The sequence below is a fragment of the Mesorhizobium sp. B2-5-13 genome (genome assembly GCF_006440535.1).
Taxonomy (GTDB): domain Bacteria; phylum Pseudomonadota; class Alphaproteobacteria; order Rhizobiales; family Rhizobiaceae; genus Mesorhizobium; species Mesorhizobium salmacidum.
This window is the reverse complement of sequence record NZ_VFUI01000005.1, coordinates 110,431-167,294: the sequence shown is the minus strand read 5'-3', so window position 1 is coordinate 167,294 and position 56,864 is coordinate 110,431. Positions and strand designations below refer to the sequence as shown.

The following is a 56,864-nucleotide window of genomic DNA, read 5'->3' as shown; positions in this document are numbered from 1 at the left end:
GGTGACAGTTCGGAACCGCGAGCGTCGCGCGGCATCAACGGCTCTGTTCGAATGCATGAAGCCGGGCAGGCGACTTCGAGAGGATATTACCCCTGCCGGACACCGCCCAGCTTTACGCACGTTCCGGCAGGCGATGCGTATTGGCATCGCCGCTCGATAAACCGCACGCCCTGCCACTGCCTGCCACACTTTAATCCGCGCCAGAGGAACGGGGTCGCCCCCTTGACGTTCCCCACCGTTGGCAAGGTGAGATCTCAGTGAACAGACCTATTTCGAGGACTGAAATTATCGAACAACTCGATCATCCCTCAAACGACAGGGAGGTCGCGAGAGAACAGGGCGTCTCGCCTTCTGCGGCAATTGCGGCGGCGCTGGCCGACTCGCTGGAGGACGGTCCGAACAAGCATATTATCCATATATCCGCCTCGGAACGCAGTGCCGAAGAGATCGCTGGAGCTTTGCGTCAGTTTCTGCCAGGCGCAGACATCATCTTCCTGCCCTCCTGGGACTGCCTGCCCTACGACAGGGTATGGCCGACACGCGCCAATATGGGGCGGAGGCTTCGCGCGCTGCATGAGATCGCAGGCGAGCCCAAACGCCCGCGCGTCGTGGTTCTGTCGATCGAGACCGCTCTCCAGCGGGTGCCGCCCGCACCAGTCATTGCTTGGGGCTTCACAATTCTGGAACTCGGACAAATGTTCGACCCGCACGACTTCCGAACGAAAGCCGAGGCGGTGGGATACGCCGTCGACGAGAGGGTGGACGAACCCGGCGAGATAGCCTTTCGGGGCGACCTGATGGATATCTTCCCTGCTGGCGCCGATCACCCGGTCCGTCTTGTCCTCGGTCCAGATAGCTGCATCCGAGAACTCAAGATCTACGATCCCGTCACCCAGCTTAGCGAACATTCGCGAGAGTCGATCACTGTTGGACCGGCATCCGAGCTGATGTTCGCAACAGCTGATCATTCCGAGTTGGCACCAATGCGAACGACACCGATGGAAGAACGCCTGATCGCGTTGTATGGCAGTATGCCGTCGGTCTTCGATGTGGCATCCGGCGCCTCAATCTCCTTGCCAGAAGGGCTCGAAGGCCCGCCGCTCGACCGCTTCCTGGATCTGATCGAAGATGCACGTCGTGCCAGGCAAGAGGTTGCCGAACCCGCAACACCATTGCCTGAACAGTTTTACCTGTCGCGCGAGGAATGGGATGTCGCGGTTCGTAAACGCCGCCGCACGAGTCCTACCGTCTCGGCCACCCGAGTTCCCAAATTCGTTCGGCGGGCGCGATCCCGAGATCAGTTCGCCGAGTTTGTGGAAAGGCAGACGAGGTCGGGTGTCACTGTGGTGTTCGCCGGCGAAGCCTCTGAACTGCAGCGAGCGGATCGTCTGCTCGATCGGAGGCTTGGCCGGCGAATGGGGGAGGCGGAGGACTGGCCGCAAATCCGTTCGGCCGCAAGGGGCTCTCTTCTCAAGGCCGAATTCATTGTCGACGAAGGGTTTGTCGACGAGCAATCCCGTATCGCGCTGGTGGCTGCGACCGATCTTTTTGGCCGGGCTTTGAAGGCAAACGGCGGCGCCGCCACCAGTATGCTCGACCCCGAGTTGCGCATTGGCGACGTCGTCGTCCATGAGGATCATGGCCTGGCCATTCTGGTGGCGGTCGAACAGGTCGACTTGGCCGGCCAGCCACAGGATGTCGTCAGGCTGGAATATCATGGGGGGGCGTCGTTGCTGGTTCCGGTCGATGAATTTGGGCGGATTTGGCGCTACGGCTCGGAACCCGATGCCGTGTCGCTCGATCGCTTGAACAGCGACGGGTGGCTCAGCCGACGCAAGGCTGCGCTGCGCGACATCGACAGGCTTGCCAAGCGCTTGACGGGCCTTGCCAAAGCCAGGTCCAGCCAGCCTGCCGAGATCATGAAATGCTCGCGCGCGGATCTCGCCCGGTTTGCGGCGAAGTTTCCCTATACCGAGACTCCCGACCAGGCCGCCGCCATTCGCGATGTGCTCGACGACCTCTCGTCAGGGAGAACAATGAACCGGCTTGTCTGCGGCGACGTCGGCTTCGGCAAGACAGAGGTGGCCCTGCGTGCCTGCGCTGCCGCCGCCCTGTGCGGGAAGCAGGTTGCGGTCATAGCCCCGACAACCGTGTTGGCACGCCAGCATTATGAGACGTTCAGCCGCCGGTTTGCCGGGACAGGCCTCGATGTCGCCCACCTCTCGAGAATGGTTGGCGGGGCGGAGGCGAGAACGGTCAAAGAGCGGCTGCGGAGCGGTCGGGTCGCGGTGGTTGTGGGTACGCAAGCCCTGGCGGCCAAGAGCGTCACCTTCGCCAATCTGGGACTGCTGGTGATCGACGAGGAGCACCGGTTCGGTGTCAAGCTGAAGCAGGCGCTGCGGAACATGGCGCCCCGCCTTCATACGCTGAGCATGAGCGCCACGCCGATACCGCGCACGCTGCAATCAGCGATGTCAGGCATCCAGGAAGTCAGCGTCCTCAACTCTCCGCCTGCCAAAAGGCGTCCCGTCCGCACGATTCTGGAGCCCTTCGATCCAGCTTCGGTTAGAGCCGCCCTTTTGCGCGAATTTCGCCGCGGCGGACAGAGCTTCCTGGTGGTTCCACGCATCGAGGACATCGACCCGGTTGGCGAGCAGCTAAACAGATTGGTGCCGGAACTCGCGGTTGTGACGGCCCATGGAGAAATGAAAGGGACACGGTTGGACGAAATCATGGTCGGATTCGCTGACGGTGAAGGCGACATCCTTTTGAGCACCGACATCATCGAGAGCGGCCTCGACGTACCGCGGGCCAACACCATCCTGATCTGGCGGGCGGACAGGTTCGGTCTGGCACAATTGCACCAGCTTCGCGGCCGGGTCGGAAGGGGAGCGGCGCAGGCTATTGCCTTTCTTCTTACCGAGCCTAGCGTCGAGCTGGCCGAAGGCACAAGAGCTCGACTTTCGACCATGATTGCGCTCGATCGGCTTGGCTCCGGCCTGGCGATCAGTCAAAGAGACCTCGACCTGCGCGGGGCAGGAGACCTCTTCGGCGAAGATCAAGCCGGGCACATGAAGCTGATCGGAGCGGGGCTTTATCAGCATCTGCTGGAGCGGGCGGTCTCGCTGGCTGGGGGAGGGGCCGATCCAGACAAGCATCTTGCCGATATCAAAGGCGCCGCAAATGGGGCCTTTCCCGCAAGCTACGTCAACGAGCCCACAGTGCGCGTTGGCCTTTATGCGAGGCTGTCTCACATGACTTCCGAGACGGATCTCGACGCGTTCGGCGAAGAGCTCGAGGACCGCTTTGGAGATATGCCCGGTCCAGCAGCGGATTTACTGGAACTGACCAGGTTGCGCATAGGCGCGGCGGAACTGGGCATCAGCAAAGTCGACGTGGGACCCGAAGCCATCGCAATCACCTTCCGCAAGAAAACGGTGGCATCCGAATGGCGCTTTAAAAACGCACAGAGCTTCGAGTTCCGCAACGGCCGGCTGATTTTCAGGCCGTCGATCCCGCCCCGCGGCTCAGGCGTCGATGCCGTCCGCTCCCTAGTTGGAGCCTTGCGTGCGGCCAGGTCCAGCCGGCCCAGTGCGTGATGGGTTCGCTTGGATCACCGGTTCCAGATCATGGGGAAAGTTCGGCGCTGCGACGGGCAGTTCGTCAGTTGGCGTTCTTTCCCTTTGAGTCACAACCGGAAGCATTTCAGCGACCTCGATGAGGATATCCTTCAGGAAGTGATTGATGTGGACGCCCATCAGCTGCGTGCCTGTTGTCTCCGATGGCCTTCCAACTTACTGCCGCAAACTATGTTCCCGCCCTGAAAAGCAGGACGCGCTCTTCTGTAAGGTCGACCTTCCAGGCAAATGAAATCCTGGCGAGCGCGCGTCCGGCGCGCGGGCAGTTCGCTCAAGGTTTTGCTCCTGCTGAAGGGCCGTCATCGACGAGGAGGCCGTCAGCGTCGCCTTCCGGGGCTACACGCCGCTGCCGCTCGACGACTGCCTCTATGCTCTGCAGCCACGATCCCGCATCTGACACGGTTTTCATGGCACCGCTGCCTCCAGCTGCGGGCTGCCTGCCGACGCCATTACGAGCCTGCCTGCGCGCGCGCTCGAGCCGAAGACGCGGGCGATCGGAATGGGAATATTCTAAACGGCTTTCTATGCTGAAAGCCCGGTTGGGTCCGCGATCGGCGGAAAGCTTTCCACGTCGCTCGGCTCCGCGAGCGCGGCGCTCGACTTCGGCGCCGTCATGCTCCTGGTTTGCCCAGCAATTCTGTGGGTCTTCCACCGTATCTTTGCTGGCCAAAATCGCCCGGCACTTCCCTAGGGGCGGCCGGTGCCAAAGCCACAGCCAACCTACTGCTGCTGTGCGCCGCCGCTCTGTGGAGGTTCGGGAACGTGGCGCAACGACGGTGCTCGATCATCTCGATGCGCTGAACGCCGTCGGCCTCCGCTGCCTAGTCAAAGGGCTACTCGTGCAGCCCTTTGACCTGATCGAACGGCCGCTACGTGCCGGCGGGCGCTCACTTTTCCAGCATTGCCCGGTGGTCGTGCTGTTTGCCGTCTCCATCCTGCTGCAGCAGTTCTGCTCTCTTCGCCACCGTCACCAATGCTTTCTTGCAATGGGGTGACGCAGCTATGGGCGAACCTTACGGCGCCGACGCTCTCTTGCCTCAATGCTTGGCGGCGAGCTTCATTTCGGCAGCCCTGCCGTCTCAGATGGATCCTCATCGATCAGATTCGTAACTAGCGGACCCTACCTAGCCGCGCCTGGCGAGGCTCCCCAGCGACCAACGCAGTGGGAGGATCGACCCTGCAGACCAAATGAACACGAGACACGCGTCACATCACTTCCGATCCACCAATCGGCCGATATGCTCTAGAGACGTCAGTTTGTTCATCAGGCCAACCTTGGAAAGCCTGGGCGCTTGGTCGAGACGCGGCCGATATTTCGGTCGCTGGGGTGAGAGCGGGTTGACGTTCGAACCGAGCGTTTCCTCAAGCGTTCGGGCAATGCCGTCGGCGCCAAGCAGAAGCATCGGCAGTCGGTAGGCCTCGGCCCAGGCACGCCAGTCGGCGGCAACAAGTTCGAGGTCGTCGGACACCAGCAGCGGCACCGTCAGCATCGGATCATTCTGCAGAAGCTTGAGCTCCGCTGTGAATTTTTCATCCGGATCCTCCATCGCGCAGGCGGCCACGCCGCGGAAAGTCTTGGCGGGAAGGGCAATGATTGCCGGCACGCTGCTTGAATCCTGCGTGCGGCGGACCACCACACCACGTTGGTTGAGGGTGAAGGTCACCTCGCCATAGTTGTCGCGCGTGGTATAGCTCACCATCTCCGGCAGGCGCGATGGGTCGAGACGCCTGTTGCGGCCGGTCCAGGAACTCGTCTCCGGTTCAGTATGAGCCCGCTTACCATCGTCCATCATTGGCACCTGGAGAAAGAACGGGCCTGAAGCAAAGCACGCAAGCAATGCCCCGAGTGGAGCCCAATCCTCTGCGGTGCCGCCGTCTTCGGCTTGCGTCCAGCAACAGCTGCGTGCCTTCGCAATCTCTACCCCTTTATTGAGGTCGTACCGGATCTACCCGGCTCGAATTCTCAGCACATGTCCTACTGCCGCATAAAATAGCAGTGCATTCTGTATTAGCGATTACTAATTTACGTCAATTTGCTGGTACCTTGGAGAAAAGGCCATCGGCCGAGCTATGCGATTCGACTACCGCGTGGATGAAAACGAGGCTTGCTGGCCCCCAGTGCAGCAAAGAGCTTCGCGCCAGCGACATCTGCCTTCCTGAAGATCCAGCCTAGGGGCGGCTGCGAACCGCGGGATCGACTTTGATTTCTTCAAACCGTTGTCTGACCTATGATGGATGGGACAGATAGACAAGCAATATCAGCCAGTTGCGCGACGCTGTGTGCAAAAATCGCACACGAAAGTTCTGCATCTCTTCTTTTTTCGTTCCCGCGACGGGGCCGCCGACAGCCCTTTTCGGACGCTCTTTTGCCGACGATATTGACCGCTCCAATGCGGATGTTCGCCGGGATATCCGCGAACCTCATTGTTCGCCGCAGCCGCAGAGAAGCCGGCCTTGCTTGCTTATTTGTGGTTCAGAGTTTCCAGATAACTCAAGGTGGGTGTCACAACGGGAGAAGCCGTAGAAGTCCAGAACATGCTTTGCTTGCTGAGAAGCTGTCGGCAAACGCGGCGGGCGTGGTCGCACTCAGCCCGGAAAGGGGACCCTGGCACCGGAGAGTTCGAGGATGCTGTATATGCTAGCGGCACAGCTCCGGTACTCGATGCTGATTTGGCGAGCGCCAGCCGAAGACCCGGCCGCTTACGGCGTTATCGTCTCGATCGGACACTTCTGCGCACGACTGGGTCCGAGCCGTGCAGCATCACCCGGTTGCGACCAGTTTCCTTCGCTAGATAGAGTGCTGCATCCGCTTGACGCTGTAGCTCCTCGGGCGGGGCAGCCTCGCTGGCACTCTGAACGGCTACTCCGATGCTGACGGTAACGCGGCGCGACACCGGAGATCCAGGGTTGCGAAGAGCGGCAGCCTCGACGCCCTGACGAATTCGCTCAGCTACGAAGATGGCTTTTTCCTCGTTCACCTCGGGCAGGAGCACGAGGAACTCTTCGCCGCCGTAGCGGGCCACCTGGTCCTGATCACGCCTGACATTGTCTTGGATGATCTTGGCCACCTCAACCAGACAGCGATCGCCCTCGGCGTGTCCGAGGTGATCATTCAGGTTCTTGAAGTGGTCGATGTCGCACATCAGCATGGCGAAACCGTCAGGGCGACCGTTGCCGCTTCCCCATAAGTTGTTGAGCGTTTCCGTCATCCAGCGCCGGTTAGCAATGCCGGTGAGCGGATCGGTTCTCGCCAGGAGTAACAGTCGATCATTCGCTTTCGCCAATTCGGCAACTCTGCGCCGATCGCGAAGCTCAAAAAGGAACGTCTTTTGAGCGAGAATTGTCATGATGCGCCGAGCGGCGACCGTTGCGAAGATCCCGCTCGCAAAAAACAGCGTCGCCGCGACCGCACTACCAAACTCAATAGCCGGGTTCCGGAGTTGGAAAACGAGATAGAGACCGAGCGCCAGTGCGGCCATGGTCACGGTCCAGGCGAGAGGGATGCCGAAGATGATGATGGCTGTTATGCCTACGAACAGCATGATGTTCAAATGCCGCTCGTAAAACTCGCCACCCGCGCTGACGCCGACCAATGCGACTGAGAGCAAGATCAAGAACATGCCTGCGATCAGCGAAGCGCCTTGAAACCAAGGCGCCCGCGGTCTTCGCCAGACAAAAACGGTGGCCGTCGCGACCGGTGGAATGATGGCGCCTGGCAGCAGCATGGACAGCGCGACCGGCTCTGGCAGGATCAGCATGTTAAGCGCCAGGGTCAGCACATCCAGCAAAGCTACCCAGATCATCCAGGCGCGGATGATCTTCGCCGTTTGCGACCAGATTCGTGCTCGAAATAGCTGTTCGATCTCGCCCTTGAGGCGGATATCGCGCGTGCGGCGCGCCAGAAGTCGGTCAACTTCAGCGGTTAAGGCAGGGTCTTCCTGCCCGTCGATGTGCATCAGGTCGGACACAGTCGATAGGCCTAGGCTGCTTTCTCCTGGACATTCATCCGGGGCATTCCCTCGTCGGGACGATGGGCAAGCCTGCCGAATCTTTCTGAAGATTTGATTGCAAGGCGCAAGGATTTCGCTGGCAGAATCAATTTCTGAGAGTCAGGAGTCTTGGATCGCCAGCCTTTTGGCAACGCTCAGACCACCAGCGGGTACGGTTCACGCACTGTGCTTCGCAACACCTCATCGCATCAGAGGCAAGCCTGGGGTGCATAGGGCGGGGCACGGCGTTCGTAGGTTTGGATCGCTATGGCTCCCCGGGCCGCACTAAACTGCGAACTATGAGCTGCCGATCCCTCTCAAAACTACGCCCGAACCTTCCCCTAAGATTCGCAAGCGGGATCGCGAGCGCGCGGAGCGGATCCGGCTAGCGGGCGGCCCAAGATTATCGCTGAGGCAACGGGCAGTCGCGCTCGCCCAAGAACAAGAGGTGGTGCGAACGCGCGACCTCACGAACATCGGTATTCCCCGTTGCTACCTAGCCCGGATGTGCAACGAGGGCCTGCTCATCAAGGTCGGATATGGAGCCTATCGCGCAGCAGATCAGGAAGCGACACTGAAGGCCGGGAAGGACGCGATCGACACATTGGCGTCGACATACGAGGCCCTGGAGGCCGAACGTGTTGAGGCCACGGAAAAATATGACCGCAGTGTCGCCGAGAGAAGTACCTTCGCGCATTTCCGATCCTGACGGATATCCGCCGCAAGGCAGCCCAACTGGCTGAGTTACCCGAAATCCCTTCACCATCACGGACCTGGACAGGCAATGTCGCCGGCTTGATCGATGACGATGCCAGCCTGAGAACGCGGCTGTCCGGGAACATCGACGAGGTCGAGCGTCTGACGACGAAAATCACCTCTGTTGACGTGGACGAAACGATCCTTCCGGTTTCCGAGCGCATTCGCAGTCTGGCGGAAAGCAAGGTGCGCTATGTCTCGGCAGGCCTGGACTTGCCCAATCGCAGGATGGAACTGCAAATATTCGATAACACGGTAGCGAGTTGCCTTGCCGCATTGGGAAGGTCCTCCGAGCCTAACCCTGCTGCGCTGCTTTTGCCTGCTGCCACTGTTGGCGTTGTTCGCAACATGATCGAACAGCGATCCGGCATTGCTACCGGTGTGCGCGGCGCCCGAGACGAAGCTGCGGCCGCCCTTGATGCACGTCAGACAGCACGAGCGCGCGTCGGCGAAGAAAGGGCCGTGCCCGGGCCCGCCCGGGCAAGGCTGGGCTCAGCCCTGTCGAAAGCGAGGGGAAGTGGGCACCTACGGGAGATCAAAACGGCACACGATGCGGAGGATGCGGGCGGAATACGATGGGAGGCGGCGCTCGCTCGCTTGCATCCCTGGTCCGGAGATGCACGGGCGCTGGCCAGGATGTCGGTTCCAAGCGCCAGTCAGCTCGGCCAATGGAAGAAGCGCATAACAGAGCTTGGCAAGAGCAGGGCGGTCCTTTCAGAACGTCTTGCCGAACACCAGGACACCCAAGATGTGCTCACGGCGCGGCTGGATACCCTTCGTGCCTCGGAAAACATAACAGACGATGAAGCGGCCGCCACCATCCGGCGTGCTCGCGACGAAGCCTGGGCAAGGTATCGAGATGACCTGACTGGCGAAACAGCGGACGACTTCGCGATAGTATTGGCTCGGGATGACAGTGTTGGAGCGTTTCGTCTGGTCAATGCGCGGGAGCTCGCCGAGATCCGAACAACGGTCCGTAGCCTCGCTGAGACAGTGGCCGCGATCGCACGGATGGACGGCCAACTTGCGCAACTCGACTTGGACGGGGAAGCAGTGCTCGCGGAAATTCGCGAAGCAGGAAGGGAGCTGATGGCAGACTGCCTAGAATCCTTGCCCGAGCGTCTGATCGATCTGATCGAGGAGCGTGCTTCCGCCAGAACCGACGCGCTTGCCCGCAGCGAGGCAAGAAGGCTGCACGGGCGGCCGACGAAGAACACCAAACACGCTTGGAGTTGGTCCGCGCGCTGGAAAGCGTCGGCATAACCTCGGATCGTAGCGACAGCCTGGAGACGGTGATGGCCGTCACGGAACTCTTCCTCGACAGGCAAGCCAAGGTGGATGCCGAGCGCGCAGAGGCACTGCGAACAATTAGCGCGAAGGAGGAGGAACTGGCAGCCAGACGACGGGCTGTGGAAGTGGCGGAAAAGCGTGAGGAAGAATGGCTGGCCGGCATCACCGAAGCGCTCGAAGGTACCTGCATTTCGGCATCGGCCATCGGCACCGTACTCGATCAGTTGGCAGAACTGTCGAAAAGCCTTCAGGAGCGCGATGCCATGCAGCTCCGCATCGAGAAGATGGAGGCAGACACAGACAATTTCATTGTGGAGGTCACCGCTGCCGCAGCTGAAGCTGCCGAGCCGACGAACGAAGATGAACCAGAGCAGTTGGCCATACGGCTTGCTGAACGCCTGGAGCGCGCCGATCGCGCCAGCGAGATGAAAAAAAACCTCTCCAATGATTTGGAGCGCCTGCAAGATGCACGCGACACCCTCAATGTCGAAATGGCGGCACATGAAAGGCGCAAAAACGAAGTGCTGGGCGCCTTTGGTGTAACTACGCTGTCCGAAGTCGTGGAACGCGACAAGCTGCTGCGGGAGAGGGATCGTCTGCGCACGGAAGTCGCCGAAACTGAAGAGCGGTTGTCGGCCGAGCTTGCGGTGGAAGGATTCGCGCAGGCGTGTTCAATATTGGATGATCTCGATTTCGATGGCCTCGCAATCGAGAAGGGCGAAGCGAGCTGCGGCTTCGCGATCTTGACGAAGCGATAAAACTGCAGCTCATCCGGCAGACACGAGCGGCCGACAAGCTGGACGCTATTGGCGGCGACAGTGCTGTGGCTCGAATAGATGCCGAACGCCGCACCGTCCTTCTGGAAATCGAAGAAAAGGCCGTCCGCTATATCGAGCTGAAACTGGGCCTTCTGTCGGCTGGAAACGCGCTGCGTCTATACCGGGAGCGTCATCGCTCCGGGATGATGGGAAGAGCGTCTGATGCTTTCGCGCTCATCACACATGGCCAGTATTCGGGGCTGGCGACCCAACCCGTCAAAGGCGGCGAAGTCCTCATTGCATTGCAGCGCGACGGGAAGTCCAAGGTTGCCGACGCACTGTCAAAGGGCGCACGTTTCCAGCTCTACCTGGCGCTCAGGCTTGCCGGGTACTACGAGTTTGCGCAGTTTCGACCCTCCGTCCCATTCATTGCCGACGACATAATGGAAACCTTCGACCATTTCCGATCTGAGGAGGTCTTCAGATTATTTGGCGAGATGGCAAGTGCCGGGCAGGTGATCTATCTCACGCATCACCAGCACCTATGCGAGATCGCAAGGGCTGTTGTCCCGGGCGTGGCGATCCATGAGCTCGGATAGTTGTGCGTGGGTTGACTTGCGCAAACGGAAAATTTGCATGATCCTATGTCTCAATTTTGGGAGGGAATCATGAGTGTCGAAGAAAAACTTCGCGTTCTTGCCGATCGTATCAAGACGCATTCGAGCGCAATGCTTACTGAAGAAGCCTTAAAGACGGCGATAGTACTGCCCTTTCTGGCAGCCTTAGATTACGACGTTTTCAATCCAGACGAGGTCATTCCAGAATTCTGTGCCGACGCAGTAGGAAAGAAGGGAGAGAAGGTTGACTACGCCATCAAGATTGACGGAGAAATCAGGATTCTTGTGGAATGCAAGCCGATCACCACTGTGCTTGATAGAGTACATCTCGCGCAATTGTATAGATATTTTTCCGTCACCAACGCAAAGTTCGCCATTTTGACGAACGGTCGCGCCTTCCATTTTCATACGGATTTGGTTGCGCCAAACAAGCTTGATGACCGACCATTCCTCACATTCGATCTTTCGGATCTGCAGGGCCAATTGACCTCCGAACTGAAGAAATTCGCGAAAGCGGATTTCAATGTCGACGGGATCCTGCAATCCGCCCATCGCTTGAAGTATACGTCGGCGATCAAAAAAGAAATTGGAAGCGTGATGGAGAATCCGCCAGAGGATTTTGTACGGATGGTGACCGGGGGGCTCTACCAAGGACGGTTCACGGCCCAGGTGAAAGAGCAATTCACCCCCATGGTCAAAGCAGCTTTTCGCGAGATTGTCCGTGAATCCGTTCAGTCACGTCTTTCCACAGCCTTGGCCGAAACCGAGGTTTCGGAAATTGGCGCGGACGGACTTGGCACCGAAGAAGAGGTTGTGACTACTGAGGACGAGCGAGAGGGCTTCATGGTTGTTCGGGCAATCGTCCGCGACCTTTTAAAGCCAGGTAGGGTGATCATGCGCGACCAGAAGAGCTATTGCGGGATCCTAGTCGACAACAACAACCGTAAGCCCTTGGCCCGGCTGTGGTTCAACAGGTCGATCAAATATCTCGGGCTTTTCGATGGTGAGAAGGAAGAGAAGGTCAAGATCGACTCGCTCGATGAAATCTATGACCACGCCGATCGCTTACGAGCAACCGCTAAGGAATATCTCGCCGGGGCAATCGCGGCGCCCTCGATTGCTCTATGACTTCAGCGTTTCGGAATCCCAGGCTATTGGCCTTCTTCGAAGTTCGAACTGCGCAATGAGCCGTCCGCTCGCGCGTTGGCCAAGGACAGACTAACTCGCACAAGCACTAGATTTCGGCCGCCGGCCCCCAGGGGCGGCGGTGATTAAAAAGATATCTTTGACGGGGGTAGGGGGGCATGTTCCGTATCATTCGTATCCGTCGACAAGCAATCGGCGGGGCAATCCTGGTCGCAGCACTTGTTGCCTTCTTCTCGTCAAATCAGTTTGTGGTCCTGAAGCTGGCAATGAATTTCTGGGATCCGCTCGCGATCTCGCAATATCGGCTAAGCCGCCTTTCGGCTGACGACTACAAAGCATCCATAGAGGAGGCGCTCAAGGCGGGTGATTTCTCCGAGGCTCAAAGCTTGATGGAGCTAGCCCATGACAACGGGCACGAGATGCAGGCGGATTTGGTCGAACGGACGCGCGAAAGCCCTCTTGAATTCGGCCTGCGAAACGCCAAGGATTTCCTCCACGGCGCTATTACCGGGCAAGTGACGGCTCCGGCTTCCATCGGAGGTGTGCTGGCGGCCGATTACGTCGGTGTCGGCGATGTCAGGGACGCTGTCATCCAAGGCAACCATCTGGTCAAGGGAGAGGACTACGACAAGCTTACGCTTGGCCTTTCCCTGGTTGGCCTCGCGACCGTTGTCCCCGGCTCAGGAGCGATGGATATCGGATTTTCGCTCCTGAAGACCACCAACAAGGCCGGAAAGCTATCGAAAGCGCTGCTCATGCGCCTCGGCGCCATATCCGTTCGCCTGGTCGACGTGGAAGGCTTGAAGCGAGGACTTTCCCGGATCGTCCTGCCATCGTTCAAGGCTCCGTCGGCAGCGGCCGTTCGCACGGCATTCGGCGAGATCGACTGGAGACGCGCCGCGAGGGGCGACTTCTCGGGATTCAGAAAGCTGATCTCCGAAATGTTGCCGATGGACATCGCAGCGGCGAAGGACGCCTTGAGGGGCGCTGTTCGCAAAGAGGCGGTCGACGAAGTCCGCTTGTTGGCGAGTTCCGCAGCCGGGATAGCGTCGGACGGAGGAATAAAGGCGACGTTCCGAGCACTGGAATATGCCGATGACGCAAAGGATCTGTCCCGGGCCAGATCGCTGTCGGCGCGCATGGGGGAGAAAACCTCTGCCGTCCTGAGAGTGCTGGGCAAAGGCGCGATCAAGCTTGGAAAACTCGTCTATTTGGTAGCTTCAATTTTGATTGCGGTTCTAGGTTGGTTCGTCGGCGCGTTGTGGTTCGTGTTTTCTTGGATCCGCACCTCGCGTCGCTTATTTTGGCGCAAGGGGGAGATCGCGTGAATTCGAGGCGTTCAAAATTGGCGCTGGTCGCGGCAGGGAGTGGGGGAACCGCGGTCGCAGGCTTCGGACCCGCGTTCGGTAGGGACATCTACAAGAAGACGAAGAAGAACGTCGAATTGATCGCGCTGCTTCTGGCAGCGGCCATCTGCCCGTTCGTCGGCGGACGGGGCCTCGTCCGAGGACATGATCGAGGGTTTTTAGGAACCATCTTCCTGACCGTTCTTGGAAGCCTCCTTCTAATCGCGGCGGGGCTGTGTGCAGCCACCCTTCTGATGTTCGGGGTCCTTGTGCTTGTCACCGACGGCAAACGTGACAGCCCCTTCCTGCTTGCGCTGTTGGGCGCGTTTGTGGTGACCGCGCTTCTTGTGGCAATCGGGATCGTGGTTGGCCTTCTTCAGCGACCTAAACGGCTGAAGACAATTGCCGTCGGCAAGTTCAACGAGCGCTTCTTGGAGGAAAATGGGTTTCGAGAAACAGACGGGGATGACATCACTCACTACGATGACAGTGGCCAAGCGCTCCGCTTCCTTGAGGCTCACCAAAATCGTCTCGTTTTCATGGCTGTTGGCCGGAGGGGGAAACGGGCGTTTATCGATCTCGACCAGGACGGCCGAATGGTAGGCTACTCGGGCGTCAAATGACCAGCATGAAGCCCAGGAAATAGATACCCGAGCTGTCTAACCAGTTTGGGTTGGGGGGGAGAGGTAAATGAATGTCGAGCTGCAGAAAGCCACGAAGGAAATCGCGCTTTGAGAGCACCGATTCCAGGTCCGCAAAGTCCTTGGTCGCCGTGCCAATTCGCGGCCAGACGGTTCATCACGTTTAGTGACAATTATGGCCGACGCTCTCTCCGCCATATCATCAATGCAATCAAAATGTTAGAATAAATTACACAACTTACCCACCAAAAAGCCCATCATGTAGGATGGTATTGATTTAGACAACATGCGACGGCATGAGACATTCGGCCGGGGTGCCATTCCCATCGTAAAACTGTTCGGAACCGAACGCCAAGTCAGCGACTAACGGACAGACGATACGCCAAGCCTCAGGGTACACGAATGCGAACGGCTATGGGCTGAGTATGGAGCCATTCTCCTCGACGGGCAAACGCCGTTCCGTTAGCGATAGCTAAAAAATGCACTGGGGCGATAAAAGGCTCGCTGCCCCAACCCAGCGACCCCACGTCCACGCTGTGTGCGGTACGATTACCAGCCCCAACGCTGGCAAATCTGAGAGAGGCAATTTGGATGCCACTCCGGGCGTGCCAAAACGGCACTTCTGGACTCTTGGTCGTTACGGACGCATTCTTCCGCTTGGGAGCTTGGGGGAAGTGGACAGATCACGTCACGACAATCGGTCTGACCAGTGGCGGAAGCGCACTGGCGCGAGGCGGCGTCGCGCAATCCTGTTGGCCAGCGTTCCGAAGCGGCTCGTGTTCGTCACGGTCGCCGCAGCGGCGGTCTTGGTTGGCCAGTTCGTCATGCAGCATCGCGACGACATGCCCGACGTCAACCTGTCGAACTTGGTCGGACCGAAGCCGGCGCCGATCGCCGGCGTTGCGTCGGTCATCGATGGCGACACGATCGAAGTGCATGGGCAGCGCATCCGCTTCAACGGGATCGACGCACCCGAGAGCCGGCAGTATTGCAGCGATGCCAAGGGCTTTGACTATCCTTGCGGCCACCGGTCGGCCGAGGCGCTGGACGCCTTCCTGGCGGTGTCCAAGCCAGTGCAATGCACGTTCGTAAGTTGGGACCGCTACCATCGCTTTGTTGGTGACTGCCGGCGAGCAGATGGCGCCAATGTGGCCGCATGGATGGTCGAGCACGGCCAGGCACTGGACTGGCCCCGCTACAGCCACGGCGCTTACGCAGAGCAGCAGGGGAAGGCCTCGGCGGCAAAGGTCGGCCTATGGGTCGGAACGTTTCAGGCGCCTTGGGATTGGCGAGCGGCCAATGCAGACAAAGTCGAGGTAGTCAGCACTCCGTCGACCGGCTTCGGGTTGTTAGGCTCTGGCTGCAGCATAAAGGGCAACATCAGCGTGAATTCCGGCGAGCACATCTACCATCTGCCCGGCCAGGAGCACTACGACGAAACCGTTGTCACGCCGAGCAAGGGCGAACGATGGTTCTGCACCGAGGGCGAAGCGCGCGCAGCTGGATGGCGAAAGGCACGCCGCTAGGATGCTGATCTTCTCAAGGCGCACTTTGCAAAAATTAATTTATGCGGCCGCGCCGCATCTGCCGGCCGACCAATTGAGAAAACTGGCGACGAATGTCGACAAGGCTAACAAGAACGGGATTCCGGAAGTCTGGGAGCTGTATCTCTTCGTCGGACATCCCTTGGCGCATAAGGCCAAGTATGAGCCAATGCTTCCAGACGGAAAGAAGCCCGATATGCGCGCTACGATTACATGAGAGAAAAGCGAGAAGCACTCGACCTTTGGGCCGATCGACTGGCCGGAATTGTACAGAGGTGGCGCGGAGGTCGTTCCGTTCGGCTCGATGGACGCTGCGTGACAGCAAGGAATCGCTAAAACACGCCCCCGAATTCAAATACTCGGACGAGCAAAAGAGGGTGATCGTCGAAGCCCTCGCGGTTGATCTTCATCACCTAACTTCCGCCGCGTTGAAATGATTGTGAGCAGGCGCTCGCGATAGGTGCCCGTGACGTGTTCGCTGGCGGTAGCCGCAGGCAGTGACTACTGGAGTCACCACCAAACCGGAACCGCTGCAGATTGACGGACCGACCAACTCGAGTATCATCTTTTGCCGCCCGCTAGGAAAAAGACCGGCGCCCTCGCTGGGAGGTTGCCCGAATGGCGCCGGCCAGACGGTCCTTTTCAGGTCCGCCGCTCTCCAGACATAGCTGAGCCTTTCCGTTGCGTCAGGTTACGGACTACGCTTTGGCTTTCCGCTTCGCAGGTGCCTTCTTGGCTGGTGCGACGGGTTCAGCCTTGCGGCCAAGCCCGATGGACTTCGCCAGTTGCGAGCGCTGAGCGGCGTAATTCGGAGCTGTCATAGGGTAGTCGTGCGGCAAGTTCCATTTGGCGCGATAGGCGTCCGGTGTCAGGCCGAAGTCCGTGCTAAGATGCCGCTTCAGGGATTTAAACTTCTTGCCGTCTTCGAGGCAGATAATGAAGTCCGGCGTCACAGACCTCTTCGGGTTGACCGCGGGGACTTGCGGTTCAACGACAGGCGAGATCGGCGTGCCAAGTCCGGACAGCGAAGCATGAACCGATGCTATCACGTTCGGCAAGCCAGACACCGGCAATGGATTGTTGCTGACATATGCTGAGACAATGTCGGCTGTTAACTCAGCAAGTTCGGCAGGGCGGGTGTCGGAATTCGTTGGTCATTGGTGGTCCTTTTTGTCTGGTTTGTCCCCTCTCTATTGGTTGATGATCAACGACGCAACCGCCCTTCTAAGCATGGTCTGTCGAACTGCAGTGGAGCCGACGCAGAATTCGTACGGACTTCGGACAACCCTTTGATGTTATTTCAGAAGTAGTAGCGACCGTAGAGCGAACGAGGCTTGTGAAGCGAAGTTGCCTGCCCAGCATCCGGTTTGGCTGGGGAACCTGGAAGCCTTTCGAACTTCTGGGTCGCGCCTCAGCTCGAATTGCGGGTGCTTATGAACAAAGTGGGATATTAGATTCGGGCTGGGAGGCATCGACTTCCTGGCGCGTTTGCCCTCCTCATAGTGCACGTCCGGAGGTATCCAAATGTGAGTGGCAGCGTTGCGCCTCATCGGCCGCTCAGCATCCTGTCGCACTGCCTGAAAGCGGACGTCGTCCGCAGCAAGCTTATAAGTCGCCTGCTCGACAGAGATCTGACCTATCAGTGTACGCACTGCGAAGCCAAGCTCGGTCGATTTCCAAGCTCTGCCTAAGGTTTGCTGGCCAATTGCGGAACTTTTGGCAGGCCGAGAGCTTCTCCAAGCTCGAGACCACAGGAGGAACGAGTGGCCAATCTTGGAAGACTTGCGATCGCTATGCTGGGGGTCTTGGCTTATCAAAACCGCGACAAGATCGCACAGATGATCCGTGGAGCGGGAGAGCGCGATCCAAACAATCCGCAAGGGGGGATGCTCGACCAGATGTCCAGGGGCGTTGCCGGCACCGCGCTTGGCGATATTCTCGACCGTTTTAAAAATGCAGGTGCTGGCCCGAAGGTGGACTCCTGGGTTGGCACCGGGCCGAACGAGCCGATCGAGCCTCATGAGGTGGAAAAGGCTATTGACGCGCAGACGCTGGAGGCACTTTCAACGCAGACTGGCCTCTCGCGCGAAGAGCTCATTGCGAGGATCACCAGGGATCTGCCGGACGCCGTTAACCAGATGACCCCAAACGGCAAGCTGCCAGCAGATCACCGAACGAACGACTCGGTCGAGCCGACGCTGCTCGATGACGTGCCACGGACCGGGAGCGGGACGCCGAAGCAATAGGAACAGGCTATGAGATATGGTCCCCATATTCTCCTGAGTTTAATTGTCACCATGGTGCCCACGTCGCTGCTCGGTGCTCAGGGATGGCAGGGCTTCGGGATCAAACATCTCGGCTTCGTGTTCGATGTCCCCCCGGGGTTTGTACTTACCCAGCGCTCCGACCAAGGGGCAGCCTTCGAGGGCAAAAACAAAGCGTTTCTCGCAGTATGGGGGGCTCAACTCGGCAAGGCGAGTTTTCGCACCGAGATAGAGCATCGCATGGCAGTGAATGAGCACGACGGCTGGAGGTTGACCTATAAGCGAGTGACGCCGCAATGGGCCAGCTATTCTGGGCTGAAGGACGGTCAGATACTGTATGTCCGGGCCGTCAAAGTCTGCGACGGCCGCGCGGCATTGTTTACGGCCACCTATAGTCGTGACGAAAAGCTCCCCTACGATCCGATTGTCGTTCGCATGGTAAGATCGCTAAGGGCCGATGGTTGTTAACCAAGCTGTATACGACACGGCTGGATGCGCTTCTTGCATGTCCTGCTTGTAGGGCATCGCATCGATCTCCAGAGGCCAGTCCAATCAAAGCCCGACGTCAACGGTTCTACGCCTCCTGGCTGTCCACGCTGAGAGTCATGGCCCCGGACGCGACCGCTCGCTGGGGAGGCCCTTCGCTGCCGGCATCCGTCGAGACGGGTACGCGTGAGCACGGCATCGAAGCTCCAGGAACAAAGTGGTTCCGCTAATGTTGGGAGAAAAATTAGCGGAGACTAATATGAAATTCTTACCCGTTCTGGAACCCTGCGACACATGGGCGGTATTCGACACTACGACCGACGAACCGGCCGAGTTTGCAGGCGAGTGCCTCATTGGTCTGACAAAGGCCGCCGCTATTTGGCTCGCGGCAAGAGCCAGCGACGATGAAAGAAGAAACCGTTGCCGGCATGCATCGAGCATCAGCGTACTGGGTAGCGCTGGGTTTTTTCAGCAGCAACCGCGTGAACAGTCGTGGGGGTGATGAGTGACGAGGCCATGGCTGCCATCATGGCCTCACGTGATGATGAAGTGCAGGTCCTCGGTGTATTCGACGCAGCGAACAAGAAAGAAGCCTCCCTTGAACTTCGCCGTCTTGGAGAGGCAGTTCACTTTTTGGCAAACGCGTCGGTATTGGGCTACGACGTTCGTTCTGCGATAATCTTTCATGGAGTTGCGGGAGCGCCATGCTTGAGGGCGAAGCAATGTGAGCAACTTTGGGCGAAACACGGCGCGCTGCTGGTGAAGTCGGACTGCAGTTCTTGAGGGGAGGCTTGTCGGTGACGGGCTGGCCGACTGTGTCTGCGAGTCCTGACGGCTGGCCCGGGCCTCGCCCGATCCGGCTGCTTTACCGGATGACTGCGTTGAAAGGATCCATGTGAGGACATCTGGCCCGATGCCCGCTCAACTTGATCTTAGGTCGCTGGATGGGCGATTGGGAACCGGCAGCGGGCTCGGGGGGAGAACGCGCCCACGGCCGTGTTGCCTCTCCCCAAAGCGCCTAAGGGCGCCTGTGGCGTTCGCCGAACTCCGAGCCGCTTTTTGACTAGCCGGATTTCAAGCTAAGACACTAGCCAATCACGGCATTTCTTCACGACCGCCAGAGCCATGCGAGAAGGACTGGATTTCATCCATGTCGATCTTCCCGTCACCGTTCTGGTCGATTGCAGAGAAGATCCGGCCGACAGCCTCCTGGACCTCGTTCTCGGACAGCGATCCGTCACCATCCGTGTCCAGAAGCGCGAGTACAAGTCGCATCCCGGTGCCGCGCATCATGCGAGGACCATGATTTCCGACCATTCCATGCTCACCGGCTGGACCGCCATTGCGGTGCCGCTGCCAACCGTCTCGATGGCGGGAAGCTTCCTCTTGACGGTTGTCACCCTCCTCTTGCCGATTGTTACCTTCGTTAGAGCTCCGATCCTGTTGCATTCTCTCCTGGACGGCTTCCTCAATCATCTGGCGAATCATTTCATGCGTCGGCCCACCGGCCTGTCCGTTCACATCCGGCAGTTGCCCAGCTCCGGGCTGTTGGGTCGCCGGGGTTGGTGCAGGTGTTCCGTTCGTCTGGGCGAGCGCAGGGAAGGCCGCGAACATCAAAGCGGCGGCGGCGGTGGTCGTGCAGCGTGGAAATCTCATGACATGCTCCATTGGTTGGTCGTGGTCTGCCTCAAGCTGATTGGCTGGCCCCCAACTTGGAGTTCATTCCGATTGTTCCTCCCTGGAGATCGGGTCACGATGAAGTTACACGACCATGGAATATGGGTTCAACATACTGTTCCGACAGCAGCCGCACGCCATGGCCACGTGCAGTCAATTCTCCCCCAACAATGCAATGAGCTGCAGGCTTCGATCCCCGACTGGGCAGTGTGGCAGGCTCTCGAAGAATGGCAGCACGCGCCCACGCGTTAGCTTCATGCGAACGACAATCTCACCTCGTGGACTTGCAGAATCGGCAGCTGGCGGCCTCATGCCAGCCGGCCGGGGCGAAATCATCCGTAGGACATCCAGTTTGGCTGGGGTTCCTGGAAGCTTTTTATGGCCGCCGGCCAAAGCGGACATTACTGGTGCCGATGCTGAGGTCGCGGTTGCGCCGGATGCTGTAGTCGACGCTCAGTAACCATGTGCTTGACGGTCCGCTGCTGTAGCGGCTGTCAGCGCGCTTCGAGATGATGCCTTCGAGTCCCATCCTCCCGGCGGAGCGGAAGATCGCAAGCGCACTGCCCTCGAAATGCTCGCTGTATTGGATCTTGCCGAGCCCAGGCTCAACCAGTTGCCACAGCGCCTCCTTGCGCCGCAGCAGCGGAAAGGCGGCTAGATCGCGGCCGTCGAGATGGAGGATATCGAACGCGACGAACACCAGCCGGCTCGGCTCGTTCCAGATCGCGCTTTCGAGCACAGGGCGATCGGGATCTCCCTGCTCGCCTGGCACAATGACCTCACCGTCGAGAATGGCAGTCCGGCACGGTAGATCGACGGCCAGTGCGATGGGCCAGTATTTCCTGGTCCAGTCACGGCGTTTTTGCTGTAAAGGCGGACGCCGTCATTATCGATGACGATCTGCGTTCGATAGCCGTCGAGATTGGTCTCGTGGACCCATCCCTCATCCGCAGGCGGCAGCTCTACCCGAGTCGGGATCTGCGGCGGAATAAACTCCAGCCGGCCGCCGTTGACCTTGGCACGCTTGCTCAATGGCCCACCTTTGATCGCGCAGCGGCGGCTGACCGGCACAGGCAGCACGACATCACCCCAACATGATGCCTGCGACCTGTACCGAGCCCCCCAAGCCGCTGCGAATATCTGCGCACAAGGCCGATTTGTCGTTAGCTTCGCATCCTAATACTTGTCCTGGCGTACATATCTCGACCCGAGGAGAAGTTCGATGGATATTTTCAGAGCGGGATCGAAGCCTTCGGCAAAGGGTCCGACCGACTGGTTCACAGGGACGGTGCGGATCGATGCACTTTTCAATCCGGCTGCCCCCGAGCGCGTCCAAGGCGCCAACGTGACATTTGAACCGGGCGCCCGCACCGCCTGGCACACGCACCCACTTGGACAGACCCTGGTGGTCCTGTCGGGAGTCGGACGGGTCCAGCGCTGGGGCGGTCCGATCGAGGAGACTCGGCCGGGAGACGTCGTCTGGTTTGTGCCTGGCGAGAAGCACTGGCACGGCGCTGCGCCGCAGACCGCAATGACCCACCTCGCAATGCAGGAAGTCCAGGACGGCAAGGTCGTCGACTGGATGGAGAAGGTCTCCGACGAACAATACGGCGCCTGATTGGCCCCGCCGGTAAAACCAAAGGATCCGACCATGATCAAAGAAAAAGTCGTCATTCTCACTGGCGCATCGTCCGGCATCGGCGAAGCCACCGCCAGGCTGCTTGCCAGCCAGGGAGCGAAGGTCGTTCTAGGCGCCGGCGCGTCTACAGGCTGAAGCAGATCGCTGATGAGATCGCGCAGGCTGGCGGTAGGCCGTGACGTGAAGAATGCTCAAGCTGGATTAGCTTCGGGGCGACCATTAACGACCGCTACTAGGCCGAAGGTCGCGCTCTCATTCAACCCTTAGACCGTTTGAATCGCTCGCGCACTGCCGCCAGGCGTTTGTCCTTCGTCTGAAGATCCTGCATAGCGCCCTCCAGGTAATCGTATAGCGGAAGCAATGCCTCACCTTGGTCGCCTTGGGCGACGATAATTTCGGCAACGCGGTCGAGAGCCCGTCCGATGCGCTCCGAAGTGATCGGACGACGAGTAGTCGAATGCGGTCTCATGATAACGTCCTCCTAAAAGGTTCACTAGTTCAGCATCTGCTTTAGGCGGATTTGCATCATGGGGGATGACGTCTTCCAAGGGGAACGATGCTATTAGGTGCCCCGAGGGCCTCTGAACGTGCTGCGACCTTCGCCACACTCACACTGTTCTTATCCGGCCGTGCCCGTAGTCCAGTGCGAGCCGCAGTTTACGTCCCCACTTTTTTGCTTCAAAGACGTAAGTCGGACGATCGGGGGCCCAACCGAAGGTGAGGGTACTTTCGCTCAAGCCGGCGAGGCCGGTGTCGGCGCTTAGTTGCGCCCAAGGCGGATGAGATTCTGCCTGCGACGCCTTATCGACGCTTACGCGAGGCCAATGTGATGCTCCTGGCTGTCCACCATGTCGCAATCATCTGCAGCGACTATGAGACGTCCAAGCAGTTCTACACGAGCAAGCTTGGTTTCGTCATCCTCGCCGAAAACTGGCGCCCCGAAAGGCGGTCTTGGAAGTGCGACTTGCGTCATGGCCTCGTCCAGATCGAGTTGTTCAGTTTCCCGGATCCGCCGAGCCGGCCCAGCAGGCCCGAGGCCTGCGGATTAAGACATATTGCATTCGTGGTCGCGTCGGTCGAGGCAACTGCCGAACTGCTTCGGTCGCGAGACGTTGACGTGGAGCCAATCCGAACAGACCCCTACACGGGGCGCTTGTTTACCTTCATCGCCGATCCGGATGGACTCCCGATCGAACTTTACGAGGCCGGCGCCGTATGAGCTGAACGAACGCGCCTCCGGCGACTGGATAGACCTTCGGGCGCTCCGCTGGCCAGGCAGTCTCGTTCCGATGAAGAAAGGTGTCTGGCTTCCTGCTGCGTTCAGCTTGCTAAGGCTATCCGGGGCGCGGCCCACCCGGAGTAGTTGCTCAGAAAACGCTTTGTACGTCTGCAGGTTGGGCCGAGGCGCCTAAATGCTCATCTGTTTCTGTGGGGATATCTGTGGGGTAGGCAATCTTCGGGATGCCTAAGTCGTTGTTTTTTCTGGTCGGAGTGGCAGGATTTGAACCTGCGACCCCCTCGTCCCGAACGAGGTGCGCTACCAGGCTGCGCTACACTCCGTGACCAGACCGCGGGCTTATAGCCGCCACACTTCGTTCCTGCAAGCGGCAATGGCAGCCCTTCTGTCGCATTTCGTCCGCTTTCGTCGGGTAGTGCCGTAAAGCCCGGATTTCCATCCGGGATAAACGCGGCTTAAAGCCTTGTGTGCTAAGCCGCTGCCTCGATAGATCGTGTTTTTGCCGCCTGGAGCTCTGCTGTCTTGCCCCCAAAAATCGTCGCCGAGGCCTGGCCCAACAGCTTCGAATTCGAAACCGCGGCGCTGATCAAGGCATCCGGCTTTCGGGAATATGATGCGCGCTGGTGGTTCGGCCATCCCGGTTCGACGGTGCCGCCGGAACTCAATCTGATCGGCGTCCAGGCGCTTGGCATGGGGCTCGGCACACTGATCCGGCGTCTCGGCGCCGGACCTGATATCGTCACCGGACATGATTTCCGTTCCTATTCGCTTGGCATCAAGCTGGCGCTGGTTTCCGGGCTGATGGCGGCCGGCGCACGGGTGAAGGACATCGGCCTGGCGCTGTCGCCGATGGTCTATTTCGCGCAGTTCGCACTGGAGACGCAGTCGGTGGCCATGGTCACCGCCTCGCACAACGAAAATGGCTGGACCGGTGTCAAGATGGGAGCGGCGCGGCCGCTGACCTTCGGGCCCGAGGAGATGAGCGCGCTGAAGGCGATCGTGCTGGCCGGCGATTTCGACCTTACAGGCGGCGGCTCCTATGATTTTGTCCGCGATTTTCGCGCCACCTATCTCGACGACCTGACCGGGGACAAGCGCATCACACGAAAGCTCAAAGTGGTCGCCGCCTGCGGCAACGGCACTGCCGGCGCCTTTGCCCCGGAAGCCTTGCAGCGCATAGGCTGCGAAGTGGTCCCGCTCGATGTCGAACTCGATCACACCTTTCCGCGCTACAATCCCAATCCGGAGGACATGCGGATGCTGCATGCCATCAGGGACAAGGTGCTGGAGACAGGGGCCAATGTCGGGCTGGGTTTCGATGGCGACGGTGATCGCTGCGGTGTCGTCGACAATGAAGGCAACGAGATATTTGCCGACAAGGTCGGCGTCATGCTGGCGCGTGACATTTCCAGCCAATTTCCGGGTTCGACCTTTGTCGTCGACGTTAAGTCTACCGGATTGTTCAACACCGACACGGTGCTGCACGCCAATGGCGCCGTTACCGACTACTGGAAGACCGGCCATTCCTACATCAAGCGCCGCGTTGCCGAACTCGGCGCGGTCGCCGGCTTCGAAAAGTCAGGCCACTTCTTCTTCAACCCGCCGATCGGGCGCGGCTATGACGACGGGTTGGTCACGGCAATCGCCATCTGCCAGATGCTGGACCGCAACCCGGCCAGTTCGATGGCCGATCTCTACCGTGCGCTGCCGCTGACCTTCGGCACGCCCACCATGTCTCCGCACTGCGCGGACGAGGTGAAGTACGACGTCGTCGAACGCGTGGTCTCCGATTTCCAGGCGATGAAGCGGGACGGCTCCAGTTTCGCGGGCCAGAAGATCGTGGACCTCGTCACCGTCAACGGCGTGCGCGTCGTCGCCGAGGACGGCACCTGGGGTCTGGTGCGCGCCTCGTCGAACAAGCCGGAACTGGTCGTGGTCGTGGAAAGCCCGGTCTCGTCCGAGCGTCGCCGGCAGATGTTCGATGCCGTTGACGCCGTGCTGCGCCGCAGTCCGGAAGTCGGCGCCTACAACCAGACCTTCTAGTTCAGCGTTCTGGCGCTTTGGTCGTCAGAACGCTCCAGTCGAACGCGCGCGCCCAGTCGGCAAAGCCGTGCCAGCGCACCTCCGGAAATTCCCTGTGCAAGGTGGCGATATCGACGTCGTAGCCGACGCGGTCGAACCATTCGAACATCAGCGCAGCGTCCTCGCTTTGCTGACGAGCAACCGCGATCGGTATTTCCTGATAGCGGATCGGGTGGCCGATGGCGCCGGACAGAATTGCGGCCTGTTCTTCGCCCGACAATTCGTCGCCGGCGAAATTGAAGCGCTTGCCGAACACCCGCTCCCGCCGCTCGGCCAGAGCGGCCACGAAAGCGCCGATATCCGCGAGGGCGACCAGTTGAAGCACCCGCTTGGGCGGCATCGCGAAGGCATGGATGCCATGGTTGAGCGCACCGATCGACCACGGCGCGACGGCATTCTCCATGAAGGCCGCCGGCGCGCTGATCGAATAGGGAATGCCGAGCTGCTCGATATACCGCTCGACCAGATATTTGCTTTCGAAATGCGGGATGCCTGTATTCTTGTCGGCGTCGGCAACGGAGGAATAGATCAGGTGTCCGACGCCGGCGGCCTTCGCAGCATCGGCGGCAAGGATTCCCAGACGGGTCTCCTCCTCGAGGCCGGCTTCATAGCTGTTGCCCATCAGGAACATGGTGTCGACGCCTTTTGCGGCGCTCACGACCGAGCCCGCGTCAGCGAGATCGCCGGCCACCACCTCGGCGCCCGCCGACGCCAGTTGCCGCGCGCCCTCGCTGTCCGGCTTGCGCGTCAGTCCCTTGACGTGATGGCCTCTAGCCAACAGGGCACGCGCAACCGCGCCACCTTGCTGGCCCGTGGCGCCGGTCACAAGAACGCTTCGTTTGCTGGTCATTTCGTCTGCTCCTTCTTCTCTGTCTGGCTTGTTTGTCCGGAGCAAAATTAAGCCCTGTCCGATTGATGCATAATTGCCTATAATTGGAAAACTTTGTTCCACTTGTGAGCACAATGATTGATCTCAATGATATCGTCGTGTTTGCTCGCGTCGTCGAAGCCGGCAGCTTCACCGCCGCCGCGCGCCTGCTCGCCATACCCAAGACGACGGTCAGCCGCCGTGTCGCCGCGCTAGAACGCGAGGTCGGCGTGCGCCTGCTGCAGCGCACGACACGCAGCCTCAACCTGACGGATGCCGGGCGCTCCTATTATGAGCAGAGCAGCCAGGGACTGCGGACTATAGAGGAAGCGAATCTGCGTCTCGCGGAGGCGAGGGCAGAACCGTCGGGCACTATCCGCATTTCAGCCCCGGTAGGTTTTGGCAGCTATTTCCTCATCCGCGCCGTGGTCGACTTTCTGGCGTTGTATCCGAAGACCAACGTCGAGCTTCGCCTCACCGACGACAAGCTCAACTTGGTCGAGGACGGTATCGACCTTGCCTTCCGCACAGGCACCCTTCAGGATTCGACGCTGATCGCCCGCAAGCTCGGCGCCACGCGCAGGCTGCTCTGCGCAAGCCCCGACTATCTAACGCGATACGGAATACCGGAAAGTCCGGCGGATCTGGCGCGCCATCGATGCGTCATCGCGGGCCCATCGGCCTCAGCTGCTCATTGGGTGCTGGATGGACCACAAGGCCAGGAGACGGTCGTGGTCGCGGGGCGCTTCGCCGCCAATGAAATGCAGGCGGTGGTTGCGGCCGCGCTCGCGGGCTTCGGCATCGCCCAATTGCCCCAGGCGATGGCCGAAGGGCTGATCGATCAGGGGCGCCTGCAGCGCGTTCTCGAGGATTACACGACACCGGCCGGCGGACTGCATGTCCTCTATCCGAGCAGCCGCCACCTTTCGCCCTTGGTAAAGGCCTTTATCGAACTGGCGGCCGGGCGGATTTCCAATCGGGCTGATACCGCTTAAAAGGCGTCTGTGCTACTCAATCGACCTTCAATTCCCGAGCGCGAGACCTGAATGACCGAGCGGATCGTCAGTTTTGTCATGAGCGGCGGCGTCGGTTCTCGGCTATGGCCGTTGTCACGTGAGGACAATCCCAAGCAGTTCCACGATCTGTCGGGCGATGGTTCCATGCTGGCCAAGACCTTGCGCCGCCTGACGGCGAGAGCGGCTGGCGAGACGCCGATCTTCCTGATTGCTTCGGAGCGTCATGCCGACCGTGTCCGTGCCGACTTGGCCGGTCTCGATCTTGCAGGTGGCGGCCCCCTGTTCGAGCCCGCGGGACGCAACACTGCCGCCGCCGTCGCACTGGCGACCCTGCGCACCTTGTCGGAATTCGGCGACAGCCTGGTGCTGGTGGTGCCCTCGGACCATGAAATAGCGACGGCAGGGCAATTCTGGCAAAGCATCGAAGCGGGATCGCAGGCGGCGCGCGCCGGCCGCCTGGTGGTGTTCGGCATCAAGCCGACCCAGCCGGAAACCGGTTATGGCTATATCGAGGTATCGGCCGAGAAGGGAGGGATATTCGACGTTTCGCGCTTCGTCGAGAAGCCCGACCTTGCGACGGCCAACGACTATCTCAAGGCGGGAAATTTCTACTGGAACACCGGCATCTTCCTGTTTCGGGCCGGTGCCATGCGCGACGCCTTTGAGGCATTCCAGCCCGATATCTGGCACGCCGCCGAAGCGGCCTACAAGGCGGCGACATCGGACCTGTCCGGCCTTTATATGCCGCTGGAGCTTTACGCGGCGATCCCGTCGAACTCGATCGACTATGCCATCATGGAGCGGGCAAAAGACATAGCCATGGTGCCGGCCGGTTTCCGCTGGAACGATCTCGGCTCCTGGCAATCGCTCCTCGATGTCGGTCCCGCCGACGGCCGGGGCAATGTCGTCGTCGGTGATGTCGTCGCCATCGATTGCGAGAATTCCTATATCCGCAGCGATGGCCGCCTGCTGTCGGCGATCGGCATGAAGGACGTTGCCATCGTCTCGACCGCCGATGCCACTTTCGTTGCCCCGGTCAGTCACAGCCAGCACGTCAAAAAGATCGTCGAGCAACTCGAAAAATCGGGACGGCTGGAAACCAGATTTACGCCCGCGCATGACCGCGTCATCCAAAGCGGCGCCTGGCGGCGACGGGTGCATCACTGGCTGTTCCACGAGACCTTGCCGTTGTGGTCGACATCAGGCGTCGACGAGCGCCATGGCGGCTTCCACGAGGCGCTGGGTTTCGACGCCAAGCCGCTCATCAAACCCAAGCGCATGCGCACCCAGGCCAGGCAGATCTACGCTTTCGCGGTTGCCAAGGAGCACGGCTGGACCGGCCCGGCCGACCGGCTGATCGCGCATGGCATCGACTTCATGGCGGGGCACGGCCGCACCGAACGGGGCGGTTGGGTGCGCACGCTGAATGTCGATGGCTCCGTCGCCGACCCGGTCGAGGATGCCTACGATCATTCCTGCATCCTGCTGGCATTGGCGCACGCGCATATGTCGGGCAATCCCGATGCCTTGCGGCTCGGCGAAGAGACCTTCGCCTTCCTCGATGCGCATCTGGAGGACAGCCGCATGACCGGCTTCCTCGAGACATCGGGCGGGACGGGCGAGCGGCGCTCCAACCCGCACATGCATCTACTCGAAGCTTTCCTGGCCTGGCACCAGGCGACCGGCGAGCGCGCGCATCTGCGTCGTGCGGCGCGCATCATCGACCTCTTCCGCAGCCATTTCTTCGACCCTGAGAGCTGGACGCTCGGCGAGTATTTCGATGCCGAATGGAAACCGGTCTCCGGAGAGAAGGGAACCTGGACCGAACCCGGCCACCACTTTGAATGGGCATCGCTGCTGGTCGATTTCGCCGGTCGCAGCGGCCAGGCCGAACTAAGCGTCTTTGCCCGAAAACTCTATGCCTCGGCGATCGCCAACGGCCTTAACCGTGCCACCGGCCTTGCCTATGGGGCAGTCTCGCGGCAGGGCCTGCCGCTCGACCTGATATCGCGCAGCTGGCCGCAGGCCGAGGCGCTCAAGGCGGCGATCGCGCTGGATGGCTCGGGCGGTCCTGATCTGAAGCCGGAGATCGAGGCGCGCGTCGGCCGGCTGTTCCGCTGGCACATCGACCCGGCCCCGCTCGGTCTGTGGATCGACCGCATCGACGAGCGCGGCCGCTCGCTGGCGCCGGACGTGCCGGCGAGCATCTTCTACCACTTGGTCTGTGCGCTGACCCAGTATCTGGATCGCACGGTGGACAAATAGGCAGGATCAGTACGGACTGGCGACGTCCCCGGTCTCGACATAGATCGACTTCAGCTGCGAATAGAGCGCCAGCGCCGCCAGCGAGTTCTCGCGGCCGATGCCGGACTGCTTGACGCCGCCGAAGGGGATTTCCACCGGCGTCAGATTGTAGGCGTTGATCCAGCAAGTTCCGGCCTGCAACTCGGCGATGACGCGGTGGGCGCGCGGCAGGTCGCGTGTGAAAACGCCCGCGGCAAGGCCGAACTCGGTGCCGTTGGCGCGGTCGATCACCTCGTCCTCACTGTTGAATTTCAGCACGCTCATGACCGGGCCGAAAATCTCCTCGCGGGCGATCCGCATCGTGTCGGTGACGCCGGTGAACACCGTCGGCTCGACGAAGAAGCCGCCCTGGAAGCCCTGCAGCGACGGCACATTGCCGCCACAGGCCAGCGTCGCCCCATCCTTCTTGCCGGCCGCGACATAGCCGACGACCTTCTCGTGCTGTGCCTTGGAGACCAGTGGCCCCATCTGCGTTTCCGGATCGAGCGGATCGCCGATGCGAATTTTCTTGGTCCGTTCGACCAGCCGCTCGACAAACCGATCGTGAATGCCGCTCTGGACGAAGACGCGCGTGCCATTGGAACAGATCTGGCCGGTCGAATAGAAGTTGCCGAGCATGGCGCCGCCAATGGCATTTTCGAGATCGGCATCGTCGAAGACGATCAGCGGCGACTTGCCGCCGAGTTCCATCGTCGCGTGCTTCATCTTGGAGCCGGCCAGCGACAGCACCTTTCGCCCGGTCGGCACCGAGCCGGTCACCGAGACCTTGGCGACGACATCATGGCCAACAAGCCCGGCGCCGACATCACCATAGCCTTGCACGACGTTGAAGAGCCCGTCGGGCAGGCCGGCCTCCGAGTAGATCTCGGCCAGCGCCAGTGCCGAAAGCGGCGTGTTTTCCGATGGCTTGAATACCATGGCGTTGCCCATGGCGAGCGCCGGCGCTGATTTCCAGCCGGCGATCTGGATCGGATAGTTCCATGCGCCGATGCCGACGCAGACGCCAAGCGCCTCGCGGCGCGTGTAGGCGAAGGGTCCGCCGAGGTCGACCGCTTCGCCGTTGAAGACGGCGACCGCGCCGGCGAAATATTCGAGGCAATCGGCTGCCGAAGGGGCGTCCGCCACCAGCGTCTCCTGGATCGCCTTCCCAGTGTCGAGCGTCTCGATGCGGGCAAGATCGGCGTTGCGGGCGCGCAAAATGTCGGCGGCACGGCGCAGAATGCGGCCACGCTCGACCGGCTTAAGCCGCGCCCAGGCAGGCTGTGCGGCACGTGCGGCCTCGATAGCTAGTTCCAGCACGTTCGGCGTCGCCGAACGCAGCATGGCGATCGTCTCGCCTGTCGCGGGATAGATCACCGGCAGCGGCGCGCCGCCGTCGTCCTCGATATAGCGTCCGTTGACATAGTGCGAAGCCGTGGGCTGGGCGCGCATGGGAGGTCTCCAAATCATTTCGGCCCCACGCGTCGGCTATTGGGCGGGCGGCTGTCGGGCGGCTCACTCTATTGGCGGATCATGGCCTATCTGTCAGAGGCCTGCCAGCGCGGATTGATCCATGGTTCCTGGTTGGACGGCGCGAGCGGCGTACGGCCAAGGATGTGATCGGACGCCTTCTCTCCGGTCATGATCGATGGCGCGTTGAGGTTGCCGTTGGTCACGCGCGGGAAGATCGAGGAGTCGGCGACCCGCAATCCGTCGACGCCGATGACCCGGCATTCCGGATCGACGACGCTCGATTGATCATCGACGCGGCCCATTCGGCAGGTGCCGCAGGGGTGATAGGCGCTTTCGGCGTGGTCGCGAATGAACACGTCGAGATCGTCATCCGACTGCACATGGCTGCCCGGCGAGAGTTCCTGTCCGCGATAGGCATCGAAGGCCGACTGGCCGAAGATTTCGCGGGTCAGGCGGATGCAGTGGCGGAACTCCGCCCAGTCGTCCGGATGCGACATGTAGTTGAAGCGGATGACCGGCTTCGCTTTTGGGTCCGGCGAGCGCAGCGTCACCGAGCCGCGCGACTTCGAGCGCATCGGCCCGACATGCGCCTGGAACCCGTGCGACTTCGCCGCCGCCTTGCCGTCGTAGCGAACCGCCGCCGGGATGAAGTGATACTGGATGTCGGGATAGTCGACGCCAGCCTGTGAGCGCACGAAGGCGGCGGCCTCGAAATGATTGGTGGCGCCCAGGCCCGACTTGAAAAACAGCCATTGCGCCCCGATCATAGCCTTGGAGAACGGGTTCAGCACTGAATTCAGCGTGATCGGTCTGGTCGATTCCTGCTGGATATAGAGCTCCAGATGGTCCTGCAGGTTGCCGCCGACGCCGGGCCGGTCTGCCACGACGGCAATGCCGTTTTCGCGCAAATGCCCGGCCGGGCCGATGCCGGACAGCATCAGGATCTTTGGCGAATTGATCGACGATGCCGCGACGATCACTTCGCGTCGCGCCTTAACGACCTGAATCTGTTTGTGAGCTTCGATCTCGACGCCGATGGCGCGTTGATTCTCGATGATCACCCGGCGCGCGAAACCCTTGACCAGACTCACGTTTTTGCGCCTGAGCGCCGGCTTCAGATAGGCTGATGCCGCCGACCAGCGGCGGCCGCCCAGAATGGTCTGCTCCATCGGGCCGAAGCCTTCCTGCTTGGCGCCATTGTAGTCGTGGGTCAGTTCAAACCCTGCCTGGCGGCCCGCTTCGACGAAGGCGCCATAGAGCGGATTGCGGCGCGAGCCGCGCTGCACATGCAGCGGCCCACCGTGCCCGCGCCAGCCATCCTCGCCACCGTCCGAATCCTCCATGCGCTTGAAGTAGGGGAGCACGTCAGCAAAACCCCAGCCGGCGGCGCCCTGTTCTGCCCAATGGTCGAAGTCACGGGCGTGGCCGCGCACATAGACCATGCCGTTGATCGAGGACGAGCCGCCGATCACCTTGCCGCGCGGCGTCGCCAGCACGCGGCCGCCCAGATGCGGCTCCGGCTCACTGGCGAACCCCCAGTCGTAGAGGCTCATGTTGAGCGGGATCGACAGCGCCGACGGCATCTGGATCAGAGGTCCGAGATCGGTGCCGCCGAATTCGATGACGATGACCGAATGCTTGCCGTCTTCAGACAGGCGATAGGCCATGGCCGAGCCGGCGGAGCCGGAGCCGATGATGACGAAATCCGCTTCAAGCATGGTTCATATCCGCCATAAAATCGGCGAGCGAAACGTTGCCGCCGGTAGCCATTACAAGGACGGTCTTTCCCGCCACATCCACTTTGCCGCCGAGCAGTGCCGCCAGCGAGGCCGCACCCGACGGTTCCAGCACCAGCTTCATCCGCTCGAAAGCGATCCGCATGGCGCGCCGCACCGACTGGTCGTCGACGGTGATGCCGCGGACACCCGCGGTCTTGACCGCGGCGAACGGCGCGTCGCCTGGCCGGCGCGACATCAGCCCGTCGCAGATCGACTTTGGTCCGATCGCCATGGTCTCGATGCTGCCATGCGCCAGCGAGGAACCCATGCCGTTGAACCCTTCGGGCTCGACGCCGATGATCCCGGTCGCCGGCGACAGATAGTGGAAGGCGAGCGAAACGCCGCCGATCAGCCCACCGCCGCCGACCGAGCAGAACAACAGGTCGGCGCTGGCGTCCTTGGCCGATAGCTGGTCGAGCGCTTCAAGGCCGGCACCCGCCTGGCCGGCGACGATCTCCGGATCGTCGAAAGGATGCAGCAGGGCCAGATCTTCGGTCTCCGCGATCTCGCGCGCCTTTGCGGCCGCGACTTCCTCGCGAGCCCGATCGTCATGATCGGTCAGTACGACGCGCGCGCCATAGCCTGCGGTGGCGTCCCGCTTGGCAGCCGGCGCATCGATAGGCATGACAATGGTGACCGGAATGCCGAGCGCCTGGCCGGCCGCGGCCAGCCCTTGCGCGAAATTGCCGGAGGAATAGGCGACGACGCCCTTCTTCGCCTCATCGGGCGAAAGCCGCTTCAGCCGCCAATAGGCGCCGCGAACCTTGAAGGATCCGGCCCATTGCAGCGATTCCGGCTTGATGAAGATCCGGGCCGCGCCGGTTTCCCTGGCCAGCGCCGTCGATTCCAGCAGTGGCGTGACCTGTGTCGCCTGGGAGGTGACGGCATAAGCCTGTCTGAGATGGTCGAGGGAGGGGACGAGAAGGTCTGCCATCATTCGCCTCGCGGATACCTTTTGCTCTCCTCGAGATTGTCGAGGTTCATGTGATTGCGCATGTACCGCTCGGACGCCTTCTGCAGCGGCTGGAAATCCCAGGGGTAATAGGCGCCGTTGCGCAGCGCCGGATAAACGACCCAGCGGCGTGCCTGGCTCTCGCGCACGGCGGCGTCGAAGCCGGCCATGTCCCAACGCACCCGCACCTTTTCCATGAATGCCGCCACAAGACCCGCATTGGCCGGGTCGTCGGCCAGATTGTCCCGCTCGAGCGGATCGGTTTCGAGATCGAACAATTGCGGCGGATCGAGTTCGCAATGAACGAATTTGTATCTGCCGTCGCGGATTGCCACCAACGGCGCATAGGAGCCTTCCGCGGCATACTCGATCAATACCGGTGCCGTGCGCTGCCCGCCCTTGGTGAGCGGCAGCAGCGACTGGCCATCGGTCCACGGCGCGATCGCCCCGATATCGATGCCGGCGAGGTCACAAAGCGTTGGTGCCACGTCGAGATTGGAGACCGGCGCCTCGATCAGGCCGGCACGAATGCCCTTGCCGGCAATCATCAACGGCACCCGCGCCGAGCCTTCGAAGAAGCTCATCTTGAACCACAGGCCTCGCTCGCCGAGCATGTCGCCGTGATCCGAACAGAACAGGATTATCGTGTCGTCGAGCATGCGCGTTCGCGTGAGAACGTCCAGGAGCTCGCCGACCTTGTCGTCGACATAGGAGATGTTGGCGAAATAGCCGCGCCGCGAACGACGCACCTGCTCGGGCGTGATCTCGAAAGAGGGATAGTCGCTGGCGTGGTACAGCCGCTGGGAATGCGTATCCTGCTCGTCATGCGCGATGAACCCGGTTTCCGGGTCCAGCGCCTGGCAATGCTCATAGAGATCCCAATACTGCTTGCGCGCGACATAGGGATCGTGCGGGTGCGACAGCGAAACGGTGAGGCACCATGGCCGATGGCCCGCATCGTCCTGTTCGCGTGAAAGCTGATAGAGCTTCTGCGACGCGAGGAAAACGACCTCGTCGTCATACTCCATCTGGTTGGTGGTTTCCGCAACGCCGGCGCCAGTCACCGAACCCAGATTGTGATACCACCACTCGATGCGCTCGCCGGGTTTGCGGTAGTCCGGCGTCCAGCCGAAATCCGCCGGATAGATGTCGGTGGTCAGCCGCTCCTCGAAACCGTGCAACTGATCCGGTCCGACGAAATGCATCTTGCCCGACAGGCAGGTGTAGTAGCCGGCGGCACGCAGATGATGGGCGAAGGTCGGGATCGACGAGGCGAACTCGGCCGCATTGTCATAGACCCCGGTGCGCGACGGCAACTGGCCGCTCATGAACGACGCACGGCCCGGTGCGCAGAGCGGCGAGGCGGTGTAGTTGTTGGCAAAGCGCGCCGAACGAGCGGCCAGCGCTTTCAGATGCGGCGTGTGCAGGAATTCCGCCGGCCCATCCGGGAAAAAGGTCCCGTTGAGCTGGTCGACCATGACGATCAGGAAATTAGGTCGCTTCGCTGTCACTGTTTGTGCCGTCCGCCAAGTTTGGTTTCGAGATAATCCTCGACCAGCGCGATCGCGGTCGCGGCGTCGGGCACGCCGTCCTTCAGCGCGCGCCTGATGTAGAGCCCGTCGATCATCGCAGCCGTCGCTTCCGCGGCGCGGTCGGCTTCGGTCCTGGGCAGGATACCGGTCAATCCGCTCATCAGGTTCGAATGCAGCCGCCGGGCGTAGATTCTGAGCAGCCGGCGAAGCGACGATGATTGCTGCGCGTCGACATAGAAGGCGAGCCATGCGGCGATGGTCTCCGCCTGGAACTGGATGTCGGAAAAATTGACGGCGACCACGGCCGAGACGCGCTCGCGCGGGGAAGTGGTGGATTGGAGCGCGCGGCGCATGTCGGTGGTCAGTTCAGCCAGAATGTGCCGCATCGTCGCGAACAGCAGCTCATCCTTGGCGCCGAAATAGTGATGGGCAAGAGCCGATGACACACCGGCGCGGCCGGCAATCTCCGACATGGTCACGTCAAGCGAGCCGCGCTGACCGATCGCCGAGATCGTCGCGTCGATGAGCGCCTTACGGCGCAATGGCTCCATTCCGACTTTTGGCATGTCGTTCCCGATTTCGTGCGGAGATTATTTTTTATTGACGCGTCAATCAATAAAAAAATCGACGCTGACGCGACCTGCACCAAGCGATTGTTGCGTTGCGGCCCCTTCACGGCTCGGGGAGGAATGTTTATATTTGAACAATAAACGGCGAAGCTTTGGACGAGGCTGGCGCCAAGGATGGAGACCGCCATGACCGCATGCATCGTTGGCTGGGCGCATTCGCGTTTCGGCAAGCTTGAGGGCGAGACGCTCGAAAATCTGATCGTCAAGGTCGCGACGGACGCGCTCGATCATGCCGGCATCGGCCCGGACGAGGTCGACGAGATCGTGCTTGGCCATTTCAACGCCGGCTTTTCGGCGCAGGATTTTACGGCAAGCCTGGTGCTTCAGGCCGATGACCGGCTGCGTTTCAAGCCGGCGACACGGGTCGAGAATGCTTGCGCTACCGGCTCGGCAGCGGTCAGGCAAGGCATCCGCGCCATCGACGCAAACGCTGCCCGGGTCGTTCTGGTGGTCGGCGCCGAGCAGATGACGACCACGCCCGGGCCAGAGATCGGCAAGAACCTGCTCAAGGCGTCCTATCTGCCCGAGGACGGCGACACGCCGGCCGGTTTTGCGGGCGTCTTCGGAAAGATCGCGCAGGCCTATTTCCAGCGCTATGGCGATCAGTCGGATGCGCTCGCCATGATCGCCGCCAAGAACCACAAGAACGGCGTCGACAATCCCTATGCCCAGATGCGCAAGGATTTCGGCTATGAATTCTGCCGGCAGGAGAGCGAAAAGAATCCCTTTGTCGCTGGTCCGCTGAAGCGCACCGACTGTTCGCTGGTTTCCGACGGCGCCGCCGCCCTTATCCTTGCCGACACGGCGACGGCGCTGAAGATGCGCCGCGCGGTCGCCTTCCGTGCCAACGAGCATGTGCAGGATTTCCTGCCGATGTCGAAGCGCGACATCCTGACGTTCGAAGGTTGCGAACAGGCCTGGACCCGTGCACTGAAGAACGCCGGCGTGACACTCGACGATCTCTCCTTCGTCGAAACGCATGACTGCTTCACCATCGCCGAATTGATCGAATATGAGGCGATGGGGCTGGCCAAGCCGGGTGAGGGCGCCAAATTGGCGCTGGATGGCACAACGGCAAAAGACGGCCGCCTGCCGGTCAATCCCTCCGGCGGCCTGAAGGCCAAGGGCCATCCGATCGGCGCCACCGGCGTCTCCATGCATGTCTTGACCGCCATGCAGCTTGTCGGCGAAGCCGGCGGCATCCAGGTGCCGGGCGCGAAACTCGGCGGTATCTTCAACATGGGCGGTGCGGCCGTCGCCAACTACGTTTCCATTCTCGACCGGATCAGATAGACCGCCCGTATTACAGCGCCGCGCGCCGTTTGGGGCGCGCAAAGGACGCGTAACACTTTGATTTTGCGGGAGGTGACATGACAAATCCGGTTCTGATCGAGGTTTTGCGCGGCGCCATTGTCGAGAGCGCCCATCGGGGCGCGGTCGCTGTCTTCGATGCCGATGGCAAGCCGGTCCTGGAGATCGGCGACACGTCGAAGCCGGTCTTTCCGCGTTCTGCCGTTAAGGCGATCCAGGCCCTGCCGCTTGTCGAAACGGGTGCCGCCGACGCCTATGGCTTCGGCGACCGCGAACTGGCGCTGGCCTGTGCCTCCCATTCCGGCGAGCCGGCGCATGTCGAATTGGCGCGGTCCATGCTGGCCAGGGCTGGGCTGGACGGGTCGGCGCTCGAATGCGGGACCCACTGGCCTTCGAACCATGACGCGGAGATTGCGCTCGCGCGTGCCGGCGGTTCACCAAATGCGCTGCATAATAATTGTTCCGGCAAGCATTCCGGCTTCCTCTGCACCTGCGTCCATTCAGACATCGCCCATCGCGGCTATGTGAGGCCGGATCACGCCTTGCAGGAAATGGTGCGCGACGCCATGCAGGCAGTCACCGGCGCTGTCCACAGCCCCGACGAACGCGCGATCGACGGCTGCTCGATCCCGACCTATGCGGTACCGCTCAGGAGTTTCGCGCTCGGCTTTGCCCGCATGGCCACGGCCCACGGCTTTGGCCCGGCGCGGGCGAAGGCCGCGAAGCGCCTGCTCTCCGCCTGCATGGCGGAGCCGTTCTTCGTCGCGGGCACCGGCCGTGCGGACCTGTTGCTGATGGAAGCCGCTCCCGGGCGAATTTTTGCGAAAGGCGGAGCCGAGGGCGTCCACTGTGCCGCAATTCCGCAACTCGGCCTCGGTATCGCGGTCAAATGCGATGACGGTGCCGGGCGCGCCGGCGACGCGATCGCAGCCGCTGTACTCGCTAGGCTGCTGCGGGCGGATGAAGCCTTGGCGGCGAAGCTGCTCGAACTTGCGAACGCGCCTATCGAAAGCCGGATTGGCGCCAAGGTCGGGGCGCTGAAGCCGACGCCGGCGTTGAATTGAAGGCAGCAATCAGCTGACGCGGGTCGCGCTCGACGGTCAGGTGCGCATAGCCGCTGCTGCCGGTCTGGGTGAGGTCAGACGTCACCGGCTCGGCCCAGCGCCGGCCCACAACCGCCCCGTTCGGCGCGCCATACGCTGACGACGATGCCGGTGCCTGCCTTGCGGGAATCATACCGGCCGCTCGACGCGCCTCATCTCCGGCGGCAACGGCTTGCCGAGCAGCCACTCGGCGCCTAAGTTCAGGGAATGAGCAGAGCTTTTACCCGCGAAGAAGACAGCGAAAACGCCATCGCTGGCGTTGGCGAGCGGCCGATCAGCACGCATCGTAACCTGGTGACGGAGCGCGGCCTGGCGCAGATCGAGGACAATCTGGCCGATCTGCGCGATATCATGGCGAAAGCGGAGCGGAAAGCCGACCGCGAGCGCATTGCTGTCGTGTCGCGCGACCTGCGCTACTGGACCGCGCGGCGCGAGAGTGCCGAGCTTTCCGTGCCGGAGCCCGGCAGCGATGTTATCCGCTTCGGCATGGGTGTCACGCTGGAAAGTGACGACGGCAAGAAGGTGCACTGGAAGATCGTCGGCGAGGACGAAGCCAATCCAGCCAAGGGCAGCATCTCGCATGTCTCGCCGATGGCGGTGGCCTTGTTTGGCAAGAAGGTCGGCGACGTCGCCAGCGTCAACGGCAAGGAGTGGGAGATCGTCAAGCTCTCGGAGAGTTAGTCTTCAAGCTTGACGACATGGTCGCGGAAGAATGCGGCGGCACCCGCTTCGTCGATCTCACCGGCAGCGATCATCATCACCAATTGGATGATCTCCTCCTGTTCGGCTTCGATGCTTAATCCGTTGAAATAGAGAAACAAGTCGGCCGCAGCGAAAGCCGTGCGCTTGTTGCCATCAACGAACGGATGGTTCTTCGCGATGCCGAAGAGATAGGCGGCGGCGAGTTCACTTAGATCTGGCTCGCCGTATGCTTCTTTCTGCTGCGGACGTGCGAGCGCCGATTCCAGCAGGCCTTCATCGCGGATGCCCGATGCGCCGCCGTGAAGACGCAATTGCTCGGCATGCATCGCCTGCACGAACTCTCGCGAATGATGTGCGGTCATTTTGCGAGCGCGCGGTAGGCAACCTCGTACTTCTTCATCCGCTCGCGCGCTACCTTCATCTTGCGCTCGAATTCTTCGGCAGAATCTTCCAATCGGCGCAAGCGAAGCTCTTGACCTTCCTGGACGACGACCACGTTGTCGCCTGTCTTGAGATTCAATCGATCGAGAAGCTCTTTCGGCAGAATCAGGCCGTCCGAATTACCGATCTTGCGAATTGTGGTGTTCATGATGAAACATCCTGTTGCAACGCTGATTATAACGCAGTGTACTCGATGTTGCAACAGAAATTATAACAGCATCAGCCTGCCGCCAGCATCCGATCCAGCAGCCGCTCCGCCGCTTCCGGAATGACCGTGCCCGGTGGGAAGATTTCCGCAGCACCTGCTTGCAGCACCGCGTCATAGTCCTGCGGTGGGATAACGCCGCCGGCCACGATCAGCATGTCGCCGCGGCCGAGTTTCTTCAGCGTGTCGCGCAATTCGGGGATCAGCGTCAGGTGACCCGCTGCCAGCGATGAGGCGCCGATGACGTGGACGTCATGCTGGATCGCCAGCTTCGCGATCTCTTCCGGTGTCTGGAACATGGCGCCGACGGTGACGTCGAAGCCGAGATCGGCGAAGGCCGTGGCGATCACCTTCTGCCCGCGGTCGTGGCCGTCCTGTCCCATCTTGGCCACGAGAATGCGCGGCTTGCCGCCGTTTTTCTTTTCGAAGGCATCAAGCTTGACCTGCAGCCGGTTGACCACCGGATTGTCGCCAAGCGCCTTGCGGTAGACACCGGAAATGGTCTGCACCGTGGCCACATGGCGGCCATAAGCCCTTTCCAAGGCGAACGAGATTTCACCGACAGTGGCATTGGCGCGCGCGGCGCGGATGGCGAACTCCAGCAGGTTGTCCTCGCCTTGGGCGGCACGGGTCAGCGTATCGAGCGCGTTTTCGACCGCGGCGACGTCACGCGTGCCTTTCAGCCGTTGCAGCTTCGAGAGTTGCCGGGCCCTGACCTCGGCATTGTCGATCTTCAGCACGTCGACCTCGATATCGGTCCCGGGGCGATGCGCATTGACGCCGACCAGCATCTGCTCGCCGGAATCGATACGCGCCTGCGTACGCGCCGCGGCTTCCTCGATGCGCAGCTTGGGTATGCCCTTTTCGATCGCCGCCGCCATGCCACCGAGAGCCTCGACCTCCTCGATATGGGCGAGCGCACGCGCCGCCAGGTCATGTGTCAGCCGCTCGAGATAGGCCGAACCGCCCCACGGATCGATGATCCGCGTGGTGCCGGATTCTTTCTGCAGGATGAGTTGCGTGTTGCGGGCGATGCGCGCCGAATGATCAGTCGGCAGCGCCATTGCTTCATCGAAGGAATTGGTGTGCAGCGACTGGGTATGCCCTTGGGTCGCGGCCATCCCTTCGATCATGGTGCGGATGATGTTGTTGTAGGGATCCTGCGCCGTCAGCGACCAGCCGGAGGTCTGGCAATGGGTGCGCAGGGACAGCGACCGTTCGTCCTTCGGCGCGAAATTCTTTTTCATCAGGGTCGCCCACAACAGGCGGGCGGCCCTGAGCTTGGCCACTTCCATGAAGAAGTTCATGCCGATCGCCCAGAAGAAGGAAAGGCGCGGCGCGAAACGGTCGATGTCGAGCCCTGCCGCGACGCCGGCGCGGGCGTATTCGATGCCGTCGGCGATCGTATAGGCGAGCTCCAGGTCGGCGGTCGCGCCGGCCTCCTGCATGTGATAGCCGGAGATCGATATCGAATTGAACTTCGGCATGTTCTTCGAGGTGTAGGAGAAGATGTCCGAGACGATCCGCATCGAGGGCTTCGGCGGATAGATGTAGGTGTTGCGGACCATGAATTCCTTCAGGATGTCGTTCTGAATGGTCCCCGCCAGATCCTTCTGCGCCACGCCTTGTTCTTCCGCCGCCACGATGTAGAGCGCCATGACCGGCAGCACCGCGCCATTCATCGTCATCGACACGGTCATGTCGCCGAGCGGAATGCCGTCGAACAACTGCCGCATGTCGAGGATGGAATCGATGGCCACACCCGCCATGCCGACATCGCCGGCCACGCGCGGATGGTCTGAATCATAGCCGCGATGCGTGGCCAGATCGAAGGCAACCGAAAGACCTTTCTGGCCGGCGGCAAGGTTGCGCCGGTAAAAGGCGTTGGACTCTTCGGCGGTCGAAAAGCCTGCATATTGCCGGATCGTCCAGGGCTGCTGGACATACATGGTCGGGTAGGGGCCGCGCACGAACGGCGCCAGGCCTGGATAGGTATCGAGATGCGGCAATCCTTTGAGGTCGCCCTGACTGTACAACTGCTTGACGACAAGACCTTCCGGCGTCGTCCGCTGTCCCTTGACCTCGACCGGTGCGCGGCGCGGCGGCACCCAGCCGATCTGACTGAAATCCGGAATCAAGAAGCGGCCCCGATGGATTGCTCGATGCGAACCGGCGACAGTGCCTCGCACAGCACGACACCCTCGGTGAAGGCAGGTCGCCGCTCTGCGTCCAGCGTTTCGACCGGACGCTCGCTTTTCAAGGGATGAAGCGTGGCGCCGACAATGGCCCGCTCGCCTGACTTGAAGGCAATGCCGCGCTGGGCGGCGGCAGTGCGGACGCGCTGCTGGATATATCCGTCCCGAAGGCTGGACAGCACGCCACCCTCTGCCTCGATCGCCTGCAACTCCGCCCACGCTGCTTCGCAAAGATCTGACGTCAGCGCTTCGACCGCGCCGGAGCCATGGGCGGGATCTGTGACATGATCGACATGGCTTTCATTGGCCATGATCAGTTGCGCATTACGCGCGACGCGGCGGGCAAAAGCCGCCGGCAGGCCGTGCGCGATCGTATGCGGCAGGATTGAGATCGAATCGGCGCCTCCCGCCGCCGCGGCGAAGCAGCCGATCGTCGTGCGCAGGATGTTGTTTTCGGGGTCCAATGCCGTCATCATGCGAAATGATGTCTCGGCATGGATATTGGCCGTGGAATTGGGGATCGAGCAGGCCTCCTGCACCCGTGCCCACAGCCTGCGCAGGGCCCGCACTTTGGCCATAGACAGGAACTGGTCCTGGTCGACGCTGAGCGCGAAACCGATATGAGGCGCGGCATAGACGAGCGGCTGCCGCGCCTTCTCGAACATCCTCAGATACGAAACCGCCGAAGCCAGCATGATGCCGAGTTCCTGCGCTTCCGTGGCGCCGGCATTGTGAAAGACGCGACCGTCCGCCTCCAGAAGCACACCGGGGACGCCCATCGAGAAGAAATGCGCCAGCGATTGCGGCATCGATTCCTGCAGCGCCTCGATCGACATGCGCAGTCGTCCGGTGCCGGCGAGGATAGCCGCCGGATCGATGCCGAAGGAAAGGTTGAGCTTTGCCGGATCGGAGCGGCGCTTGCTCAGGAACGCCACCAGCCAGTCGGCCATGGGGCGGCTCCACGGGTGGGTATCGATGCGGATCTGGACCCGGTTGAGGGGTACGCCCTCTAGTACCGTCTCCAGTGCCTGCGCCGTCCTCGGCAGGCCGTAGCCGAACGCGTTCGGAGCACCCTCGAAGACGAGCGACAGTCCCGTCGCGCCCTGCGCGATATCTTCCAGGACCTGGGTCTTGGCGCGATCGACATCGGGGTCGTCGACGCGCTGGCTGACGATCCAGGGCAATTGAGGATTGGCGCGCACGATCGGTTCCGTTCCGGTCGCGCGATCATAGAGCGGCTCGACGCGGATGTGGTCGTCGGTGTGCGAGACCAGCTTTTCCTCAAAGGATGCGCCGGCCAACGCCTTTTCCGCCAAGGCCAGCCATTGCTGACGCTGCGCATCCATTGGCTCAACATCCCTGGTCAAGGCTCCGGCGCCCATTCATCGTCCTCGTTCTATGTGGCCGCACCAGCCCGGGCAGCCCAGTCTACGGTCCCCGGACGGTTATCGCAATGCGCATCCAAGGCCTGAATCCCACCACCAGATATTCGATCCACCTGATATAGGTTGGCTTGCGTGGACCGACCATGGACGATTGCCAAACACCGTCGAAATTCGCAAGTTCCAAAATCCGCTCCTGGCGATTGGTCCGGGTTTGGACGATTGGCCCTGATTGGACGATAGCCCTGATTGGATGATTGGCCTCGCTTTGGACAATTGTCATTGTCGCTATGCAACGGCCTCACTATACCTTCGGACAAAGGCTGGCCTTAGACACATCACTTTGCGGAGAACCGACATATGGCTGACGATACCAGTATTTTCATCGGCGCCAGCCGCAAGCTCGACGACAGCTATCAGCGCGCCGAAAATCTGCTGCTGCAATACGGCAACCGCCACGGCCTGGTGACCGGCGCCACCGGTACCGGCAAGACTGTCAGCTTGCAGATCCTGGCCGAAGGTTTTTCGAATGCCGGCGTGCCGGTATTCTGCGCCGACATCAAGGGCGACCTTTCCGGCATCGCCATGATGGGCACCGCCCAGGATTTCCTTGTCAAGCGGGCAGAACAGGTCAGGCTTGACCCTTACGACTTTCAGGAATTTCCGGTCATCTTCTGGGATCTGTTCGGCGAGCAGGGCCACCCCATCCGCGCGACCATTTCGGAAATGGGACCGCTGCTCCTGTCGCGGCTGATGAACCTGACCGACGCTCAGGAAGGCATCATGAACATCGCCTTCCGCATCGCCGATGAGGAAGGGCTGCTGCTGCTCGACATGAAAGACCTGCAGGCGCTGCTCGCCAACATCGCCGAGCGCGCCGAAGAGATCAGCGCCCGTTACGGCAACGTCACCAAGCCGTCAGTAGGGGCCATTCAGCGCACGCTGCTGGTGCTGGAGCAGCAGGGCGCGGCGAATTTCTTCGGCGAGCCGGCTTTGCGGATCGCCGACATCATGCGCACCACGCGTGACGGTCGCGGTGCCATCAGCGTGCTCGCCGCCGACAAGCTGATGATGAATCCGCGCCTCTACGCGACGTTCCTGCTTTGGCTGATGTCGGAGCTGTTCGAGGAACTACCCGAAGTCGGCGACCCCGACAAGCCGAAGCTGGTGTTCTTCTTCGACGAGGCGCACCTCTTATTCGACGAGGCGCCGAAGGTGCTGATCGACCGGGTCGAGCAAGTGGTCCGCCTGATCCGCTCCAAGGGCGTCGGCGTCTATTTCGTCACGCAGAACCCTTTGGATATCCCCGAAAAGGTCCTGGCCCAACTCGGCAACCGCGTGCAGCACGCGCTGCGCGCCTACACGCCGCGGGAGCAGCAGGCGGTGAGGACGGCGGCCGAAACTTTCCGGCCCAATCCGGACTTCGACTGCGCCACCGCCATCACCCAGCTCGCCACCGGCGAGGCGCTGGTTTCGACGCTGGAGGCCAAGGGCATTCCGTCCATGGTCCAGCGCACGCTGATCCGTCCGCCGTCATCGCGGCTTGGACCCATCACCCCCGCCGAGCGGCAGAAGCTGATCGGGGAAAGCCCGGTCACCGGCCAGTACGACCAGGTCATCGACCGCGAGTCAGCTTTCGAGATGCTGCAGAAGAAGGCCAAGGAGGCGCAGGACGCCGAGGCGCAGGCGCAGCAGGCAGGCACCGGCGGCTCGCGCTGGACCATTCCAGGCTTCGGCAATGACGATCCCGCACCGCAGTCCGGCGGCAGGCGCGCGCCTGCGCCGCGCCCGTCCAACCGCCAGACGGTGGCGGAAGCCGCAATCAAGTCGGTCGTGCGCTCGGTCGGCTCTTCGGTCGGCCGTGCGATCGTGCGCGGAATATTGGGCAGCCTGTCGCGGGGGCGGTAGAATCGGGCAGCGGCGTTGCCGCTGTCCTGTGAGCTCAGAAAATCGCGTCCGTCACCGCTTTGACTGGTCCGAGCAGGACCGATCCATCCGGCACGCCGGCGTCGATCGGGATTGCCTTGTGGTTGGCCGTCGCCACCATCGGCTGGCGGGCGTCGCTGGTCACGATGACCGGCGTCTTGGAGGGCACGCGATCGTAAAGGTCGATAATGTCCTGGTTCATCAGGCGCACGCAGCCCGACGACACCGATTTGCCGATCGAGCGCCACTCCGGCGAGCCGTGCAGGCGATAGAGCGTGTCCACATTGCCCTGGAAGAGATAGAGCGCGCGCGCGCCGAGCGGGTTCTTCAAGCCGCCGGGCATGCCGCCATTGTCGGCGCTATACTGCTTCAATTCCGGCTGGCGGGCGACCATCTCATCCGGCGGCGTCCATTTCGGCCATTTCTGCTTCCATTGGACGACGGCGTCGCCCGACCACTCGAAGCCGGCGCGGCCGAGACCGACGCCATAACGGATGGCCTGGCCGCCCGGGCGAACCAGATAGAGGAAATGGCCTGTCGTATCGACGACGATGGTTCCCGGCTTCTGGCCGGTCGGGTCGGGCACGATCTGGCGCAGGAACTGCGGATCGATCCTGTCGACCGGGATGGCCGGCAGATCGAAGCCGCCATCGCTGACCGCCGCGTACATCGACGCATAGTCGGCAAGCGGAGGCTCGACATAGGGTGGTGGCGGCGGCTCGGCCGGCCCGGGGCCGGTGGTGGCGCATGCCGAAACCGCGATCGAGGCGGCGCCCAGGGCTGCGGCGTTGAGGAAGCCGCGACGGCTCAGGCGATAGGATTCGATTTCGGTTATGGACATGGCTGCCTTCTTTAAGACTCAAATCGCAACAAAGCGTCAACACGCCGACATCCGCTGCGGGTGCCTGACAACACCTGAGGCGATAGGCGGTTCCGATTCTGGCCCGAACGTGGACAAACAAAGGCGAAGCTGTGACTGCGCCGCCACTGTGGCGTTGGGGCCACAGGTCCGCTAGCCACCGGATACGAGGGCCTCCAGCGACGGCAGGATCAGGGCCGGCGGCAAGTCCTGGTATTCCTCCGGCTGGTTGGAGCGGTTGATCCAAACCGTGCGGAAGCCGAATTTGGTGGCGCCCGCTATGTCCCAGCGATTGGAAGACTGGAAGGAGATCGCGCCGGGATAGAGCCGCCAATCCGTGGCGACCATGTCGTAGACCGCTGGATCGGTCTTGAAGCGACGCACCGCATCGACCGAATAGATGTTGTCCAGGACCTGGTCGAGTGCCGCGGACTTGACCGCCGCCTCCAGCATTTCGGGCGAGCCATTGGAGAGGATCGCCAGCCTGGCGCCCGAGGCCTTGAGCGCCTTCAGCACGGCCGGCACTTCGGGATAACAGTCCAGCCTCCAATAGGCCTCCAGCAGCTTTGCCTTGAGACTAGGATCGGCCGAAGGGACCTTGCGCAAGGCGAAGTCCAGCGCCTGTTCCGTCAACTGCCAGAAGTCGGCGTAGGCGCCCATCAACGTGCGCACCCAGGAGTATTCAAGCTGCTTGGCGCGCCAGATTTCGGACAGGAGCTGGCCGTCGGGGCCGATCGCGCCTGCATGGCGGCGCACGGCCGCATGCACGTCGAATAGCGTGCCATAGGCGTCGAAAACATAGGCGGCGTATTGCATGGCAACAGTTTTGAGGCGAGGCGGGACAAGGTGCAAGCCTTGATTGCATCGCACCCGTCGCTGGCCTCAACAAAACTCCCCAATGCTGGTTGACGGCAGCGGCCAAAGCATCATCCAATGTTGTCACACAAGATCGACCGGAACAGGAAAACGCGATGACACTGGCGGCGGCGGCGCAATCCGCGACATGGACTTTCGTCGATGGCGATTGGTACGAAGGCAATGTCGCCATTCTGGGGCCGCGCAGCCACGCCATGTGGCTCGGCACCAGCGTGTTTGACGGGGCTCGCTGGTTCGAGGGCGTGGCGCCCGATCTCGAACTTCATGCCGCACGCGTCAATGCCTCGGCGATCGCGCTCGGCCTCGCGCCAAACATGACGCCCGAGCAGATCGTCGGGCTGACCTGGGACGGATTGAAGAAATTCGACGGCAAGACGGCGGTCTACATCAGGCCGATGTACTGGGCCGAGCATGGCGGCTACATGGGCGTCCCGGCCGATTCCGCCTCGACCCGTTTCTGCCTCTGCCTCTATGAATCGCCCATGATCTCGCCGACCGGCTTTTCCGTGACCGTATCGCCGTTCCGGCGCCCGACCATCGAAACCATGCCGACCAACGCCAAGGCCGGCTGCCTCTATCCCAACAACGGCCGCGCCATCCTCGAGGCCAAGGCGCGCGGCTTCGACAATGCGCTTGTGCTCGATATGCTGGGCAATGTCGCGGAGACCGGAAGCTCGAATATCTTCCTGGTCAAGGACGGCCATGTGCTGACGCCGGCGCCCAACGGAACCTTCCTGTCCGGCATCACCCGCTCGCGCACGATGACGCTGCTCGGCGACTATGGGTTCAGGACGACCGAAAAGACGCTGTCGGTGCGGGATTTCCTCGAAGCCGACGAAATCTTCTCGACCGGCAACCACTCCAAGGTGGTGCCGGTCACCCGCGTCGAGGACTGCGACCTGCAACCCGGCCCGGTGGCCAAGAAGGCACGCGAACTCTATTGGGATTGGGCGCATTCGACGTCAGCTGGCTGAGGTCCGGCCTTTTTGTCGCTGCGCGGTTGGCCCCAGGAAAAGCGTGTGACAGTTTTCGGGAACCCGCTTAGAAAGGGAACCGGCGCTTCATTCCGGAGTTGCTCCAGCTCAATCCCGACCTATCTTACTCCGGTATCCACACCGGATTTTCCACGAGGGAGTACTACCCATGGCTTTCGAATTGCCCGCTCTGCCCTACGACTATGAGGCCCTGCAGCCCTATATGTCGAAAGAGACGCTGGAGTATCACCACGACAAGCATCACAAGGCCTATGTCGACAACGGCAACAAGCTCGCCGCCGAAGCCGGCCTCGGCGATCTTTCGGTCGAAGAGGCGGTCAAGCAGTCGTTCGGCAAGAACGCCGGCCTCTTCAACAATGCCGCCCAGCATTACAACCACATCCATTTCTGGAAATGGATGAAGAAGGGCGGCGGCGGCAACAAGCTGCCTGGCGCGCTGCAGAAGGCTTTCGACAGCGATCTCGGCGGCTACGACAAATTCAAGGCTGATTTCATCGCCGCTGGCACGACGCAGTTCGGTTCGGGATGGGCCTGGGTTTCGGCCAAGGACGGCAAGCTGGCGATCTCGAAGACGCCGAACGGCGAAAACCCGCTGGTTCATGGCGCATCGCCAATCCTCGGTGTCGACGTCTGGGAACACTCCTACTACATCGACTACCGCAACGCCCGGCCGAAATACCTCGAGGCCTTCGTCGACAGCCTGATCAATTGGGATCACGTGCTCGAGCTCTACGAAAAGGCAAATGCCTGATCGATCTTCCGAAAAGGCCCGGCACCCCCGGGCCTTTTCTTTTAAGTCGAAGCCCCACCGCAGCCAGAGTCGTCCAAATTCATGCGGAGAGAAGGGAATATTCCTCCTCCCACACCCGTTAACGTCCTGTCCTGAAATGCCTTCATCACGGAGCCAAATGAATGAGAAAGCTTGTCATCGCCATCTCTATGCTCGCACTCGCCGTGTCGGCGGCCTTTGCCGATCCCGTCCTCGGCCGGCAGGCACTGATGAAGGAACGCGGAAAGATCGTCGGTGGCCTGTCGAAAGTGGTCAAGGGCGAGGAACCTTTTGATGCCGCCGCGGTGCTGACGCAGTTGCAGGCATTGCAGGCAAATGCCGAGAAATTCGACGTAGAGGCCTTGTTCCCGAAGGGCAGCGATACCGGCGACACCACGGCGGCGCCAAAGATCTGGGAAGACATGGCCGGCTTCAAAACGGCCGAGGATAAGTATCTTGCCGACGTCAAGGCCTCGGTCGCGGCGGCTCCGGCCGACGTCGACGCGCTGAAGACACAGATCGGCACCATCGGCTCGGACTGTGGCACCTGCCACCAGAGCTACAGGGTCAAGAAGGGCTGATCGCCTGATATGGCATGGCTGAAGAAGCTCGTCGGCGCGGCCCTCGTTCTGGGCGTCGCCGGCGCGGCCGCCGGGTGGCTGCTGTCGGCACCCGTCAGGCTTGATGCGACCGCTCTGGCGCAACTCGGCCCAGGCGATGTTGTCCGGGGCAAGCGCATTTTCTATGCCGGCGGCTGCACCTCATGCCATGCGAAGCCTGGGTCGCGGGGCGATGCGCGGCTTCAACTCGTGGGCGGGCTTGAACTCAAGACGCCGTTCGGCACCTTCGTGCCTCCCAATATTTCGCAAGATCCCAATGATGGCATCGGCGCATGGTCGGTCGGGGATCTCGCCAATGCCATGCTGAAGGGTGTTTCGCCCACGGGTGAGCATTTCTATCCGGCCTTTCCCTACGCCTCCTACGCGCGCATGAAGCCGTCTGATGTCGCCGACCTCTACGCTTTCCTGAAGACGCTTCCCGCCGTCGCCGGCAAGGCGCCGGGCAATTCGCTGGCGTTCCCTTTCAACATCCGGCGAGGCATTGGCCTGTGGAAGCGCCTCTATCTCAGCGACCAGCCTGTCATTCCCCTGCCTGATGGCACGCCGGGACTCGCGATGGCAGGCCGCTACCTGGTCGAAGGACCGGGTCATTGCGGCGAATGCCATACGCCGCGCGACTTGGCTGGCGGCACCAGGAAGGGCCAATGGCTGGCCGGCGCCGTCGCCGCCGAGGGTTCGGGCGTCGTGCCAAACCTTACTTCGGGCGAGGGGGGTATCGGCAGCTGGTCCGCATCCGACATCGCAAACTACCTGGAAACCGGGTTCACGCCGGATTTCGATTCCGTCGGCGGCGCCATGGTCGATGTGCAGCGCAACATGGCCGAACTGACGGCGGACGACCGCGCGGCGATTGCCGCCTATCTCAAGGCGATACCGCCGCACCCCAACGGCTATCCGGCTCGCAAGAAAAGCACGAAATAGGTCGGGAATCCATAAAGTGGGAAGGGCCCTCATCTGGAGAATGACGAATATGCGCCAAGCCCTGAGTGCATTATGGGCCATTGATAGTCCGTTGCGCGACTGGCTTACCTCTGCGAGATAGTACATCCAGCCCAATCCAGGGACGCTTAACTATGCTCGCCGTCTATGGCGAAGGTCGTGGCTTCCGTGTTGTTTGGCTGCTCGAGGAATTAGGATTGGCTTATCGGCTGCGCCCGGTCGATCTGCTCGCAGTCGAGAATGATCGCGGCTTTCTCGCGATCAACCCCGCCGGCTTCATTCCCGCACTGCAGGACGGCGAGACGATCATGGTCGAATCGATCGCGATTCTTGAGTACCTGCTCGCCCGCCACGGCTCAGATTCGCTTGCCGTCGCCCCGCACGATCCCGCTTTCGCCTCCTATCTGCAATTTCTTCACCTAGGCGAGGCCGGGCTCGCCGGCCGATGAACGCCGTCTTAGTCGGTCGCGAACTGGCGCCCGAAGCCGAACGAGATGCCCGGGTTACCCGCTGGGCATTGGAGACCTTCGAGAGCCGGCTGGGGTTGGTTATCCGCCGCCTCGCGGATTGCCCCTATCTCGCCGGCGAGCGGTTCACTGCTGCCGATATCTCGGTGAGCTACGCCCTCCTGCTCGGCCTGCGAACTGGTAACTATGTCCCCGGTCTATCGAGCGGGACTATCTCGCTCGCACGACGGCACGCCCCGCCTACGCCCGAGCAATGGAAAGCTGTCAGGCCACCAAGGCTTGGGCGGCGAGATCACCGGGATTGTGGTGCTCGCTTCATCGAAGCGGCCAAGCGCCTGGTTGAGCAGTCGCGAAAAGTTCCTCATGGGGGTCTACCAATTAGGGGGCCTCCTCGCATGGTTCAGCTGGCTTCAATCCGGCCGTGGCTCCACGCTTACGAGTCTACTTGCCTAATCTTCGGACTGCAGGTGACGATCGCCGAGGAAATCGAAGCCCGTCTCAAAGAAATGATTGTAGTTGCAGGTCATTTCCTCGCCCGGGGCGATGTCGCGCAAGGCGTAGGTTTCCTCGGGTGACGAGACATCGCAATTCGGCTCGTCGTCATGGTTCATGTAACGGGCGTCGTCGGCTTCGAAGACGATATAGGCCGGATCGCGCCGGTCGGGGTAGGAATAGCGGTCGAGATAGTTCTTTACCGGCCCGGTCTCGCCCTCATAGGTCTCGACGTCGATGATCCGGTCGAACCGGGGGTCGAGCTTCCAGACCAGCGTGCCCTTGGCAATGTGGTTCTTGGCAAACACACCGATGCCCTGGATCGGCGATTTGTCGAGATAGACGTCGACGAGCAGCATAATGGACCCTTGTGCGAATGTGGGCTTCATGCCCGGGAAAATCGTGCTTGGGTAGCGCGCGACCGTTGCAATTGCGAGCGGAAATCAGCTGGGCGGAATTCAAAAAATATGATCGGCAGACGTGAGTCGCCTGGCTTCAGCGCTGTTGCAAGGCCAGGCGGACACCCAGGGCGCAATAGATGCCGCCGACAACCTTGCCCTGCCATTTCAGCACTGTCGGATTTTGGCGCAGGAAACCGCCCAGCCGCCCTGCGCTCACGGCAAACACGACCGTGCTGAAAAGCCCCAGCATGACGAAGATGATCCCCAATACGGCTAACTGAACCATCGCCGATCCGTTTTCGGGCCGCACGAACTGAGGCAGGAAAGCGAGGAAGAAAAGCGCGGTCTTGGGGTTGAGCACCTCGGTCAGGACGGCCTGTCGAAACGCCTTTCCGGCAGAGATCGCGAGCGCGCCGGCGGTCGGATCGATCGGCGCTCTCTCGATGATGGCGCGAATGCCGAGGTAAACGAGGTAGGCCGCGCCGATATACTTTATGATGCTGAACAGCGTCGCCGAAGTAGCGATGATCGCCGAGATGCCGACCATCGCCATCACGGTATGAAACACATCGCCGGCCGCGATCCCGGCGCCGGTGGCGATCCCGACCCTGGTTCCCGAACTCGTTGCGCGCGCGATCGTCAACAGTGTGGCCGGACCTGGAATGAAGACAAAACCGAACACAACCGCGATATAGGCTATCAATGTGGACAGATCGATCACCGCGGCGTTCCTCCGTAAGCTATGCCTTGTCCGTTACCTTCAGCGTGAAGGCATAAGTATAGGCGATCTCCTCCAGGCGCGAAAACCGACCGGAGGCACCGGCATGGCCGGAATCCATGTTGATTTTGAACAGCACCGGATTGGCGCCCCTCTTGCGGTCACGCAGCCGCGCCACCCACTTGGCCGGCTCCCAATAGGTGACGCGCGGATCGGTAAGGCCGGCGAGCGCCAGGATCGGAGGGTAGTCGAGTGCTGCGACATTGTCGTAGGGCGAATAGGCGGCGATCGTCCGGTAATCGTCGGCCGACGCAATCGGATTGCCCCATTCCGGCCATTCCGGCGGGGTCAGCGGCAGCGTCGCGTCGAGCATGGTGGTAAGCACATCGACGAACGGAACCTCGGCCACGATGCCGCCGAAGCAATCCGGCGCCATGTTGGCGATGGCGCCCATCAGCATGCCGCCGGCCGAGCCGCCCTGCGCGACGATGCGGTCATGCGCGGTATAGCGCTCGGCCACGAGATGGCGGGCGCACGCGATGAAATCGGTGAAGGTGTTCATCTTGTGCGCCCGCTTGCCGTCATCGTACCAGCCATAGCCCTTGTCCTTGCCGCCGCGGACATGGGCAATGGCAAAGACGAGGCCGCGATCGACCAGCGAGAACCAGTTGGTATTGAAGGCGGCCGGAACGGCAATGCCGTAGGAACCATAGCCGTAGAGCAGGCAAGGCGCGGAGCCGTCCAGCGGCGTGTCGCGGTGATGCAGAAGCGAGATCGGCACCAATTCACCATCGGCCGCGGGCGCCATCAGCCGCCTCGTGACGTATTGATGCGGGTTATGGCCGGACGGCACTTCCTGGGTCTTGAGCAGCACACGCTCACGGGTGCGCATGTTGTAGTCGAACATCTGCGACGGCGTCGTCATCGACGAGTAGGAAAAGCGCATCATCTCGGTGTCGTATTCCAGGGCCCCTGAAAGGCCGAGCGAGAAGGCTTCCTCATCGAAGAAAATCAGATGCTCTTCGCCGCTGGCACGGTCACGCACGACGATACGCGGCAGGCCTTCCTTGCGCTCGAGCCGGACCATGTGGTCCTTGAAGCCGATCACCGACAGGATCAGCCGGCCCGGTTCATGCGGCACCAGTTCCTGCCAGTTGGCGCGGACCGGATCGCTTGCCGGCGCCGTCATGATCTTGAAGTCCTTGGCACCATCCGCATTGGTCAGGATGAAGAATATGTCGCCGCCTTCCTCAAGTTCATATTGAAGGCCGGTCTCGCGCGCCGAAACCAGCTTGGGTTCGGCAAACGGATCGCTGGCGCTCAACAGGCGGTATTCCGAAGTCTCGTGATCGTTGATGCCGATCATGATCCATTGATTGTTGCGGGTTCCGTCGACGTCCATGAAGAAGCCGGGGTCGGTTTCCTCGTAGATCAGGCGGTCTCTTTCGGGGTTCTGTCCAAGTGCGTGGAACAGAACCTTGGACGGCCGGTGGTTTGGATCGAGACGCGTGTAGAAGAACCCGTCATTGCCCGCGTCCCAGACGCCCGAACCGCCGGTGGCGGGAATCTGGTCCGCCAGTTCCTTACCATCGGCAAGGTCGCGCACACGCAGCGTGTAGAATTCGGAACCCTTGTCGTCGAAGGCCCACAGGAGCTTGCGATGATCGGCCGAATGTTCGACGCCGCCAAGCCGGAAATAGGCCTTGCCCTCGGCCTCGGCGTCACCGTCGAGCAGGATCTGCTCGGGCCCGCCGTCGCGCGGCATGCGGAAATAGCGCGGCTGCTCGCCGCCGAGCTTGAAGGAAGAGCCATAGGCGTAAGGCCCGTCCTTCATAGGAACGGATGAATCGTCTTCCTTGATGCGGCCCTTCATTTCCTTGAAGAGCTGCTTTTGCAAATCTGACGTGTCGGCCATCAGCTTCGACTGGTAGGCATTTTCGGCTTCGAGTTCGGCGCGGATTCCAGGATCGAGCAAGGAGGGATCCCTGAACATCTCCTGCCAGTTATCCGCCCGCAGCCAGGCATATTCGTCGGTTCGCGTGATGCCGTGATGCGTGTCCGAGACTGGCCGCTTCTCCGGGGAAGGGGCGCTGACGATTGGAAATCGGGAAGTCCTGGTCATTGCGTCTCGCTCTGGAAAGTATCTTGAATGACGAATGAACACACCGATCAGGGCGGGTTCAAGAGCAGTTGCGTAGAGGTGGTGTGGGCCCATGAGGTGGCCGGGAGGAGGGAAGATGACTATTCGGTCTCGTATTGCTGCGGCCTTCGCCGTTGCTTCGCTAACTCTGGTCTTTGCCGGCCAGTCTCATGCGACCGTATTCGCGGCTTGGCAAGTGGCCAATGTGCCGTTCGGCGACACGCTCAATGTGCGCAAATATCCGTCGGGAACATCCCAGAAACAGGCCGCCTACCCGAACGGGGCGCGTCCTGCAGATGACCGGGAGATGCACCGGCGGCATAAACCTGCTCGATATCGCCAATCAACCGGCATGGAAACAGCAGCAGACGGTTCGCTATCGCTGGTGCGAAATCTGGCATGACCCCGCCAAGAACGGCGTCTTCGTAACCGGCTGGGCCTATGGCGGATACATCGCGCCGTTTTGACCGGGGAATGGCCTGATTGATGGCGGGATGGTTTGGCAACCTATGGTTTCGTGGACAGGTGTGAACAACCAAGCTTGTCGGTGTGGTCGCCAAGCAAACCGGGAGCATTGAAACTTGTTTTGTGAGTTATCGCGAATGTAACGATTAGCTGACCCGACGTCAGCCTTTGTCCGTTTGGCGACCGAAATATCGAAAAATTACATGGTGCACGAAAGATTGAAGCTGATCGCGCAATAGTTGACCAACATTCGTAAATATAATGCAGAGAGCGAATTGACTTACTTGACGTGTGGCCGCATTGATGTCCCTGTGACGCGAATCGTCGCAGCTCTATCTGCGCAAAATTCGTGCAATGCCCTGTTTGTAAAAAGGGGCACAGATCGACGTAACTCTTGTTGGGGCCTGAAGACCATGGATATTGTCGAAACACCTTCCAGAAACAATGATGCGCTGATCGAGCTTACCGCCGATGTGGTGGCTGCCTATGTCAGCAACAATCCCGTGCCGGTCGGCGAACTGCCGAACCTGATATCCGATGTCCACGCCGCTCTCGGGCGTGTGGGCGGAACCGTCGAACAGCCGCCTGCCGACAAGCAGAAGCCGGCTGTCAACCCGAAACGCTCGGTTCATGACGACTACATTGTCTGTCTTGAAGACGGCAAGAAGTTCAAGTCGCTCAAGCGTCACCTGATGACCCACTACAATCTGACGCCCGATCAGTATCGCGAAAAGTGGAACCTGGACCCAAGCTATCCGATGGTTGCCCCGAACTACGCGGCGGCCCGTTCGCAGCTTGCCAAGAAGATGGGCCTTGGCCGCAAGCGCAAGGCGCGGTAGTCGCGGCTTGCCGGATTAGAACTGAAATCAAACGGCGCCTTCGGGCGCCGTTTGATTTTGCGGGCGAGTGCAATTCCAGGAAAAGTGTGAACCGGTTTCCCGGGAAAAGCGCGTAGCGCTTTCCCTAGGGAATTGCGTCAAAACAAGGAAGATCGGGCAGAAGCCTGTCAGGCGGTCTGCGCGAGCGCCACCTCGGCATCGCGTTTGATGCGCTTGACCATCGAGCGAAGGCCGTTGGCGCGCTGGGGTGACAGGTGTTCGTCGAGGCCGAGTGCCTTCAGCGTCGCTTCAGCGTCGGTTTTCTGGATTTCGCTGGCCGTCTTTCCGGAAAACAGCGCCAGCATGATCGCGACCAGTCCGCGCACGATATGGGCGTCCGAATCGCCCGTGAAGGTGATGACGGGATCGGCGCCCGGACCCCGTTCGGTGGTCAGCCAGACTTGGCTGACGCAACCTGGCACCTTGTTGGCGGCGTTGCGCTCAGCATCGGGAAAGGGAGGCAGCGCTTCGCCAAGCTCGATGACGTAACGATAGCGGTCCTCCCATTCCTCGAGGAACGAGAAGTCGTCGCGGATCGTCTGGATCGTGGTCGTCATGACCCGGATATAGTCACGGGATGGCGCCGCGTCACGGAAAAACAAGAACACCGCGGACGTCGAGAGGGCAGACGGTCCGCGGTGCGCCGTCGAGACGGCCTAATTCTTTATCGGCAGGTTGACCGTTTGGGGCAGGACGATTTCTTCCGGCACGCTGCCCGTCAGTGTCGAGACGTCGGGGCCGGCGGACTTGTCGTCCAGCATGGCGGCCGCGATCTTGGCGGTCTCCTTGGCGCGTGCGGTGATGGTGTGCATCGCCGATTTCCCGGTTTCGCAGACATCGGGCTTGCGTTCGCAGATACCGGCGATGTCGCCGACGGCGTCCCGCGCCGCGAACAGGGCCTGGATCGGCCCGACGCTTTGCTGGCCCGTTTCATCGGACCCGACACCCAGCGGCAGCGCCAGCAGCACCAGTGAAAACCAGAAAGCCATTCTTATCAGGAAGAACATGCCTTGCCTCTCGTCGTGACCGGATCATGCATCATGGGGCACGACCTCTTTTATGGGCAGGATGTTGGCACACAGGCACAAAGGACGGCTTGCATGATCGCCGAGAATTTTCCTCAAATTTTAGGCAAATTCGAGACGAAGCGTTTTGTTGTCGATTTGTTTCATATCGGGACGATTCTCGTTACCATTCGATAACCATCTATCTGGTTGTTTCTACCGGATTTTTCGCAAATGGACGCGATCCCGTTCCTGCCTCTTAGCCGCTGATGACGGGCATTCGCGAATAACCCTCCGTTTACTATGGCTGCATTTGCCCGGGCTTTCGGCGGCCG

Annotated in this window: 50 protein-coding genes, 1 tRNA gene and 5 pseudogenes; 32 read left to right on the top strand and 24 right to left on the bottom strand. The window is 61.1% G+C overall.

Going from position 1 to position 56,864, the window contains the following annotated elements; genetic code table 11:
• The first annotated feature begins 257 nt into the window (after positions 1-257).
• From FJ434_RS11095 to FJ434_RS11080, 3 genes and pseudogenes are all read left to right on the top strand, one after another.
• Entirely contained in the window at positions 258-3,599 is a 3,342-nt protein-coding gene (locus FJ434_RS11095; RefSeq protein WP_181165882.1) for a DEAD/DEAH box helicase, read from the top strand.
• 340 nt (positions 3,600-3,939) lie between these two features.
• Positions 3,940-4,064 (top strand): annotated as a pseudogene (locus FJ434_RS11090) (IS481 family transposase); the annotation flags it as partial.
• A 350-nt stretch (positions 4,065-4,414) separates the two neighbouring features.
• On the top strand, positions 4,415-4,633 hold the full coding sequence (locus tag FJ434_RS11080; protein ID WP_140506154.1) for a hypothetical protein: 219 nt from the start codon (positions 4,415-4,417) through the stop codon (positions 4,631-4,633).
• 216 nt (positions 4,634-4,849) lie between these two features.
• Here FJ434_RS11080 and FJ434_RS11075 read toward each other — a convergent pair whose 3' ends face one another.
• Both FJ434_RS11075 and FJ434_RS11070 read right to left on the bottom strand, forming a co-directional pair.
• Positions 4,850-5,428, bottom strand: a complete 579-nt coding sequence (locus FJ434_RS11075; RefSeq protein WP_246676002.1) for a DUF6101 family protein — start codon at positions 5,426-5,428, stop codon at positions 4,850-4,852.
• A 918-nt stretch (positions 5,429-6,346) separates the two neighbouring features.
• Positions 6,347-7,594 (bottom strand): diguanylate cyclase, encoded by a 1,248-nt coding sequence (locus FJ434_RS11070; RefSeq protein WP_140747196.1) that lies wholly within the window; start codon positions 7,592-7,594, stop codon positions 6,347-6,349.
• Positions 7,595-7,931: 337 nt separating this feature from the next.
• Between FJ434_RS11070 and FJ434_RS29740 the strand changes: the two genes are divergently transcribed.
• From FJ434_RS29740 to FJ434_RS11040, 9 genes are all read left to right on the top strand, one after another.
• Entirely contained in the window at positions 7,932-8,336 is a 405-nt protein-coding gene (locus FJ434_RS29740) for a type IV toxin-antitoxin system AbiEi family antitoxin domain-containing protein (protein ID WP_348640967.1), read from the top strand.
• Positions 8,337-8,422: 86 nt separating this feature from the next.
• Positions 8,423-9,646 carry a hypothetical protein gene (locus FJ434_RS29735; RefSeq protein ID WP_181165881.1) on the top strand — a complete coding sequence of 408 codons (1,224 nt, stop codon included), beginning with the start codon at positions 8,423-8,425 and terminating at the stop codon, positions 9,644-9,646.
• A gap of 32 nt (positions 9,647-9,678) precedes the next feature.
• Positions 9,679-10,431 carry a hypothetical protein gene (locus FJ434_RS29730; protein ID WP_181165880.1) on the top strand — a complete coding sequence of 251 codons (753 nt, stop codon included), beginning with the start codon at positions 9,679-9,681 and terminating at the stop codon, positions 10,429-10,431.
• A 65-nt stretch (positions 10,432-10,496) separates the two neighbouring features.
• Entirely contained in the window at positions 10,497-11,030 is a 534-nt protein-coding gene (locus tag FJ434_RS29725) for a hypothetical protein (RefSeq protein WP_181165879.1), read from the top strand.
• Positions 11,031-11,099: 69 nt separating this feature from the next.
• A complete protein-coding gene (locus tag FJ434_RS11060; RefSeq protein ID WP_140746874.1) occupies positions 11,100-12,176 on the top strand; it encodes a type I restriction enzyme HsdR N-terminal domain-containing protein in 1,077 nt (358 codons plus the stop codon).
• 176 nt (positions 12,177-12,352) lie between these two features.
• On the top strand, positions 12,353-13,522 hold the full coding sequence (locus FJ434_RS11055) for a hypothetical protein (RefSeq protein WP_140746871.1): 1,170 nt from the start codon (positions 12,353-12,355) through the stop codon (positions 13,520-13,522).
• A 17-nt stretch (positions 13,523-13,539) separates the two neighbouring features.
• Complete coding sequence (locus tag FJ434_RS11050) at positions 13,540-14,163, top strand: hypothetical protein (protein ID WP_140746869.1); 624 nt, start codon at positions 13,540-13,542, stop codon at positions 14,161-14,163.
• Positions 14,164-14,957: 794 nt separating this feature from the next.
• A complete protein-coding gene (locus FJ434_RS11045; protein WP_246676004.1) occupies positions 14,958-15,707 on the top strand; it encodes a thermonuclease family protein in 750 nt (249 codons plus the stop codon).
• Position 15,708: 1 nt separating this feature from the next.
• Positions 15,709-15,942, top strand: coding sequence for a hypothetical protein (locus tag FJ434_RS11040; RefSeq protein ID WP_140502914.1), 234 nt, complete (start codon positions 15,709-15,711; stop codon positions 15,940-15,942).
• A 481-nt stretch (positions 15,943-16,423) separates the two neighbouring features.
• Here FJ434_RS11040 and FJ434_RS11035 read toward each other — a convergent pair.
• Positions 16,424-16,876 (bottom strand): annotated as a pseudogene (locus FJ434_RS11035) (MucR family transcriptional regulator); the annotation flags it as partial.
• Between the two features lie 612 nt (positions 16,877-17,488).
• On the opposite strand from FJ434_RS11035, the gene FJ434_RS11030 reads away from it, so the two are divergent.
• The 3 genes from FJ434_RS11030 (at position 17,489) to FJ434_RS11020 (ending at position 19,258) form a co-directional block, all read left to right on the top strand.
• Entirely contained in the window at positions 17,489-17,971 is a 483-nt protein-coding gene (locus FJ434_RS11030; protein ID WP_140746860.1) for a YidB family protein, read from the top strand.
• 9 nt (positions 17,972-17,980) lie between these two features.
• The gene (locus tag FJ434_RS11025; protein ID WP_140502909.1) at positions 17,981-18,457 is read left to right on the top strand and encodes a hypothetical protein; all 477 of its coding nucleotides are present in this window, start codon (positions 17,981-17,983) and stop codon (positions 18,455-18,457) included.
• A 534-nt stretch (positions 18,458-18,991) separates the two neighbouring features.
• Positions 18,992-19,258 (top strand): hypothetical protein, encoded by a 267-nt coding sequence (locus FJ434_RS11020; RefSeq protein WP_140746857.1) that lies wholly within the window; start codon positions 18,992-18,994, stop codon positions 19,256-19,258.
• Between the two features lie 312 nt (positions 19,259-19,570).
• Here FJ434_RS11020 and FJ434_RS11015 read toward each other — a convergent pair whose 3' ends face one another.
• Together FJ434_RS11015 and FJ434_RS30130 are read right to left on the bottom strand one after the other, a co-directional pair.
• Positions 19,571-20,131: an EF-hand domain-containing protein gene (locus tag FJ434_RS11015; protein ID WP_140746854.1), complete on the bottom strand. Its 561-nt coding sequence runs from the start codon at positions 20,129-20,131 to the stop codon at positions 19,571-19,573.
• A gap of 397 nt (positions 20,132-20,528) precedes the next feature.
• The gene (locus FJ434_RS30130) at positions 20,529-20,924 is read right to left on the bottom strand and encodes a hypothetical protein (RefSeq protein ID WP_246676005.1); all 396 of its coding nucleotides are present in this window, start codon (positions 20,922-20,924) and stop codon (positions 20,529-20,531) included.
• Positions 20,925-21,374: 450 nt separating this feature from the next.
• Here FJ434_RS30130 and FJ434_RS11005 point away from each other — a divergent pair, with 450 nt between their 5' ends.
• Positions 21,375-21,770, top strand: a complete 396-nt coding sequence (locus FJ434_RS11005) for a cupin domain-containing protein (RefSeq protein WP_140746851.1) — start codon at positions 21,375-21,377, stop codon at positions 21,768-21,770.
• Positions 21,771-21,803: 33 nt separating this feature from the next.
• Positions 21,804-21,998, top strand: a pseudogene (locus tag FJ434_RS30580) (SDR family NAD(P)-dependent oxidoreductase); the annotation flags it as partial.
• A 49-nt stretch (positions 21,999-22,047) separates the two neighbouring features.
• Here FJ434_RS30580 and FJ434_RS10995 read toward each other — a convergent pair.
• A complete protein-coding gene (locus tag FJ434_RS10995; protein ID WP_140746848.1) occupies positions 22,048-22,260 on the bottom strand; it encodes a hypothetical protein in 213 nt (70 codons plus the stop codon).
• A gap of 360 nt (positions 22,261-22,620) precedes the next feature.
• Between FJ434_RS10995 and FJ434_RS10990 the strand changes: the two genes are divergently transcribed.
• Positions 22,621-23,010 (top strand): VOC family protein, encoded by a 390-nt coding sequence (locus tag FJ434_RS10990; RefSeq protein WP_140717005.1) that lies wholly within the window; start codon positions 22,621-22,623, stop codon positions 23,008-23,010.
• A gap of 264 nt (positions 23,011-23,274) precedes the next feature.
• Here FJ434_RS10990 and FJ434_RS10985 read toward each other — a convergent pair.
• Positions 23,275-23,351 (bottom strand) — tRNA-Pro (locus FJ434_RS10985).
• 199 nt (positions 23,352-23,550) lie between these two features.
• On the opposite strand from FJ434_RS10985, the gene FJ434_RS10980 reads away from it, so the two are divergent.
• Positions 23,551-25,071, top strand: coding sequence for a phosphomannomutase/phosphoglucomutase (locus FJ434_RS10980; protein WP_140746845.1), 1,521 nt, complete (start codon positions 23,551-23,553; stop codon positions 25,069-25,071).
• Position 25,072: 1 nt separating this feature from the next.
• Here FJ434_RS10980 and FJ434_RS10975 read toward each other — a convergent pair whose 3' ends face one another.
• On the bottom strand, positions 25,073-25,960 hold the full coding sequence (locus FJ434_RS10975; RefSeq protein ID WP_140746842.1) for an NmrA/HSCARG family protein: 888 nt from the start codon (positions 25,958-25,960) through the stop codon (positions 25,073-25,075).
• A 113-nt stretch (positions 25,961-26,073) separates the two neighbouring features.
• Here FJ434_RS10975 and FJ434_RS10970 point away from each other — a divergent pair, with 113 nt between their 5' ends.
• The gene (locus FJ434_RS10970) at positions 26,074-26,973 is read left to right on the top strand and encodes a LysR family transcriptional regulator (RefSeq protein WP_140717009.1); all 900 of its coding nucleotides are present in this window, start codon (positions 26,074-26,076) and stop codon (positions 26,971-26,973) included.
• Positions 26,974-27,024: 51 nt separating this feature from the next.
• Positions 27,025-29,259 (top strand): mannose-1-phosphate guanylyltransferase/mannose-6-phosphate isomerase, encoded by a 2,235-nt coding sequence (locus FJ434_RS10965; RefSeq protein ID WP_140746839.1) that lies wholly within the window; start codon positions 27,025-27,027, stop codon positions 29,257-29,259.
• Between the two features lie 6 nt (positions 29,260-29,265).
• Here FJ434_RS10965 and betB read toward each other — a convergent pair whose 3' ends face one another.
• From betB to betI, 5 genes are all read right to left on the bottom strand, one after another.
• Positions 29,266-30,729: a betaine-aldehyde dehydrogenase gene (betB, locus tag FJ434_RS10960; protein ID WP_140506141.1), complete on the bottom strand. Its 1,464-nt coding sequence runs from the start codon at positions 30,727-30,729 to the stop codon at positions 29,266-29,268.
• A gap of 86 nt (positions 30,730-30,815) precedes the next feature.
• Positions 30,816-32,468: a choline dehydrogenase gene (gene betA, locus FJ434_RS10955; RefSeq protein ID WP_140717013.1), complete on the bottom strand. Its 1,653-nt coding sequence runs from the start codon at positions 32,466-32,468 to the stop codon at positions 30,816-30,818.
• Positions 32,461-33,465: a threonine/serine dehydratase gene (locus FJ434_RS10950; protein WP_181165878.1), complete on the bottom strand. Its 1,005-nt coding sequence runs from the start codon at positions 33,463-33,465 to the stop codon at positions 32,461-32,463. The genes betA and FJ434_RS10950 overlap by 8 nt, the downstream gene beginning before the upstream one ends.
• Positions 33,462-34,991, bottom strand: coding sequence for a choline-sulfatase (gene betC / locus FJ434_RS10945; protein WP_140746833.1), 1,530 nt, complete (start codon positions 34,989-34,991; stop codon positions 33,462-33,464). Before betC ends, FJ434_RS10950 begins: the two co-directional genes overlap by 4 nt.
• Positions 34,988-35,578 carry a transcriptional regulator BetI gene (betI, locus tag FJ434_RS10940; protein WP_140506133.1) on the bottom strand — a complete coding sequence of 197 codons (591 nt, stop codon included), beginning with the start codon at positions 35,576-35,578 and terminating at the stop codon, positions 34,988-34,990. Before betI ends, betC begins: the two co-directional genes overlap by 4 nt.
• 189 nt (positions 35,579-35,767) lie before the next feature.
• Between betI and FJ434_RS10935 the strand changes: the two genes are divergently transcribed.
• The 3 genes from FJ434_RS10935 to greA all read left to right on the top strand — a co-directional run bounded on the left by FJ434_RS10935 (position 35,768) and on the right by greA (position 38,736).
• On the top strand, positions 35,768-36,934 hold the full coding sequence (locus tag FJ434_RS10935; protein ID WP_140506131.1) for an acetyl-CoA acetyltransferase: 1,167 nt from the start codon (positions 35,768-35,770) through the stop codon (positions 36,932-36,934).
• A gap of 77 nt (positions 36,935-37,011) precedes the next feature.
• Positions 37,012-38,016, top strand: coding sequence for an asparaginase (locus FJ434_RS10930; protein ID WP_140746830.1), 1,005 nt, complete (start codon positions 37,012-37,014; stop codon positions 38,014-38,016).
• A gap of 246 nt (positions 38,017-38,262) precedes the next feature.
• Positions 38,263-38,736 carry a transcription elongation factor GreA gene (gene greA / locus FJ434_RS10920; RefSeq protein ID WP_140746824.1) on the top strand — a complete coding sequence of 158 codons (474 nt, stop codon included), beginning with the start codon at positions 38,263-38,265 and terminating at the stop codon, positions 38,734-38,736.
• Here greA and FJ434_RS10915 read toward each other — a convergent pair.
• From FJ434_RS10915 to FJ434_RS10900, 4 genes are all read right to left on the bottom strand, one after another.
• On the bottom strand, positions 38,733-39,119 hold the full coding sequence (locus FJ434_RS10915) for a type II toxin-antitoxin system death-on-curing family toxin (protein ID WP_140746820.1): 387 nt from the start codon (positions 39,117-39,119) through the stop codon (positions 38,733-38,735). The two genes, greA and FJ434_RS10915, sit on opposite strands and share 4 nt — an antisense overlap.
• Positions 39,116-39,346: an AbrB/MazE/SpoVT family DNA-binding domain-containing protein gene (locus FJ434_RS10910; RefSeq protein ID WP_140506122.1), complete on the bottom strand. Its 231-nt coding sequence runs from the start codon at positions 39,344-39,346 to the stop codon at positions 39,116-39,118. The genes FJ434_RS10915 and FJ434_RS10910 overlap by 4 nt, the downstream gene beginning before the upstream one ends.
• A 71-nt stretch (positions 39,347-39,417) precedes the next feature.
• On the bottom strand, positions 39,418-41,541 hold the full coding sequence (gene scpA, locus FJ434_RS10905) for a methylmalonyl-CoA mutase (RefSeq protein ID WP_140746816.1): 2,124 nt from the start codon (positions 41,539-41,541) through the stop codon (positions 39,418-39,420).
• Entirely contained in the window at positions 41,538-42,980 is a 1,443-nt protein-coding gene (locus tag FJ434_RS10900; protein ID WP_140746813.1) for a methylmalonyl-CoA mutase subunit beta, read from the bottom strand. Before FJ434_RS10900 ends, scpA begins: the two co-directional genes overlap by 4 nt.
• Positions 42,981-43,340: 360 nt before the next feature.
• Here FJ434_RS10900 and FJ434_RS10895 point away from each other — a divergent pair, with 360 nt between their 5' ends.
• Positions 43,341-44,888, top strand: a complete 1,548-nt coding sequence (locus FJ434_RS10895) for a helicase HerA-like C-terminal domain-containing protein (protein WP_140746810.1) — start codon at positions 43,341-43,343, stop codon at positions 44,886-44,888.
• A 34-nt stretch (positions 44,889-44,922) separates the two neighbouring features.
• Here FJ434_RS10895 and FJ434_RS10890 read toward each other — a convergent pair whose 3' ends face one another.
• Positions 44,923-45,747, bottom strand: coding sequence for a L,D-transpeptidase (locus FJ434_RS10890; protein ID WP_140717031.1), 825 nt, complete (start codon positions 45,745-45,747; stop codon positions 44,923-44,925).
• A gap of 171 nt (positions 45,748-45,918) precedes the next feature.
• The gene (locus FJ434_RS10885) at positions 45,919-46,581 is read right to left on the bottom strand and encodes a haloacid dehalogenase type II (protein ID WP_140746807.1); all 663 of its coding nucleotides are present in this window, start codon (positions 46,579-46,581) and stop codon (positions 45,919-45,921) included.
• Positions 46,582-46,736: 155 nt separating this feature from the next.
• Between FJ434_RS10885 and FJ434_RS10880 the strand changes: the two genes are divergently transcribed.
• The 5 genes and pseudogenes from FJ434_RS10880 to FJ434_RS10860 all read left to right on the top strand — a co-directional run bounded on the left by FJ434_RS10880 (position 46,737) and on the right by FJ434_RS10860 (position 50,774).
• Entirely contained in the window at positions 46,737-47,615 is an 879-nt protein-coding gene (locus tag FJ434_RS10880) for a branched-chain amino acid aminotransferase (protein ID WP_140746804.1), read from the top strand.
• 169 nt (positions 47,616-47,784) lie between these two features.
• Positions 47,785-48,387 (top strand): superoxide dismutase, encoded by a 603-nt coding sequence (locus FJ434_RS10875; protein WP_140746801.1) that lies wholly within the window; start codon positions 47,785-47,787, stop codon positions 48,385-48,387.
• Positions 48,388-48,548: 161 nt separating this feature from the next.
• Positions 48,549-48,986, top strand: coding sequence for a cytochrome c (locus FJ434_RS10870; protein WP_140746798.1), 438 nt, complete (start codon positions 48,549-48,551; stop codon positions 48,984-48,986).
• Between the two features lie 9 nt (positions 48,987-48,995).
• Complete coding sequence (locus FJ434_RS10865) at positions 48,996-49,946, top strand: cytochrome c (protein ID WP_140746795.1); 951 nt, start codon at positions 48,996-48,998, stop codon at positions 49,944-49,946.
• Positions 49,947-50,098: 152 nt separating this feature from the next.
• A pseudogene (locus tag FJ434_RS10860) lies at positions 50,099-50,774 on the top strand (glutathione S-transferase family protein).
• Positions 50,775-50,880: 106 nt separating this feature from the next.
• Here FJ434_RS10860 and FJ434_RS10855 read toward each other — a convergent pair.
• The 3 genes from FJ434_RS10855 to FJ434_RS10845 all read right to left on the bottom strand — a co-directional run bounded on the left by FJ434_RS10855 (position 50,881) and on the right by FJ434_RS10845 (position 54,164).
• Positions 50,881-51,282: an SET domain-containing protein-lysine N-methyltransferase gene (locus FJ434_RS10855; RefSeq protein ID WP_140506104.1), complete on the bottom strand. Its 402-nt coding sequence runs from the start codon at positions 51,280-51,282 to the stop codon at positions 50,881-50,883.
• Between the two features lie 136 nt (positions 51,283-51,418).
• Positions 51,419-52,045, bottom strand: a complete 627-nt coding sequence (locus tag FJ434_RS10850; protein WP_140746792.1) for a LysE family translocator — start codon at positions 52,043-52,045, stop codon at positions 51,419-51,421.
• 19 nt (positions 52,046-52,064) lie between these two features.
• Complete coding sequence (locus tag FJ434_RS10845; RefSeq protein ID WP_140746789.1) at positions 52,065-54,164, bottom strand: S9 family peptidase; 2,100 nt, start codon at positions 54,162-54,164, stop codon at positions 52,065-52,067.
• A gap of 115 nt (positions 54,165-54,279) precedes the next feature.
• Between FJ434_RS10845 and FJ434_RS10840 the strand changes: the two are divergent.
• Positions 54,280-54,649, top strand: a pseudogene (locus FJ434_RS10840) (SH3 domain-containing protein).
• 411 nt (positions 54,650-55,060) lie between these two features.
• Complete coding sequence (locus FJ434_RS10835) at positions 55,061-55,486, top strand: MucR family transcriptional regulator (RefSeq protein WP_140746786.1); 426 nt, start codon at positions 55,061-55,063, stop codon at positions 55,484-55,486.
• A 167-nt stretch (positions 55,487-55,653) separates the two neighbouring features.
• On the opposite strand, the gene FJ434_RS10830 is transcribed toward FJ434_RS10835, so the two are convergent.
• Positions 55,654-56,082 carry a SufE family protein gene (locus tag FJ434_RS10830; RefSeq protein ID WP_140746783.1) on the bottom strand — a complete coding sequence of 143 codons (429 nt, stop codon included), beginning with the start codon at positions 56,080-56,082 and terminating at the stop codon, positions 55,654-55,656.
• 99 nt (positions 56,083-56,181) lie between these two features.
• On the bottom strand, positions 56,182-56,532 hold the full coding sequence (locus FJ434_RS10825) for a DUF5330 domain-containing protein (RefSeq protein WP_140717043.1): 351 nt from the start codon (positions 56,530-56,532) through the stop codon (positions 56,182-56,184).
• Between the last annotated feature and the right edge of the window lie 332 nt (positions 56,533-56,864).

Coding starts and splice junctions, on each gene's coding strand:
- FJ434_RS11075 (WP_246676002.1), bottom strand. CDS start 5,428: ATGGACGATGGTAAGCGGGCTCATACTGAACCGGAGACGAGTTCCTGG.
- FJ434_RS11070 (WP_140747196.1), bottom strand. CDS start 7,594: ATGCACATCGACGGGCAGGAAGACCCTGCCTTAACCGCTGAAGTTGAC.
- FJ434_RS29730 (WP_181165880.1), top strand. CDS start 9,679: ATGGCCGTCACGGAACTCTTCCTCGACAGGCAAGCCAAGGTGGATGCC.
- FJ434_RS11060 (WP_140746874.1), top strand. CDS start 11,100: ATGAGTGTCGAAGAAAAACTTCGCGTTCTTGCCGATCGTATCAAGACG.
- FJ434_RS11055 (WP_140746871.1), top strand. CDS start 12,353: ATGTTCCGTATCATTCGTATCCGTCGACAAGCAATCGGCGGGGCAATC.
- FJ434_RS11040 (WP_140502914.1), top strand. CDS start 15,709: ATGCTGATCTTCTCAAGGCGCACTTTGCAAAAATTAATTTATGCGGCC.
- FJ434_RS11025 (WP_140502909.1), top strand. CDS start 17,981: ATGAGATATGGTCCCCATATTCTCCTGAGTTTAATTGTCACCATGGTG.
- FJ434_RS11020 (WP_140746857.1), top strand. CDS start 18,992: ATGGCTGCCATCATGGCCTCACGTGATGATGAAGTGCAGGTCCTCGGT.
- FJ434_RS11015 (WP_140746854.1), bottom strand. CDS start 20,131: ATGAGATTTCCACGCTGCACGACCACCGCCGCCGCCGCTTTGATGTTC.
- FJ434_RS11005 (WP_140746851.1), top strand. CDS start 21,375: ATGGATATTTTCAGAGCGGGATCGAAGCCTTCGGCAAAGGGTCCGACC.
- FJ434_RS10995 (WP_140746848.1), bottom strand. CDS start 22,260: ATGAGACCGCATTCGACTACTCGTCGTCCGATCACTTCGGAGCGCATC.
- FJ434_RS10990 (WP_140717005.1), top strand. CDS start 22,621: ATGCTCCTGGCTGTCCACCATGTCGCAATCATCTGCAGCGACTATGAG.
- FJ434_RS10975 (WP_140746842.1), bottom strand. CDS start 25,960: ATGACCAGCAAACGAAGCGTTCTTGTGACCGGCGCCACGGGCCAGCAA.
- FJ434_RS10970 (WP_140717009.1), top strand. CDS start 26,074: ATGATTGATCTCAATGATATCGTCGTGTTTGCTCGCGTCGTCGAAGCC.
- FJ434_RS10965 (WP_140746839.1), top strand. CDS start 27,025: ATGACCGAGCGGATCGTCAGTTTTGTCATGAGCGGCGGCGTCGGTTCT.
- betB (WP_140506141.1), bottom strand. CDS start 30,729: ATGCGCGCCCAGCCCACGGCTTCGCACTATGTCAACGGACGCTATATC.
- betA (WP_140717013.1), bottom strand. CDS start 32,468: ATGCTTGAAGCGGATTTCGTCATCATCGGCTCCGGCTCCGCCGGCTCG.
- FJ434_RS10950 (WP_181165878.1), bottom strand. CDS start 33,465: ATGATGGCAGACCTTCTCGTCCCCTCCCTCGACCATCTCAGACAGGCT.
- betI (WP_140506133.1), bottom strand. CDS start 35,578: ATGCCAAAAGTCGGAATGGAGCCATTGCGCCGTAAGGCGCTCATCGAC.
- FJ434_RS10935 (WP_140506131.1), top strand. CDS start 35,768: ATGACCGCATGCATCGTTGGCTGGGCGCATTCGCGTTTCGGCAAGCTT.
- FJ434_RS10930 (WP_140746830.1), top strand. CDS start 37,012: ATGACAAATCCGGTTCTGATCGAGGTTTTGCGCGGCGCCATTGTCGAG.
- greA (WP_140746824.1), top strand. CDS start 38,263: ATGAGCAGAGCTTTTACCCGCGAAGAAGACAGCGAAAACGCCATCGCT.
- FJ434_RS10915 (WP_140746820.1), bottom strand. CDS start 39,119: ATGACCGCACATCATTCGCGAGAGTTCGTGCAGGCGATGCATGCCGAG.
- FJ434_RS10910 (WP_140506122.1), bottom strand. CDS start 39,346: ATGAACACCACAATTCGCAAGATCGGTAATTCGGACGGCCTGATTCTG.
- FJ434_RS10900 (WP_140746813.1), bottom strand. CDS start 42,980: ATGGGCGCCGGAGCCTTGACCAGGGATGTTGAGCCAATGGATGCGCAG.
- FJ434_RS10895 (WP_140746810.1), top strand. CDS start 43,341: ATGGCTGACGATACCAGTATTTTCATCGGCGCCAGCCGCAAGCTCGAC.
- FJ434_RS10890 (WP_140717031.1), bottom strand. CDS start 45,747: ATGTCCATAACCGAAATCGAATCCTATCGCCTGAGCCGTCGCGGCTTC.
- FJ434_RS10885 (WP_140746807.1), bottom strand. CDS start 46,581: ATGCAATACGCCGCCTATGTTTTCGACGCCTATGGCACGCTATTCGAC.
- FJ434_RS10880 (WP_140746804.1), top strand. CDS start 46,737: ATGACACTGGCGGCGGCGGCGCAATCCGCGACATGGACTTTCGTCGAT.
- FJ434_RS10875 (WP_140746801.1), top strand. CDS start 47,785: ATGGCTTTCGAATTGCCCGCTCTGCCCTACGACTATGAGGCCCTGCAG.
- FJ434_RS10870 (WP_140746798.1), top strand. CDS start 48,549: ATGAGAAAGCTTGTCATCGCCATCTCTATGCTCGCACTCGCCGTGTCG.
- FJ434_RS10865 (WP_140746795.1), top strand. CDS start 48,996: ATGGCATGGCTGAAGAAGCTCGTCGGCGCGGCCCTCGTTCTGGGCGTC.
- FJ434_RS10855 (WP_140506104.1), bottom strand. CDS start 51,282: ATGCTGCTCGTCGACGTCTATCTCGACAAATCGCCGATCCAGGGCATC.
- FJ434_RS10845 (WP_140746789.1), bottom strand. CDS start 54,164: ATGACCAGGACTTCCCGATTTCCAATCGTCAGCGCCCCTTCCCCGGAG.
- FJ434_RS10835 (WP_140746786.1), top strand. CDS start 55,061: ATGGATATTGTCGAAACACCTTCCAGAAACAATGATGCGCTGATCGAG.
- FJ434_RS10830 (WP_140746783.1), bottom strand. CDS start 56,082: ATGACGACCACGATCCAGACGATCCGCGACGACTTCTCGTTCCTCGAG.
- FJ434_RS10825 (WP_140717043.1), bottom strand. CDS start 56,532: ATGTTCTTCCTGATAAGAATGGCTTTCTGGTTTTCACTGGTGCTGCTG.